This window comes from Tahibacter aquaticus, from assembly GCF_004363655.1.
Lineage (GTDB): Bacteria > Pseudomonadota > Gammaproteobacteria > Xanthomonadales > Rhodanobacteraceae > Tahibacter > Tahibacter aquaticus.
Genome location: NZ_SNZH01000006.1, coordinates 230,687 through 286,968, shown reverse-complemented (window position 1 = coordinate 286,968; position 56,282 = coordinate 230,687). Strand labels below are relative to the sequence as shown.

50 protein-coding genes are annotated in these 56,282 nt (G+C 65.8%); 26 read left to right on the top strand and 24 right to left on the bottom strand.

Annotated features, from left to right (window positions below; genetic code table 11):
• Nucleotides 1–50: 50 nt before the first annotated feature.
• Together dcd and apbC are read right to left on the bottom strand one after the other, a co-directional pair.
• Entirely contained in the window at nt 51–620 is a 570-nt protein-coding gene (gene dcd, locus DFR29_RS11900; protein ID WP_133818818.1) for a dCTP deaminase, read from the bottom strand.
• A gap of 47 nt (nt 621–667) precedes the next feature.
• Entirely contained in the window at nt 668–1,759 is a 1,092-nt protein-coding gene (apbC, locus tag DFR29_RS11895) for an iron-sulfur cluster carrier protein ApbC (RefSeq protein WP_133818817.1), read from the bottom strand.
• Between the two features lie 286 nt (nt 1,760–2,045).
• On the opposite strand from apbC, the gene DFR29_RS11890 reads away from it, so the two are divergent.
• The 4 genes from DFR29_RS11890 (at nt 2,046) to rsxB (ending at nt 5,833) form a co-directional block, all read left to right on the top strand.
• Nucleotides 2,046–2,513, top strand: a complete 468-nt coding sequence (locus tag DFR29_RS11890; protein WP_133818816.1) for a hypothetical protein — start codon at nt 2,046–2,048, stop codon at nt 2,511–2,513.
• Nucleotides 2,514–2,588: 75 nt separating this feature from the next.
• Entirely contained in the window at nt 2,589–4,697 is a 2,109-nt protein-coding gene (metG, locus tag DFR29_RS11885; protein ID WP_133818815.1) for a methionine--tRNA ligase, read from the top strand.
• Nucleotides 4,698–4,715: 18 nt separating this feature from the next.
• The gene (locus DFR29_RS11880) at nt 4,716–5,291 is read left to right on the top strand and encodes an Rnf-Nqr domain containing protein (protein ID WP_133818814.1); all 576 of its coding nucleotides are present in this window, start codon (nt 4,716–4,718) and stop codon (nt 5,289–5,291) included.
• Nucleotides 5,291–5,833: an electron transport complex subunit RsxB gene (gene rsxB, locus DFR29_RS11875; RefSeq protein WP_133818813.1), complete on the top strand. Its 543-nt coding sequence runs from the start codon at nt 5,291–5,293 to the stop codon at nt 5,831–5,833. Before DFR29_RS11880 ends, rsxB begins: the two co-directional genes overlap by 1 nt.
• On the opposite strand, the gene tgt is transcribed toward rsxB, so the two are convergent.
• The 7 genes from tgt to DFR29_RS11840 form a co-directional block, all read right to left on the bottom strand.
• Entirely contained in the window at nt 5,809–6,912 is a 1,104-nt protein-coding gene (tgt, locus tag DFR29_RS11870) for a tRNA guanosine(34) transglycosylase Tgt (RefSeq protein WP_133818812.1), read from the bottom strand. The genes rsxB and tgt overlap by 25 nt on opposite strands.
• 682 nt (nt 6,913–7,594) lie before the next feature.
• Nucleotides 7,595–8,620 (bottom strand): tRNA preQ1(34) S-adenosylmethionine ribosyltransferase-isomerase QueA, encoded by a 1,026-nt coding sequence (gene queA, locus DFR29_RS11865; RefSeq protein WP_133818811.1) that lies wholly within the window; start codon nt 8,618–8,620, stop codon nt 7,595–7,597.
• Between the two features lie 51 nt (nt 8,621–8,671).
• Nucleotides 8,672–10,846 carry a hypothetical protein gene (locus DFR29_RS11860; RefSeq protein WP_133818810.1) on the bottom strand — a complete coding sequence of 725 codons (2,175 nt, stop codon included), beginning with the start codon at nt 10,844–10,846 and terminating at the stop codon, nt 8,672–8,674.
• A 69-nt stretch (nt 10,847–10,915) separates the two neighbouring features.
• The gene (locus DFR29_RS11855; protein ID WP_133818809.1) at nt 10,916–11,518 is read right to left on the bottom strand and encodes a response regulator transcription factor; all 603 of its coding nucleotides are present in this window, start codon (nt 11,516–11,518) and stop codon (nt 10,916–10,918) included.
• A gap of 64 nt (nt 11,519–11,582) precedes the next feature.
• Nucleotides 11,583–12,737, bottom strand: coding sequence for a sensor histidine kinase (locus DFR29_RS11850; protein WP_133818808.1), 1,155 nt, complete (start codon nt 12,735–12,737; stop codon nt 11,583–11,585).
• 26 nt (nt 12,738–12,763) lie between these two features.
• Nucleotides 12,764–13,531, bottom strand: a complete 768-nt coding sequence (locus tag DFR29_RS11845; RefSeq protein ID WP_133818807.1) for an ABC transporter permease — start codon at nt 13,529–13,531, stop codon at nt 12,764–12,766.
• Nucleotides 13,531–14,421: an ABC transporter ATP-binding protein gene (locus DFR29_RS11840; RefSeq protein ID WP_133818806.1), complete on the bottom strand. Its 891-nt coding sequence runs from the start codon at nt 14,419–14,421 to the stop codon at nt 13,531–13,533. The genes DFR29_RS11845 and DFR29_RS11840 overlap by 1 nt, the downstream gene beginning before the upstream one ends.
• A gap of 266 nt (nt 14,422–14,687) precedes the next feature.
• On the opposite strand from DFR29_RS11840, the gene DFR29_RS11835 reads away from it, so the two are divergent.
• From DFR29_RS11835 to DFR29_RS11825, 3 genes are all read left to right on the top strand, one after another.
• Nucleotides 14,688–16,187: an aminotransferase class III-fold pyridoxal phosphate-dependent enzyme gene (locus tag DFR29_RS11835; protein WP_133818805.1), complete on the top strand. Its 1,500-nt coding sequence runs from the start codon at nt 14,688–14,690 to the stop codon at nt 16,185–16,187.
• A 327-nt stretch (nt 16,188–16,514) separates the two neighbouring features.
• On the top strand, nt 16,515–17,351 hold the full coding sequence (locus DFR29_RS11830; protein ID WP_133818804.1) for a hypothetical protein: 837 nt from the start codon (nt 16,515–16,517) through the stop codon (nt 17,349–17,351).
• A gap of 94 nt (nt 17,352–17,445) precedes the next feature.
• Nucleotides 17,446–18,450, top strand: coding sequence for a DUF5672 family protein (locus tag DFR29_RS11825; protein ID WP_133818803.1), 1,005 nt, complete (start codon nt 17,446–17,448; stop codon nt 18,448–18,450).
• A gap of 77 nt (nt 18,451–18,527) precedes the next feature.
• Here DFR29_RS11825 and DFR29_RS11820 read toward each other — a convergent pair whose 3' ends face one another.
• The 3 genes from DFR29_RS11820 to DFR29_RS11810 are packed head-to-tail and all read right to left on the bottom strand — an operon-like array spanning nt 18,528 to nt 20,172.
• Nucleotides 18,528–19,355 (bottom strand): M48 family metallopeptidase, encoded by an 828-nt coding sequence (locus tag DFR29_RS11820; protein WP_133818802.1) that lies wholly within the window; start codon nt 19,353–19,355, stop codon nt 18,528–18,530.
• Nucleotides 19,352–19,855 carry a YbjQ family protein gene (locus DFR29_RS11815; RefSeq protein ID WP_133818801.1) on the bottom strand — a complete coding sequence of 168 codons (504 nt, stop codon included), beginning with the start codon at nt 19,853–19,855 and terminating at the stop codon, nt 19,352–19,354. The genes DFR29_RS11820 and DFR29_RS11815 overlap by 4 nt, the downstream gene beginning before the upstream one ends.
• 2 nt (nt 19,856–19,857) lie before the next feature.
• The gene (locus tag DFR29_RS11810) at nt 19,858–20,172 is read right to left on the bottom strand and encodes a YbjQ family protein (protein ID WP_133818800.1); all 315 of its coding nucleotides are present in this window, start codon (nt 20,170–20,172) and stop codon (nt 19,858–19,860) included.
• Between the two features lie 331 nt (nt 20,173–20,503).
• On the opposite strand from DFR29_RS11810, the gene DFR29_RS11805 reads away from it, so the two are divergent.
• A complete protein-coding gene (locus tag DFR29_RS11805; RefSeq protein WP_133818799.1) occupies nt 20,504–21,676 on the top strand; it encodes a hypothetical protein in 1,173 nt (390 codons plus the stop codon).
• A gap of 129 nt (nt 21,677–21,805) precedes the next feature.
• On the opposite strand, the gene DFR29_RS11800 is transcribed toward DFR29_RS11805, so the two are convergent.
• From DFR29_RS11800 to bamJ, 5 genes are all read right to left on the bottom strand, one after another.
• Nucleotides 21,806–22,432, bottom strand: coding sequence for a DUF2058 family protein (locus tag DFR29_RS11800; RefSeq protein ID WP_133818798.1), 627 nt, complete (start codon nt 22,430–22,432; stop codon nt 21,806–21,808).
• Between the two features lie 40 nt (nt 22,433–22,472).
• On the bottom strand, nt 22,473–22,694 hold the full coding sequence (locus tag DFR29_RS11795; protein WP_133818797.1) for a SlyX family protein: 222 nt from the start codon (nt 22,692–22,694) through the stop codon (nt 22,473–22,475).
• Between the two features lies 1 nt (nt 22,695).
• Nucleotides 22,696–23,820, bottom strand: a complete 1,125-nt coding sequence (gene gmd / locus DFR29_RS11790) for a GDP-mannose 4,6-dehydratase (RefSeq protein ID WP_133818796.1) — start codon at nt 23,818–23,820, stop codon at nt 22,696–22,698.
• A 16-nt stretch (nt 23,821–23,836) separates the two neighbouring features.
• A complete protein-coding gene (locus DFR29_RS11785) occupies nt 23,837–25,186 on the bottom strand; it encodes a UDP-glucose dehydrogenase family protein (protein ID WP_133818795.1) in 1,350 nt (449 codons plus the stop codon).
• A gap of 118 nt (nt 25,187–25,304) precedes the next feature.
• Nucleotides 25,305–26,060, bottom strand: a complete 756-nt coding sequence (gene bamJ, locus DFR29_RS11780; protein ID WP_166654043.1) for a BamJ family beta-barrel-assembly machinery protein — start codon at nt 26,058–26,060, stop codon at nt 25,305–25,307.
• 378 nt (nt 26,061–26,438) lie between these two features.
• Here bamJ and DFR29_RS11775 point away from each other — a divergent pair, with 378 nt between their 5' ends.
• Nucleotides 26,439–28,331 (top strand): ATP-binding cassette domain-containing protein, encoded by a 1,893-nt coding sequence (locus DFR29_RS11775; protein ID WP_133818794.1) that lies wholly within the window; start codon nt 26,439–26,441, stop codon nt 28,329–28,331.
• A 52-nt stretch (nt 28,332–28,383) separates the two neighbouring features.
• A complete protein-coding gene (locus tag DFR29_RS11770; RefSeq protein WP_133818793.1) occupies nt 28,384–30,105 on the top strand; it encodes a bifunctional sulfate adenylyltransferase/adenylylsulfate kinase in 1,722 nt (573 codons plus the stop codon).
• A gap of 52 nt (nt 30,106–30,157) precedes the next feature.
• On the opposite strand, the gene DFR29_RS11765 is transcribed toward DFR29_RS11770, so the two are convergent.
• Nucleotides 30,158–30,706, bottom strand: a complete 549-nt coding sequence (locus DFR29_RS11765) for a glutathione peroxidase (protein ID WP_133818792.1) — start codon at nt 30,704–30,706, stop codon at nt 30,158–30,160.
• Nucleotides 30,707–30,898: 192 nt separating this feature from the next.
• Between DFR29_RS11765 and DFR29_RS11760 the strand changes: the two genes are divergently transcribed.
• The 4 genes from DFR29_RS11760 to DFR29_RS11745 are packed head-to-tail and all read left to right on the top strand — an operon-like array spanning nt 30,899 to nt 33,447.
• Entirely contained in the window at nt 30,899–31,255 is a 357-nt protein-coding gene (locus DFR29_RS11760; RefSeq protein ID WP_133818791.1) for a hypothetical protein, read from the top strand.
• Nucleotides 31,256–31,259: 4 nt separating this feature from the next.
• Nucleotides 31,260–31,634, top strand: a complete 375-nt coding sequence (locus tag DFR29_RS11755; RefSeq protein WP_133818790.1) for a GntR family transcriptional regulator — start codon at nt 31,260–31,262, stop codon at nt 31,632–31,634.
• A complete protein-coding gene (locus tag DFR29_RS11750) occupies nt 31,631–32,488 on the top strand; it encodes an ABC transporter ATP-binding protein (protein WP_133818789.1) in 858 nt (285 codons plus the stop codon). Before DFR29_RS11755 ends, DFR29_RS11750 begins: the two co-directional genes overlap by 4 nt.
• Complete coding sequence (locus tag DFR29_RS11745; RefSeq protein ID WP_133818788.1) at nt 32,485–33,447, top strand: hypothetical protein; 963 nt, start codon at nt 32,485–32,487, stop codon at nt 33,445–33,447. The genes DFR29_RS11750 and DFR29_RS11745 overlap by 4 nt, the downstream gene beginning before the upstream one ends.
• A 67-nt stretch (nt 33,448–33,514) precedes the next feature.
• Here DFR29_RS11745 and DFR29_RS29650 read toward each other — a convergent pair whose 3' ends face one another.
• The gene (locus DFR29_RS29650; RefSeq protein WP_208113580.1) at nt 33,515–34,621 is read right to left on the bottom strand and encodes a hypothetical protein; all 1,107 of its coding nucleotides are present in this window, start codon (nt 34,619–34,621) and stop codon (nt 33,515–33,517) included.
• 130 nt (nt 34,622–34,751) lie between these two features.
• Nucleotides 34,752–36,152 (bottom strand): class II fumarate hydratase, encoded by a 1,401-nt coding sequence (locus DFR29_RS11735; protein WP_133818787.1) that lies wholly within the window; start codon nt 36,150–36,152, stop codon nt 34,752–34,754.
• 88 nt (nt 36,153–36,240) lie between these two features.
• On the opposite strand from DFR29_RS11735, the gene purB reads away from it, so the two are divergent.
• The 10 genes from purB (at nt 36,241) to DFR29_RS11685 (ending at nt 48,754) form a co-directional block, all read left to right on the top strand.
• On the top strand, nt 36,241–37,608 hold the full coding sequence (gene purB / locus DFR29_RS11730; RefSeq protein ID WP_133818786.1) for an adenylosuccinate lyase: 1,368 nt from the start codon (nt 36,241–36,243) through the stop codon (nt 37,606–37,608).
• A gap of 128 nt (nt 37,609–37,736) precedes the next feature.
• A complete protein-coding gene (locus tag DFR29_RS11725; protein WP_133818785.1) occupies nt 37,737–38,921 on the top strand; it encodes a cupin domain-containing protein in 1,185 nt (394 codons plus the stop codon).
• Nucleotides 38,918–39,880 (top strand): GNAT family N-acetyltransferase, encoded by a 963-nt coding sequence (locus tag DFR29_RS11720; RefSeq protein WP_133818784.1) that lies wholly within the window; start codon nt 38,918–38,920, stop codon nt 39,878–39,880. The genes DFR29_RS11725 and DFR29_RS11720 overlap by 4 nt, the downstream gene beginning before the upstream one ends.
• Before the next feature lie 161 nt (nt 39,881–40,041).
• Entirely contained in the window at nt 40,042–42,885 is a 2,844-nt protein-coding gene (locus DFR29_RS11715) for a 2-oxoglutarate dehydrogenase E1 component (protein ID WP_133818783.1), read from the top strand.
• A 5-nt stretch (nt 42,886–42,890) separates the two neighbouring features.
• A complete protein-coding gene (gene odhB, locus DFR29_RS11710) occupies nt 42,891–44,135 on the top strand; it encodes a 2-oxoglutarate dehydrogenase complex dihydrolipoyllysine-residue succinyltransferase (RefSeq protein WP_133818782.1) in 1,245 nt (414 codons plus the stop codon).
• Nucleotides 44,135–44,527, top strand: coding sequence for a hypothetical protein (locus tag DFR29_RS11705; RefSeq protein ID WP_133818781.1), 393 nt, complete (start codon nt 44,135–44,137; stop codon nt 44,525–44,527). The genes odhB and DFR29_RS11705 overlap by 1 nt, the downstream gene beginning before the upstream one ends.
• A 19-nt stretch (nt 44,528–44,546) precedes the next feature.
• Nucleotides 44,547–45,974 (top strand): dihydrolipoyl dehydrogenase, encoded by a 1,428-nt coding sequence (lpdA, locus tag DFR29_RS11700; RefSeq protein ID WP_133818780.1) that lies wholly within the window; start codon nt 44,547–44,549, stop codon nt 45,972–45,974.
• A 389-nt stretch (nt 45,975–46,363) separates the two neighbouring features.
• Nucleotides 46,364–47,233 (top strand): class I SAM-dependent methyltransferase, encoded by an 870-nt coding sequence (locus tag DFR29_RS11695; protein ID WP_133818779.1) that lies wholly within the window; start codon nt 46,364–46,366, stop codon nt 47,231–47,233.
• Nucleotides 47,234–47,251: 18 nt separating this feature from the next.
• Entirely contained in the window at nt 47,252–48,250 is a 999-nt protein-coding gene (locus tag DFR29_RS11690; protein WP_243746023.1) for a YhdH/YhfP family quinone oxidoreductase, read from the top strand.
• Between the two features lie 138 nt (nt 48,251–48,388).
• Nucleotides 48,389–48,754, top strand: coding sequence for a response regulator (locus DFR29_RS11685; protein ID WP_133818778.1), 366 nt, complete (start codon nt 48,389–48,391; stop codon nt 48,752–48,754).
• 125 nt (nt 48,755–48,879) lie between these two features.
• Here the strand turns inward: DFR29_RS11685 and DFR29_RS11680 are convergent, their stop codons facing one another.
• Nucleotides 48,880–49,749, bottom strand: a complete 870-nt coding sequence (locus DFR29_RS11680) for a DnaJ C-terminal domain-containing protein (protein ID WP_133818777.1) — start codon at nt 49,747–49,749, stop codon at nt 48,880–48,882.
• Nucleotides 49,750–49,895: 146 nt separating this feature from the next.
• A complete protein-coding gene (locus DFR29_RS11675; protein WP_133818776.1) occupies nt 49,896–50,339 on the bottom strand; it encodes an Hsp20/alpha crystallin family protein in 444 nt (147 codons plus the stop codon).
• Nucleotides 50,340–50,482: 143 nt separating this feature from the next.
• Between DFR29_RS11675 and DFR29_RS11670 the strand changes: the two genes are divergently transcribed.
• Nucleotides 50,483–50,962, top strand: coding sequence for a peroxiredoxin (locus DFR29_RS11670; protein ID WP_133818775.1), 480 nt, complete (start codon nt 50,483–50,485; stop codon nt 50,960–50,962).
• 157 nt (nt 50,963–51,119) lie between these two features.
• Nucleotides 51,120–54,110, top strand: coding sequence for an ExeM/NucH family extracellular endonuclease (locus DFR29_RS11665; protein WP_133818774.1), 2,991 nt, complete (start codon nt 51,120–51,122; stop codon nt 54,108–54,110).
• Nucleotides 54,111–54,390: 280 nt separating this feature from the next.
• Here the strand turns inward: DFR29_RS11665 and DFR29_RS11660 are convergent, their stop codons facing one another.
• Both DFR29_RS11660 and DFR29_RS11655 read right to left on the bottom strand, forming a co-directional pair.
• Nucleotides 54,391–55,899, bottom strand: a complete 1,509-nt coding sequence (locus DFR29_RS11660; RefSeq protein WP_133818773.1) for a hypothetical protein — start codon at nt 55,897–55,899, stop codon at nt 54,391–54,393.
• Between the two features lie 85 nt (nt 55,900–55,984).
• Complete coding sequence (locus DFR29_RS11655) at nt 55,985–56,239, bottom strand: hypothetical protein (RefSeq protein WP_133818772.1); 255 nt, start codon at nt 56,237–56,239, stop codon at nt 55,985–55,987.
• Nucleotides 56,240–56,282 lie beyond the last annotated feature (43 nt).

Sequence of the window (56,282 nt, the reverse complement as noted above, 5' to 3'; positions counted from 1 at the left end):
ACACCGCCGCGCCGCAACGGGCTTGGCGCAACAGTGCAGAAGCAGCGCACTCAGGTCCGCGGCAGGGTTACGCCGAGCTGGCCCTGGTACTTGCCGCCGCGGTCGGCATAGCTGGTTTCGCATTCCTCGTCGGATTCGAAGAACAGCATCTGCGCCACGCCTTCGTTGGCATAGATCTTGGCCGGCAGCGGCGTGGTATTGGAGAACTCCAGCGTGACATGGCCTTCCCATTCCGGCTCCAGCGGCGTCACGTTGACGATGATGCCGCAGCGGGCATACGTCGATTTGCCCAGGCAGACGGTCAGCACGCTGCGCGGAATGCGGAAGTATTCCACCGTGCGCGCCAGCGCGAAGCTGTTCGGCGGAATGATGCAGACCTCGCTCTTGATGTCGACAAAGCTCTTCGGATCGAAGGCCTTGGGGTCGACGATGGTGGAGTTGATGTTGGTGAATACCTTGAATTCGTCGGCGCAGCGCACGTCGTAGCCGTAGGACGAGGTGCCGTAGGAAATCAGGCGGCCGCCGGATACGTTCTGGCGTACCTGGCCGGGCTCGAACGGTTCGATCATGCCCTGGCTGGCGGCCATGCGGCGTATCCACTTGTCGGACTTGATGCTCATCGGTTGCGGTAATCCGGTAGGCGAAGGACGATGGCGGCGCAGGCCGCTCAGGTGTTCTGGATCACGATCTTGGGGAACTGGATGGCCTTGTTGCGCGCCTGCAGCGACAGGCGGGCGGCCACGTTGCGCGCCATCAGGCGGTAGCGCGCGGTCAGCTCCGACTGCGGCTGCGCCATCACGATCGGCGTGCCGGCGTCGGATTCGCTGCGGATGCGGATATCCAGCGGCAACGAGCCCAGCAGCGGACGCCCGTATTGCTGCGCCATGCGTTCGCCGCCGCCGGCGCCGAAGATGGCTTCCTCGTGACCGCAGTGGGAACAGATGTGGGTGGACATGTTCTCGACGATGCCCAGTACCGGCACCTCGACCTTCTCGAACATCTTCAGCGCTTTCTTCGCGTCGATCAGGGCCACGTCCTGGGGCGTGGTGACGATGATCGCGGCGCTCATGGGGATGCGCTGGGCCAGGGTCAAGGCGATATCGCCAGTGCCGGGCGGGAAATCGATGATGAGGTAGTCCAGGTCCTGCCACAGGGTATTGGTGGCCAGTTGCATCAGCGCCTGGGTGACCATGGGGCCGCGCCAGATCACCGGCGTGTCCTCGTCGATCATGTAGCCGATGCTCATCAGCTGCAGGCCGTGGTTGCGCTTGGGGTTGAAGTTCTGCCCGTCGGGACTGTCGGGCTTGCCCGAGGTGCCGGTCAGCAGCGGCAGCGAAGGGCCGTAGACGTCGGCGTCCAGCACGCCAACCTGGGCGCCTTCGGCCTGCAGCGCCAGGGCCAGGTTCACCGCGGTGGTCGATTTGCCCACGCCGCCCTTGCCCGAGGCCACGGCGACGATATTGCGCACGCCGGGCAGCGGCGACAGTTCCTTCTGCACCTGGTGGGCGTAGACGCGGTAAGACACCGTGGCCACGGCGGCCTCGATCTCGGGCAGGGTCGTCAGCACCTGCTCGATCTGCGCCGCCAGTGCCGTCTGCCAGCCCGCGGCCGGATAGCTCAGCTGCACATCGACCGACACACGTGCGCCGTCGATGCCGACTGCGCGCAAGGCGCCGCCGCTGACGATGTCGCTCCCGTTGTGCGGGTCCAGAACTCGGGCCAGCGCTTGCCGCACCAAGGCCTCGGTAACCTGGGTCATAGTCACTCCTGGATTGCCGGAAAAAGGCTTCATGCCCTTTCCCGTTCGAATGGCGCGGGCGGGTTCGCCCGCTTCCTCCGTCCGTTCCCGCTGGCGCGGTCTACGCGACGGGCGACCCGTCCGTGAACCGCTCAGGCGAATAGGCATAGTCCGCCTGGGAACTTTCGCGCCGGATTGTAGTGTCAAACCGCCCGCGTCGCCGAACCCGGCCTTGCGCCGGTGCCATTGCGGTCCGTCCCGGCCAGCGGCATTCTCCGCGCCGCGCTCCATTTCCAAGGATTCTCCCATGCCCTTGCGCCATCGAAACTCGTTCGCCCTGTTGCTGTGCCTGGCTGTCGCCGCCTGCTCCAGCGACGAACCGCCGCCGCCCAAGACCACTGCAGCAGCCGCAGCCGCTGCCCCGGCCACCGACAGCAAGGTCGCCACCAGCAGCGTGCACGATCCTCGTACCAGCATGGCCGCAGCGCGGCCGCCGCAGCCTTCGCCGACGCGCGACTTCGACAACGACCGCCCGGGCGACATGCCGAAGCTGCGGCCGATGGGCCGCATCGAATGCGACCAGTTCGCCGAGAAAGTCCGCCAATGCATCAACAGCGGCGTGCTGTCGGCGGAAAACCGTCAGACCCTGCGTTCCGAATACGTCATCGCCATCAACGCGGCGCGCTTCAAGTCGGACAACCTGGCCCAGGCCTGTACCGACATCCAGCAGAAACTGCAGCCCAAGTTCACCCAGGCCGGCTGCCTGAACATGTAAGTCGCTGTCGCCGTTCGGTCCGGCGGGCGCCGCATGGCATAATGCGGCGCCGCAACACCTGCTGGAAGCCAACGGATGACTTCACCGCGTCGCCTACTCGTCACCTGCGCCCTGCCCTACGCCAACGGCCCGCTGCACCTGGGTCATCTGGTCGGTTATACCCAGGGCGATATCTGGGTCCGCGCCCAGCGCATGAGCGGCAATACCGTTCATTTCGTCTGCGCCGACGACGCACACGGCACGCCGATCATGCTTGCAGCCGAGAAAGCTGGCATGACGCCGGAAGCCTTCATCCAGCCGATGCAGCGCTCGCACGAGGCCGACTTCAGCGACTTCGGCATCCGCTTCGATCACTACCATTCCACCCACAGCGAAGAAAATCGCGTACTGGCCGAGTCGATCTACCGCCGCCTGCGCGAGCGCGGTCATATCACGCCGCGCGTGATCGAGCAGTTGTACGACCCGGCCAAGGAGATGTTCCTGCCGGACCGCTACATCAAGGGCACCTGTCCCAACTGCAAGACGCCGGAACAGTACGGCGACAACTGCGAGAACTGCGGCGCCAGCTATGCGCCGACCGACCTGATCGAGCCGCGCTCGGTGGTTTCCGGGGCTACGCCGGTGCTGCGCGAGTCCGAGCACTACTTCTTCGAAGTCGGCCAGTTCACCGATTTCCTGCGCCAGTGGCTGTCGGGCGACAGCGCGCATAGCGGCGTCAAGGCCAAGCTGCGCGAATGGCTGGACGCCGACGGCGGCGTGCGCGCCTGGGATATCTCGCGCGATGCGCCGTATTTCGGCTTCGCCATTCCCGACGTGCCGGGCAAGTATTTCTACGTCTGGCTGGATGCGCCGATCGGCTACCTTGCCAGCTTCCGCGCCCTGTGCGACCGCACTGGCATCGACTTCGACGAATTCCTGGCTGCCGATTCCAGCGCCGAGCTGCACCATTTCATCGGCAAGGACATCATCAATTTCCACGGCCTGTTCTGGCCGGCCATGCTGCACGGCGCCGGCTACCGCGCGCCGACGGCCTTGCACGTCAACGGCTATCTGACGGTCAACGGCGCGAAGATGTCCAAGTCGCGCGGCACCTTCATCGAGGCGCGTACCTACCTTGATGTCGGCCTCGACCCGGAATACCTGCGCTACTACTTCGCCGCCAAGACCGGTGCCGGCGTCGACGATCTCGACCTGAACCTGGAAGACTTCGTCGCCCGCGTGAATGCCGACCTGGTCGGCAAGTTCGTCAATATCGCCAGCCGCTGCGCCGGTTTCGTCAACAAGCGCTTTGCCGGCGTGCTGGCCACGCAGCTGCCCGATGAAGCCATGTATGCGCGCTTCGTCGCCGCCGCGGGCGAGGTACGCCAGTCGTACGATGCAGGCGAATTCAGCCGCGCCATCCGCCAGACCATGGCCCTCGCCGACGAAGCCAACCGCTATATCGACGAACGCAAGCCCTGGCTGATCGCCAAGCAGGAAGGCGCCGACAGCGAGCTGCTGTCGGTCTGCTCGCACGGCCTGAACCTGTTCCGCGTGCTGGCCTGCTGCCTGCGTCCGGTACTGCCGGCCACGATTGCGCGCGCCGAGCATTTCCTCGCCAGCGAACTGGCGCACTGGCACGACATCGCCCAGCCCCTGCTGAACCACTGCCTGCGCGAATTCCAGCCACTGCTGACGCGCGTCGACCCCAAACAGATCGAAGCCATGACCGAAGCCAGCAAAGAAAACCTGCAAGCCACCGATACCGATACCGCCAGCGTCGCCGTACCCGCCGCTGTAGCCGCCAAGGCCAAGCCGGAAACGGTCAAGGCCACGCCTGTCGCAACCGCTGCCGCCGATGCGGCCGCCCTGCCAACTATCGGCATCGACGACTTCGCCAGACTCGACCTGCGCATCGGCAAGGTGCTGGCCTGTGAATTTGTGGAAGGTTCCGACAAGCTGCTGCGCTTCGAGCTGGATGCGGGCGAGCTGGGCAAGCGACAGATCTTCTCCGGCATCCGCGGCGCCTATGCCGAACCGGAAAAGCTGGTCGGCCGCAGCGTGGTGTTCATCGCCAACCTGGCGCCGCGCAAGATGCGCTTCGGTATTTCCGAGGGCATGATCCTCTCCGCCGGCAGCGGCGGCAGCGACCTGCACCTGCTCGCCGCCGACGACGGCGCCAGCGCCGGCATGCCGGTCAAGTAAAAACGAGGCAAACGACGCATGGGTCTGGGCGAGCTGACGGGCCTGTTGCTGGCAACCGCGCTGGGCAACAGCCTGGTGCTGGCCCAGGGCCTGGGCGCAGACCGCCTGCTGCAACCCGTGCCGCTGGCCGACGCGGCACGCCATGGCACGCTGACGGCACTGGTCGGCGTCATCGTCGCCGGCCTGGCCTGGCTGCTGCAGCACTTCTTCCTGGCGCCCTTCGCACTGGATCTGTACGCGCCGTTTGCGCTGGTACTGCTGGTGCCCGCCGTCACCGCCCTGGTGGCGCAGACCCTGCAGCGCTGGCGACCCGGCTACGCCGCCACGCAGTGGCTGCTGATTGCCTGCAACAGCGCCGTGATCGCAGGTGCCATCGCCGTGCAAGGCCAGGACCGGGGATTCGGTGCCAGCCTGATCGTCGGCCTGGCCTACGGCGGTGGTTTCGCTGCGTGTCTCTTGCTGCTCAGTGGCCTGGAACAGCGCCTGCAGCCGCAGGGCGCACCCGCCGCCTTCCGTGGTCTGCCGCTGCGCCTGCTCAATGCCGGCCTGCTGCTGCTGGCCTGCGCCGGTCTCGACGGCATAGGCCGCGGCTGATGATCGCCACGGTCTGCTTGCTGGTCGTGCTGGCGGCGCTGTTCGTGCTGGCCTTGCACCGCCTTGCCCCGCCCGCCCCGGTGCCGCTGGCGCCACTGGCCGAACGCATCGACGCGCTGCTGCCGCAGACTCAATGTGGACAATGCAACTTTGCCGGCTGCCGCCCTTACGCCCAGGCCATCGCCGCTGGCGAAGCCGATATCGACCAATGCCCGCCCGGCGGTACCGCCGGCGTGCGCGAGCTGGCACGCCTGCTCGGGCGCGAGCCAAAACCGCTCAACCCGACGCACGGACGCGAAACACCGCGCGCCGTCGCGCTGATCGACGAAGCTGTCTGCATCGGCTGTACCAAATGCATCCAGTTCTGCCCGGTCGATGCCATTCTCGGCGCGCCCCAGGTCATGCACAGCGTCATCGCCGACGAATGCACCGGCTGCGGACTTTGCGTCGCGCCCTGCCCGGTCGACTGCATCAGCCTGCCGCCGGCACTGAGCCCGGTGGCCAGCCTGGCCGTGGCTCAGGCCGGCCTGCGCAGCGCGTAGAACTCGGCCACGAAGGCGTCGAGCCGGTCCTCGGCAATCGCCGCACGCAGGCCGCGCATCAGCTCCTGGTAGTGATACAGGTTATGGATCGTTGCCAGCTGCGACGCGAGGATCTCGTTGCACTTGTCCAGATGGCGCAGATAGGCGCGGCTGAAACCCGATGCACAGGTATGGCAGCCACAGGCCTCGTCGATCGGCCGCGTATCGCGCTGATACTGCGCATTGCGCAGGCGCAGCACACCGTGGCGCGTGAACAGATGCGCATTGCGGGCATTGCGCGTCGGCATCACACAATCGAACATGTCGATGCCGCGGCGCACCGCCTCGACGATATCCTCCGGCCGGCCCACGCCCATCAGATAGCGCGGCTTGTCCGCCGGCAGCAGCGGCACCGTCGCTTCCAGCGTGTGATTGCGCTCCGCCTCCGGCTCACCGACCGCAAGACCGCCGACCGCATAGCCATCGAAACCGATCTGCTGCAGGCCCGCCGCCGAACGCTCGCGCAGCGCTGGATAGACGCCGCCCTGGACAATGCCGAACAGCGCATTCGCATTGCCCTCGTGCGCGCGGCGCGAACGCTCGGCCCAGCGCAGCGACAACTCCATCGAATCGCTGGCCTGCTTCTCCGTCGCCGGATATGGCGTGCATTCGTCGAAGATCATCACGATGTCCGAATTCAGCACACGCTGGATGCGCATCGATTCTTCCGGACTCAGAAATACTTTCGAGCCGTCAATCGGCGACGCAAACGTCACGCCCTGCTCGGTGATCTTGCGCTTGTGCGCCAGCGAGAACACCTGGAAACCGCCCGAGTCGGTCAGGATAGGCCGGTCCCAGCCGATGAAATCGTGCAGCCCGCCGAACTCGCCGATCACCTCCAGGCCCGGCCGCAGAAACAGATGAAACGTATTGCCCAGAATGATCTCCGCACCGATCTCCTTGATATCCCGCGGCAACATCGCCTTGACCGAGCCATACGTGCCCACCGGCATGAAAGCCGGTGTCTCGATCGTGCCGCGTGCAAAAGTCAGACGGCCGCGCCGCGCCGCGCCGGAGGTTTTTATGAGATCGAATTGCATAGTAGATTCTTTGTTTAGTTGACAAATCCGCAGCACGGAAGAGATTCCTGCGCCAGGGGTTCTTTGACGACGCGCACCGCGATGCGGGAGTGCGTCTGGCGGCTTGTCCTAGCCTACGTCCAATTTGTCGCCGCACTGTCGCTTGCCGTTGCTTTGCTGCTGCTGTTGTTTTGCTGTTGCTGTTGCCGTTGTTTTGCTGTGGCAGTTGTTTCTGCGCGCAGGAAGCGCGCCTCTCCCGGGGCCGCATATGCCGCGGTGAGGCCGCCAAGGGAAAAGCCCGCAGGGTCGCGGCCAGGGATGGCCGCGAGTCCGCACACAGAACAGGGATGTTCTGTGTGCGGACCGCCGTAGCGGCCTCACGCCATTTTGGGCCACGGATGGCCCAAAATGGCGGCAGCTGGGGCGCCCTTTCTCTTTGCCTTCTTTCTCTTTGGGCAGGCAAACAGAAAGAAGGTCGCGCGCCGCAGGCGGGCGAAACCGCCTTTGCCTGGCTCCAAATACAGTACGTACGCACCTCAGAGGCGAATTCGCCTAAGCCCATCGAACTGCGCAAAAACCCCGCTGCAAAGTCGATTTCGACACCGCCCCTCTCCCCTGCCCTCTACCCCACGCAAGCGTGGAGGAGAGAGAGCGCCCCGCCCAGCAGCAACGCAAAAGCACAGCTCAACCGTATCCCAAAAAACTATCCCGGAAAAACCAACATGGCATCGCCATACGAAAAGAAGCGATACCCGCGCTCCACCGCATGCCGATAAGCCGCCAACACCTTCTCCCGCCCGGCAAACGCCGACACCAACATCAACAACGTCGATTCCGGCAGATGAAAATTCGTCACCAACGCGTCGACACTGGTAATGCGATAGCCCGGAAAGATGAAAATCTGCGTCTCGCCCGCCAGCGGAAACACTTCACCGTCGCGCGTCGCGCTTTCCAGTGCCCGCACGACGGTCGTGCCGACCGCGATGACACGGTTGCCCGCGGCACGCGTGCGGCGGATCTTCTCGACCAGCTCGGCGCCGACATTCAACCATTCGCGATGCATGTTGTGCTCGCGCACGTCTTCGCTGCGGATCGGCTGGAAGGTGCCGGCACCGACGTGCAGGGTGACATGGCCGAATTCCACGCCGCGGGCACGCAGCGCATCGAGCAGGGCCTCGTCGAAGTGCAGGCCCGCCGTGGGCGCGGCTACCGCGCCGGGCTCGCGTGCGAACACGGTCTGGTAGCGCTCGTCGTCGGCCGTGTCGGCAGCGCGGTCGATGTATGGCGGCAAGGGCATGCGGCCCAGGCGCAGCAGCAGCTTTTCCAGTGCCTCGTCGGTTTCGAAACGCAGGTCGAAGAACGGCCCGTCGCGGCCCAGTACCCGCACCGGTGTGCCGTCGGCCAGCAGGATAAGGCCGCCGGGCCTGGGCTTCTTGGATACGCCCAGCTGGGCGCGCGCTTCGTGATTGCCGCTGACTCGCTCGATCAGTATCTCTACCGCGCCGCCGGTTTCCTTGCGGCCGAACAGACGCGCCGGCAGCACGCGGGTATCGTTGAAGATCAGCAGGTCGCCGGCACGGAAATAGTCGGCAAGGTCGGTAAAGCGCCGGTCCGCCAGCGTGTCGGCGGCGGCATCGAGCACCAGCAGGCGGCTGGCAGAACGCTGGGGCAAGGGTTGTTGCGCGATCAGCCCGGGCGGCAGATCGAAGTGGAAATCTGACTTTTTCACTTTTTCAGCCTTGACGCCGGATTCACGGTCCGGCGGGCCGACCATTATCCCTTATTCGCGCAGCGAAGTGACCGCAGCGGCCGCACGGCGGCGGCGCCACCAGAACACCAGGCCGATGCCGATGGCGACCAGGCCCGCAGCGACGAACGGCGCGGCCTGGCGCGCGACCTGCTTGGCCCAGCGGATCTGCTCGACGCGCAGGCGCTTGGCCGCGCCGTCGAAATCCGGCGCCGGGCAGGCACTGCTGCCGAAGGCGCCGCCCCAGCTCACGTAGGCACCCTGCTTCAGATAGCGCCGGTAATAGCCCTGCGCCTGGGCCGGATCGCGGTTGATCAGCCAGCCGGTGGCGCTGCACAGCAGCGCGGCAAATGCCTGCGAACGCGGCGGTACCTGGTCGGCAGCCTGGCTGGCCAGATCGGCGGCGATATGGCGATAGTGGAAACGCTGGTCGGGCTGGGCCGCGCTGGCGGCGATGCGCACCCCTTCGTCGGGGCCGATGAGTTTCTTGTCCTGCTCGGCCAGGTCGTAGCCGCTCAGTTCGTAGTTGCCGCCGAACACGTTCGCATCGGGGCCGAGTTCGGTGCCGAGGATTTCCATGCCCGACTCGCGCGCCAGCGCCGCGGCGCGGAACAGGTTCTGCGCGCGTTCGATGCGCCCGCCCCTGGTGCCGGCCTGGCGTGCCTGGGCGTAGCCGGCGGCCTTGTCGCGCAGTTCGGCCGGGAAATAGGCCAGCGCTTCGTCGTAGCGCTGCAGGCGCAGCAGCCGCCGCGCCAGCAGGCTGCGCAGCTGCTGGTCAGGGTTGGGCGCAACCCAGTTGTTTTCGTCGACCTTGGGCGGGGCGGCAGGCGCCGGCACTTCGCGGTCGACGAACTGCTTCAGCTCGTCCACGCTGAGCACGCGTTCGGCCACCTGGGCTTCGTCGAGCCAGTACTGGCCCTTGCTCGCATGCAGCAGGCGCAAGGCTTCGGCATAGTCGCCGCGGCCCAGCGCCAGGATGGCGCGCTCGCCGTCGACACGGCAGGCCGGTCGCAGCGATTCGTAGGCATAGTCCTCGCCCAGCGAAATGCCCCAGGATTCTTCGCGCGGGAACGCGCGCGAGGCCTGTGCATAGGCTTCGGCCGCGGCCTTGTCGTCGCCTTTGCGCAGCGCGAGCTTGGCCCGCACCCAGTGCGCCAGTGCACTGTCGCTGCGCGGGGCCAGCTTGGCGGCGAGTTCGTAGCGGCCGGCGCGATACGCCGCCGCGGCAACGCGATCGACACCGGCCAGCGAGCCGCTGCCAGCCGCTTCGACGGCGGCGTAGTAGCGCTCGCTCAGTGGGCTGGCCACCATCACGCCGCCCTGCTCGATCTGCAATTCGTTGCTGCGCGTGTAGACGTAAGCCGCCAGCAGTTGCTGCAGCAGCGGGTCGCTCAGTGCCGCAGTGAGTTCGGTTTCGTTGGCGAACAGGCGCCGTGCCAGGAACAGCAGCGAGGCGCGGCCCGAGGCCGAACCCTGCGCTGCCTGCTGTGCATACAGTTTTGCCGCGGCGGGCAGGTTGCCGCGATTCAGATGCAGGCGCGCCTCTTCGCCGAAGCTGGCAACGGCCAGACCTTCGCGATCTTCCGCACCGGCCTTGGCTGCTGCACGCACAGCCTGGAACGCCTGTGCTGCTGCATCGGCCTGGGCTGGCTCGGCACCGGCGCCCAGGGCCTCGTCCAGGGCCAGCCGGGCCAGCATGTAGCGCGCCCACAGGCCGCGCCGGGACTGTGCACCCGGCGGCAGTGCAACCACCGCCTCGAAGCGCTGCCGCGCGACAGCGTAGTCGCCGGCATGGAAGGCGCGCGCGCCAGCAGTATACAAACGCACTTCTTGACTAAGTCCGTCGCCGGCCGCCCAGGCCGCAGCATCGTCGGCGGCCAGGCGCATGGCTTCGGTCTGGGCGTAGCCGGCTTCGCCCAGTTGTTTCTTTTCCAGCTCGATGCGCGAAGCGCCGGGAGCATCCCAGTAGTTTTCCAGCGGCTTGAACTGCGCCGTCTCGCCCGGCAGCAGGCGCGAGACCTCGAAATCGAAGGTGCCGTCGACCAGTTCGTAGACGCTGGCGTGGCGATCGCTGAGCAGTTCGTGCGGGAAATCCGGCCCGCAGGCGGAACTGGGCACGGCGACCAGGGCCAAGGCCAGCAACGGCAAGGCACGGCAGAAAGCCGCGAACAGGCGTGTACGTCCGTGTGCGAAGCGACTCGTGTGCATGCGATTCCGTTCCCCGGCCAGATCACCGCAGCGTAGCCTGCGGGCCGGCCGCAATGCCAGCAGCCGCGGCTACAGCCAGCCTTTCTGCCGTGCCAGCCGGTAGGCTTCGATGCGATTGCCGACGTTGAGCTTGCCGATGGCCTCGGACAGATAGTTGCGCACCGTACCCTGGGACAGATGCAGCTGCGCCGCGACCTCGCCCGCCGACATGCCTTCGCCAGCCAGGCGCAGCACCTGGCGTTCGCGGTCGTTGAGCGGATCGGCTTCGCTCCAGGCATCCACGGCAAGCTGCGGATCGATGGCGCGGCCGCCGCGATGCACCTTGCGCAGCGCTTCGGCCAGCTGCTCGGCCGGCGCATCCTTGAGCAGATAGCCGACGACGCCGGCTTCCAGCGCGCGGCGCAGATAGCCCGGCCGCGCAAACGTGGTGACGATGACGACCTTGCAGCCCAGCGCCTTGTCGCGCACACGCTGGGCCAGTTCCAGCCCGGTCAGGCCGGGCATTTCGATGTCGGTCACCAGTACGTCAGGCAACTGCTGCTCGACCAGCTGCCAGGCCTCCAGCCCGTCGGCCGCCGTGGCGACAACATCCATGTCGCATTCCAGGCGCAGCAGGGCCGACAGCGCGCCGCGCACCATCGCCTGGTCTTCGGCCAGCAGGACTCGGATCATGGCAACGGCTTTCCCTGAAGTGGCGACGGTTCGCGCCCGAGGTTACCCAGGCCGGCGGCGCTACTCAATGCGTGCGCAGCGCGTCGGCAGCCAGGCCGCCGCTCCGCGGCAACGGTACGCGCACGGTCAGCCGCGTGCCCTCGCCGCGCACCGCGTCGACGCGCAACTCGGCGCCACAGGCACGCACGCGTTCGCGCATGCCGGTCAGGCCGTTGCCGGGCACGATGTCGCCGCCGCGGCCGTTGTCCTGTACTTCGACCAGCACCTGGTCGCCGTCCTGCTGCAGGCGCACCGAGGCGCGCGTGGCGCGGGCATGGCGCTGGATGTTGGTGACGGCTTCGCGCACCACCAGGGCCAGGCAGGTTTCCAGTTCGGGCGGCAGCGCAACGCGCTCCAGCTCGTAGTGGAAGGCGGTGCCGTCGGTTTCCAGCATCAGCCTGGCCGAGGCCATTTCCGCCGCCAGCCCGGCCGAGCGGATGCCGGTGACGGCGCGGCGCACCTGCGCCAGCGCGTCGCGCGCGACTCTTTCCACTTCGCGCACTTCTTGCCTGGCCGCCAGTGGGTCGCGTTCCCACAGCCGGTTGGCCAGTTCGGATTTGAGTGCGATCAGCGACAAGGTATGCCCCAGCAGGTCGTGCAAGTCGCGGCCGATGCGCTCGCGCTCGGCCAGCGCGGCGAGACGGCGCACCTCTTCGTGCGACAGGCGCAGCGCCACCTGCTTGCGCTGGTTCTCGCGCATGAAATACGAGCCGACGAAACAGGCCGCGCCAACCAGGTAGGTGATGCCTATGGTCAGCGGTGCGCCGCGGTCGAAGCCGATGAGGTAGAAGGAAAAGCTCGCCGTCATCGCCAGTGCGAACAGCAGCGAGGTACGCAGCGAACCCAGGTGCGGCGCAAACGCACAGGCGTAGATGACCAGGGTGTTGGCAAACGGATTGACCTGTACCAGGGCGCAGCCCAGCGCCCACATCGCCAGCAGCAGCAATACCAGTTCGCGTCCCTTTGCCCAGTAGGCGCGGAAATACAGCGGCAGGAACAGCGCCGCCGCCGCCAGCGTCGGCATCAGCCATTGCGCCGAGGCAATGCGTGGCATCAACAGGGGCAGGAACAGAAAAGCCATGTAGCCCAGGGAAATGAACGAACCCCAGCCCATGTCCAGTTCGGCCGGCACCAGGCGGTCGCGCCAGGCCAGCAATCGCGGGTGATTGAGGGAAATCATGGGTGCATCCTGCCAGTTTCGCTGGCTCAGGGCGTGCGCTGCAGACGCCGCGTAGCAAGGCCCGCTGCAAGCAGGGAAAACAGCAGCAGGTACAGCACATGGCCGAGCGCGCCGCCGCGGCTGGGCTGGTCGACGGCAGCCAGCGCGAGCTGGCCCAGGTGCCAGGCCGGCCACAGCGGCGCCATCGACTGCACAAAACCCGGCAGTACCGACAGCGGCATCCACAGGCCGGACAGGAAGGCCATCGGCAGATAGATCAGATTGGCGATGGCCGGCGCCGCCTGCGCGCCCACGCTGCTGCCGATCAGCAGGCCCAGCGCACAGAACGGCAGCGCGCCGAGCAGCGCGACCAGGCCGAGCAACACGGCCTGCCCCAGGCCCAGGCGCACACCGCCGGCCAGGGTCGCCGTCGACAGCATCAGCGCGAAAATGATCGCCGCGAACAGCAAGGCCATGGCCAGCTTGGCCAGCACGTAGTTCTGGGGCGGCGCCGGCAGCGCGCGCTTGAGCTGCAGCAGGCCGCGTTCGCGGTCGCTGGCCACGCCGACGCCGAAACCGAACAGCCCCGGCGCTATCACGCCGAACACGCAATACGTCGCCAGCATGTACTGCGCATACTGCCCGGCCGAGGCCTTGCCGCTGGGCATCAGCACGCCGAACAGCAGGTAGAACATGACCGGGAAGATCAGCGCCGGCAAAGCGAAGCTCGGCGTGCGCAGCAGGCGCAGGAATTCCAGGCGCGCATCCAGCAACAGGCTGCGGCGGGCAATCGAGTCGAAGGCGATGGCGTTCATCAGGCGGCAACTCCGGTGATGCTGTTGAGGGCTTCGGCCAGGCCGGCGCGGCGCACTTCCAGTTCGCGCAGGCCGCTATCGGCGGCCAGCAGCTGGCGCAGCACCGGCTCGGGCTGCGGCGTGAGCACGCTGAGCCATTCGCCGTCGCGGCTGACACTGTTCACCTGTGGAAAATTCTGTACCTGCTGCGCGGTAAGACTGCTGATGCAGCGGATCTGGCGCTGGCTGACGCGGGCGCGGATCGCCTCGATACTGCCTTCGAAAGCGAGCCGGCCGTTCGCCAGCACCCCGACGCGGTCGGCCAGTGCCTCGGCCTCTTCCAGGTAGTGCGTGGTCAGCACCACGGCGCAGCCTTCGCCGACCAGTTCGCGGATGGTTTTCCAGAATTGCTCGCGCGAGGCCGTATCCATGCCGACGGTAGGCTCGTCCAGGAACAGCAACTCCGGCCGGCCGCACAGGGCCAGGGCGAATTGCACGCGGCGCTGCTGCCCGCCGGAGAGCCGTGCATAGCGCGACGGCAGCAGCGATTCGATGCCCGCCAGCATGGACACATCGGCCAGGCTGCGCGGCTGCGGATAATAGCTGCGCACCTGGGCAATCAGCTCGGCCACGCTGAGCGCATCGGGCAGGCCGGCGCTCTGCAGCATCACGCCGATGCGGCGGCGCGCCGCCAGGCTCTGCGGCGGCTGGCCGAACAGGAACGCCTCGCCCGCGTCGGGCTGCAGCAAACCCAGCAGCAGCGAAATCGCCGTAGTCTTGCCGGCGCCGTTGGGCCCTAGCAGCGCATACACCTCACCGCGCTGCAGCGCCATGTCGACGCCGTCCAGTGCCTGCACCTTGCCGCGCCGCTTGCTCACTGCCACCAGTTGCGCCACGCTTGCCGCATTCATGCCCGTTCTCCGTCTGCGTAAACACAGACTACGCAGGCACGGATCGCCGCCACAGTTGGCAGCATCAGCAATTCGGGTTGACAATCGTCACGCGCACAGCGCTGGGCAGCGGCGCCGGAATTGGCCCCCCCAGGTGCCCAGGAATCGGCCCCGAGGGCCAACCAATATGCTCTGCTAGACTGCGCCCACTTTCGGCACTGTGTGCCCCCCATCTTGCCGGCACATGCCCCTGCGGCGTGTGCCGACCTGTTTCGTGGAGAAAGCCAATGCAGCTGATGACCCAACTCAATGATCTGCGCAGCGCCGCCGGCGCCGTGCGTACGCGTGGCCTGGACGATGCAACCCTGCAGCGTTTCGCCGCGACCTCGCCCGAGCTGGTCAATGCCGTGGCCCAGGCGCATGCGCGTTTCCTCGAACTGAAGACCGCGCTGCCCGAGCTGATCGACCTGGACGAAGCCGAGCAGATGCGCCGCGTGCAGGCCGACTTCATCAATTTCTACGCCGAAGACGCGGTCAACCCGTATGTCGCGCTGGCCGCCGACGGCCCCTGGGTAGTCACCCTGAAAGGCGCCGTACTGCACGACTCCGGCGGCTACGGCATGCTCGGCTTCGGCCACGCGCCCAAGGCCGTGCTCGACGCCATGAGCCAGCCGCAGGTGATGGCCAACGTGATGACGCCGAGCGTGGCACAGCTCAAGCTGTCCAGCGCGCTCAAGGCGGTTATCGGCCGCGATCGCGCCACCTGTCCGTATACGCGTTTCCTGTGCCTCAACTCCGGCTCCGAGTCGGTCTCGCTGGCCTGCCGCATCGCCGACGTCAACGCCAAGCTGATGACCGATGCCGGCGGCCGCTACGCCGGCCGCGCCATCAAGCGTCTGGCCGTCAAGGGCGCGTTCCACGGCCGTACCGAACGTCCGGCGGTGTACTCCGATTCCAGCCGCAAGACCTATGCCCAGCACCTGGCAAGCTTCCGCGACGAATCCAGCCTGCTCACGGTAGAACCGTACAATGTGGACCAGTTGCGCCAGGTCTTTGCCGACGCCGACAAGAACGGCTGGTTCATCGAGGCGATGTTCCTGGAACCGGTCATGGGCGAAGGCGATCCGGGCCGTTCGGTCACGCCGGAGTTCTACGCCGCCGCGCGCGAGCTGACGGAAAAGCACGGTTCGCTGTTCCTGGTCGATTCGATCCAGGCCGGCCTGCGCGCCCACGGCGTGCTGTCGATCGTCGACTACCCCGGCTTCGAAAAGCTGGCGCCGCCGGACATGGAAACCTTCTCCAAGGCGCTCAACGCCGGCCAGTACCCGCTGTCGGTGCTGGGCGTGAACGAACGCGCCGCCGGCCTGTACAAGAAAGGCATCTACGGCAACACCATGACGACCAATCCGCGCGCCATGGACGTGGCCATCGCGGTACTCGGCCTGCTCACGCCGGCAGTGCAGGCGAATATTCGCGACCGCGGCCAGCAATTCCTGCGCAAGCTGGAAGCACTCAAGGCCGAGCTGCCGGGCTTCATCACCAAGGTACAGGGCACCGGCCTGCTGTTCTCCTGCGAGCTCAGCGCCGAGTTCAAGTGCTACGGCAGCAACAGCACCGAGGAATACATGCGCGAACAGGGTTTCGGCGTGATCCACGGCGGCACCAACTCGCTGCGCTTCACTCCGCATTTCACGATTACCGACGCCGAGGTCGACCTGGTCGTCGACGGCGTACGCCAGGCTCTGCTGAACGGTCCGCGCAAGAGCGCCGACGCCAAGGCAGCCTGATACCGCACAACGCTCCGCCGCCGCGGCTGCTCGCCGCACGGCCACAGGAAGTGGCCACCGCGGCGGCGGAGCGTCTTTTTTGACGACTTGGGCAAGCGTGCAGCGCGCGGCTTTCGTGGCCATCAGCTTGCCGTCCCAAGCCTCGCCAGGCGAAACCCGGGCCGCCGCTCGATGCAAGGTGGCTCGTCGACCAAAAGCAAAATCCGAACACGGGAAGTTTCTTCGATTCGAGCAAAAAGCCGCGCTTGCGCGGCTTTTTGCTTTTCGCCACGCCGCCGCACCGCGACTCGGTTAACCTCGGCACTCCGCCGCTGCCCAGCCCTGACCATGAGCCTGCGCAAGAAACTCGCCGATTTCGGTTTCGAGTCGAACGACGACTACGACTACCCGCTGCGCTGCCTGTTCGAAGCCGAGATCGCCCACCTGCGCTGCCTCAACATCAGTGGCAATTCCGGCCGGCGCAAGACGGCGCTGGCCAATGCCCTGGGCCATGCGCTGGACTATCCGCACCTGCTCTATCACGACTTCAGCAGCAGCGAAGCACCGCCGCCGACCATCGTGCTGAGCGAAGACGGCGACGGCGCGCTGGAGGCACCGCTGCGGGCGTTCGAGCGCAGCATGAGCGAGGCCTGTGCCTATTCCGAAGGCGCGCGCACGCTGCTGATCCTGGACCAGCTGCAGGCCGCCGACTTCCACGACCATATCCGCCTCTACCATTTCGTGCAGTCGCGCGAATGGGTTTCGCCCCAGGGCACGGCCGTAGCCAATCCGAACAACCTGCTGCTGGTGCTGATTGCGGAAGAGCCGCTCTACCATTCGCTGGCCAAGGTGAGCTTCCGCATCCACGCCGACGACAGCCACGGCCATCTCGACTATCGCCCGGAAGACTTCGGTCTCGACGCCAGCGCCGGCGAATTCATGGCAGCGCTGGGCCGCCTGTTCGGCACGATGGGGCAAAGTCCGACACCGCGCGAATATGCGCATATTCTCGCCGACGTGCATCAGCGCATACGCACGGCCGAGCATCTGCGCCAGAGCCTGTTCGGCTGGATGGAAGGGCTGGACCGGGCACTGTTGCAGAGCAGTGCGCTGCAGCAACCACTGGAAAGCGCGGTACAGGCCATCAACCGTTATCTCGGCATCGAGGAAATCGAGCTGGGCTAGCACGACCGCACCGTACTGCGCGACCAGCACCCCTTCAGCACGGCAACAGTAACCAGCGGCGAAGCGCAAGCTCCCGCTGACTCAGTTCACGCCAATGATGCTGCTCTGCGGCGCGCTCGGCGAACAGGCGCAGGCCCGGCAGTACCAGACGGTACCGTCGCTACGCAATCGAGACAGCCTGTGCATCGCGCTGTACGCGCACAAAAAAACGTATCAATCGACGTGTCGCCGCATTCGCAAGACTAGACCGGCGGGCGCCTGGGCGCCGGCATTCCTTGTCCTCGCGTACGCATTGATGAAATCCGCCATCGTCGTCATACCTCTGTACAAAACTTTACTTTGCCACAATGAACGCCTGGCCTTCGAACGCGCGCTTCACACGCTGTCACACCGACGGTTCTCGATCGCCTGCCCGACCGGCCTCGATCTGGCGCCGCTCGCCGAGTCGCTCGCGCGTGTCGACCACGACGTGCGCCGCTTCGACACACACTGGTTCGACGGCATCGAAGGCTACAACCGCCTGATGTTGTCGCCGACGTTCTACGACACCTTCGCCGACGCCGAGTACCTGCTCATCTGCCAGACCGACGCGTTCGTATTCGAAGACCGGCTCGACGCGTGGCTCGACAAGGGCTACGACTACGTCGGGGCGCCGTGGATCGCCTCGCCGCAAACCGCAGCGACGCGCTTCCTGCGGCGCATCAACGACGCGTTCCGCAAACGCCGCAAGAACACCGCTCACTGGTTCAAGGTCGGCAACGGCGGCTTCTCGCTACGCAACGTATCGACAATGCGCCGGATCGTCACGACACAGCGCGAGAATATCGTTCGCCTGCAGGACGTGGCAGACCACAGCGGCCATCACATCGAAGACCTCTACTTTTCTATCGTCGCGCCGAAGCTGACGCGCATGCGCATTCCCGACTATCGCGAAGCGGTCGACTTCTGCATTGATCGCAAACCCGACGTCGCGCTACGCCTGAACGGCGGCAAGCTGCCGATCGCCTGCCACCGCTTCTTCGACCGCGGGACAAGGCGCTTCTGGGCACCGATCATCGCACGCAGCATCGCTACGCCCACGAAGCCCAACGCTGCCTAGAGCCTCTGCCGGCGCCGTGTCGGGCGCATGCGACAGACTCGGTGTTTTGCCGAATGTCCGACGCATCCAGGACGCTGCTATTTCTTGTCGGCCACCGCCAGCGGCAGAAGCGGCTGCCGCGTTGCATCCCAGCTCGCCGACGCCTCGCGCAGTGCAGCGATGCGCGCTGCGTCGGCGGGATGCGTCGACAGCAGCGTCGGCACCGCGATGCCGAATTGCGCCTGGTAGTCGGCCAGTACTTCGAACACCGCAGCCGTACCGCCGGCATGGCCGTAGACCGCGCGCACGGCCTGCACTGCCGCCGTGTCGGCCAGGCTTTCAGCGCGGCGTGAATAGCCCATCTGCACCAGGCCGGCCATGGCCGGCGCAATCTTCTCCGCATCGGCGCCGAGCAACAGCAGGCCCAGGCTCAGTCCGGCGCTGCTGCCGGCCGCCGCGATGGGGTCGCGTTCGCGCAGATGCGCGATCTCGTGCGCCAGCACCAGCGCCAGTGCATTCTCGCTGGGCATGCGCCGGTACAGGCCGCGTGTCACCACGATATGCCCGCCGAGCGTCGCAAACGCATTCGGCACATCGCTGGCGGACAGATGCACCCGCAGCGTCATGTCCGCCGGCAATTGCATGGTTGCCGCCAAGGACTGGACCAGGCGATCCAGATAGGCCGCCAGCTGCGCATCGTCGTCGCGTTCGACCAGCGCGCCGAGGCCGACAATGCGCTCGCCGACCCAGCGCTGTTCCAGCGAAAACGGCAGCTGCCGCGCCAGCCAGCCGCCGCACAGATACAGCAGCACGCTCAACGCCAGCACACACACACCGAGCCCGGCGAGCAGGCGCAGGAACTCGCCGACCGGGTGATCGCGCGCTACGTTGACCTCGTGCGGAACCTCGGGGTTTTCGTAGCTCATGCCGCTACAGTCAATGCATCCGGCAGCTTTACCGCAGCGCGCGGCGGAATCAGCGCCGTGCCGTAGGCGATGAATTCCGCCGAAAAGATTCCGCTCTTGCCACTGCCGTCGCTGCCCAGACTGGCAGTCTCCAGCTTGACGTTGAACACCATGCTCGCACCGAGCTGCCGCGCCTGTTGCTTCATGCGCACGATAGCCTCGCGCCGACCGCGGTCGAGCAGCGATTCGTACGTGGTGAGGTTGCCGCCGAACAGGCTTTTCAGTCCGGCCACGGTGCCTTTGAAATAGTCCTCGGCGATGACGACCGAGCCCATGACCAGGGCCGAGCGCTCGAACGGCCGGTCCTGCGGCGGACGTTTCTCGCTGAATACAAGGATGCCGCGCAGCAGCAGCTCGCGCTGCTTCAGTTCACGGAAATGACGCTGCTCTGCGGCGCGCCCGGCGAACAGGCCCACGCCCAGCAGCACCAGGAAAATGCTGAGGTTGATGATCAGTTCCATGCTTACTCCACCACGACGGCGGTGCCGTAGGCCATCACCTCGGCCGCGCCTGCGGCGATGTTAGAAGTGGAAAATCGAACATTGAGTACAGCGTTGGCGCCGGTCGCGCGGGCCTGCTGCACCATGCGCCTGATCGCCTCGTCGCGGGCTTCGTTGAGCAGCTCGGTATACGACTTCAGTTCGCCGCCGACGATGTTCTTCAGCCCGGCCAGAAGATCCTTGCCCGCGTGCTTGGCGCGCACGGTCGACCCCTGTACCAGGCCCAGGTGCTTGACGATGGTCTTGTTCGGCAGGGTGTCCAGATTGCTCAGTTCCATGATGCGCGGTGACCTCGATGCATTGGCTGTGACGGCGGCAATCGCCGTGGCCGAAGTATCGCATCGAGTGGCGACGACACAAGTTCGATGCAAATCATTTTCAAATTTGCACACGCCGGAGCATGGCTGTTTTCGTTGACAACAACCCATATATGTCCCATCTTTTTATCAAGGGACATGCGAGAGTCTTCGCCTCGGATCCCTTTTTTCCCAGGAAACCGGAGGTAGTCGCGACATCAGCAAACGCACCATCGCAGCATCGGACGATCAGGGACGGCCATCGCGGCGAAGCAAAAAAATCTGCTTACCACGCCTACGCAAGGAGTTTTCCATGCAACCCACGCATTCGACGCTGAGCCGCCGGCTCAGCCATCTGGTTCTGGTCGCCGCCCTGTTGCCGGGCGCGCTGGCCCTGGGCGCCGCCACCGTCAGGGCCGCGGCCGAAGCGCCACTGCCCGATCTGATCGACGACTCGGTCACGGCCACCGGACAGGACTACGCCATCATGTGCAACACCTGCACGTCGATGAACGATTTCATCAACAAGGCGCTGACGACGTATCCCCGCGTCCGCGAGAGCCACGCCTTCGTCTACAACCTCAGCCGCGGCGAAGTGCGCGGCATCGCGCTGGAGTGGGATCCGGAAACGCAAAGACAGATCGGCGGCTATGAAATCGCCACCCACGCGCATCTGCGCACCTACGTGCAGCAGGCCGGCGAACTTTATCGGCGCAACAACAACAGCCTCGGTTTCAAGCTGATTGCGCGCGGCGACGGCTCGGTGTACTGGAAAACCAACGCGGGCGCTACGGTGGAACTGCGCCTGGCCGGCGTAGGTCGCACACCGACGGGACGCCCGCCCGGTTCCGAAGCCCACGGCGGATCTTCCGTCAATGCCGACACCATGCCCGGCGTGAACAGCCCGATCGATACACGCGGCTACGTCTTCTCGAACAACTTCAACGACATTCACCCCAACTTCCCGGCCACCAGCTATGACCTCGGCTTCGGCCTGCCCGGCTCGATCAACAACTTCGTGCGCGATCAGGTGGGCACTTTGCCCAACGGCGGCGTCGCCGGCATCTTCAACGGCACGGTGCAGTCCTCGATCGGCGGTACCGCGCCGATGAACCTCGTGCAGGGCGGCCAGCAGATCACCAAGCAGATCCAGTCGCAGGTGACCGTGATAGTGCCGATGAAGGACGGCGGTTTTGCCATCGTGCGCTACGACCCGGTCACCGCCGAAGTCGTGCTGAAAGAGGTGCAGGACTCGCAGGGCTTGCAGCTGCCGTTGGGCAATGGCAACCCCATTGCCTACTTCACCAACCGCCAGTTCAACTTCAGCAATACACCGCGCGGCCAGCAGGGACTGAACGCCTTGCAGGACTGGGCCGATCGCAACGGCATTCCAATCACCGACATGAGCGGCCCGGGTAGCGGTGGCAGCGTGCGCTGCAGCAGCCGCGGGCCTAACGAGATCGAATGCACCATCATGCCGCGTTGAACAAACGGCGGCGCGAACCTGCAACGGCCCGGCACTCTTGCCGGGCCGTTGTGCATTGGGCTTGCGCAATGTGCGGCAAAGCCTTGCGCCTGCCCGTAACGCGCAGGCGCAAGGCAGTATCCGCGCCGCTTACCAGATCAGATCGGCCGGCACGTCGTCTTCGAGCGGCGCATTCGGATCGACCAGCAGCACCAGCGCCTCGGCCGCGATCGCCTTGGCCTTCTGCGCGACATCGAGCGTGACCAGCAGGTAGCGGCCGTTCTGCTGCACCACGCCAAGCTCGCCACGGTTCACCGCAGCCAGCTGTTCCTGAGTGCAATAGATGCGGCGGATCTTGCCGCCATGTTCGAAATGCCGCGCATGTTCGGCATCGGCCACGTTCAGCGCGCTGCCGTTGAGCAGCTTGCTCATCTGCTCCTTGCGCTCGCGCTTTTCCTTCGCCTTCTGCTCGGCTTCGCGCTGGACGCGTTCGCGCTCTTCGCGCTCGCTGCGGGCGCGCAGCGCATAGGCCTGGGCCAGATCGGGTTCGCCGCCTTCGGTACGGGCGGGACGCGGTGCCTGTGGCTTGCCCTGGCCGGCAGATGGCTGCGCCGGCCTGGCCGGCCCTGGCCGGCGCGGATCGGGCCTGGCACCGTTGCGCGGGCCGGAAGACTTGCCCGGCTCGCTGCTGTCGGGACGCGCGGCCGGCTTGGCCTCGGATTTCAATTTCTGGACCAGTCCACTTTTCAACAACTGGTCACGCAGGGAGTCGGCCATATCGGTTCTTCTTGCAGACGGCGGTTGCGGTGTCGGTGATTCAGTAGTGCGGTGGCGGTGGTTCGCTGGCCGAGTCGTGACTCAGCGACGAACGCACGACACCGAGCTCGGCATGCAGGCGGCGGAATTCCTCGCGCATGTCGCCAAGCAGACGATCGTGTGCTGCAAGGGTGGAATTGAGTACGGCGACCGTATCTTCAAGGAAGGCAAAGCGCACTTCCAGCTCGGTCAGGCGTTCTTCCAGGGTAGTGGCAATCGGCATTTCAGCCCAACTTCTCGATCAGGTGGCGGCCATGGCGCGATCCTACCAGCCCACGCGCTTCGCGTTCGGCAAGACGGCGATCGGCTTCGGCCATTTCGCTGACCAGGGCGGAAAATCCGGTGCGCGGATACCAGCCAAGGTCGCGTCGTGCGCGGCTCGCGTCGCCGACCAGCGTATCGACTTCCGCCGGACGGAAGTAGCGTGCGTGGATGCGTACCAGCACATCGCCGGGCTGCAGCGTGGAACCCTCCAGGCCGCAGCGCAGCACATGTGCGTATTCGTCCGCGCCATCGCCGCAGAATTCCAGTTCCAGCTGCAGCGCAGCAGCGGCCTCGCGCACGAAATCGCGCACCGTATACTGCGTACCTGTAGCAATGACGTAGTCGCGCGGCTGCTCCTGCTGCAGCATCAGCCATTGTGCTTCGACATAGTCGCGCGCATGGCCCCAGTCGCGCCGCGCATCCAGATTGCCCAGATAGACACACTGCTGCAGGCCGTAGGCGCAACGCGCCAGGCCGCGCGTGATCTTTCGTGTGACGAAGGTTTCGCCGCGCAGCGGCGATTCATGATTGAACAGAATACCGCTGCAGGCGAACAGCCCGTGTGCCTCGCGGTAATTCTGCGTGATCCAGTGCGCATACAGCTTGGCCACGCCGTAAGGCGAACGCGGATGAAACGGCGTGTCCTCGTTCTGCGGCGTTTCGCGCACCTGGCCGAACAGCTCTGAGGACGACGCCTGATAGAAGCGGCAGCGCTCGCCCAGGCCGAGTACACGCATGGCTTCAAGCATGCGCAAGGTGCCCAGGGCATCCGCGTTAGCAGTGAATTCCGGCTCCTCGAACGACACGGCCACATGGCTTTGCGCACCGAGGTTGTAGATCTCGTCCGGCTGCACCAGCTGCATCACCCGCAACAGGCTGAGCGAATCGGTGAGGTCGCCATAGTGCAGGTGCACCTTGGGCACGGCCTCGTCGAACTCGTGATACAGATGATCGATGCGCTCGGAATTGAATGACGAAGTACGCCGCTTGATGCCGTGTACTTCATAGCCCTTGCCTAGCAGCAATTCGGCCAGATAGGCACCGTCCTGGCCGGTGATGCCGGTAATCAACGCGCGTTTCGTCACGACTGCCCTGTCCTGTTCAGCCGGCCTGGACACGGGCGACGCTGCGCCCGCGGCCAATGCCGTAATACGCGATGCCAGCCGCTTCGACGGCGAGCGGATCGTAGATATTGCGGCCGTCGAAAATGACGGCGGATTTCAGCCGCGTCGCCAACACTTTGAAATCCGGACTGCGGAACGCTTTCCATTCCGTCACTACGACCAATGCATCGGCGTCTTGCAAGGCCTGTTGTGCCTGTTCGCACAACACCAGATCGGCACGCTCGCCGAATATCTGCCGGGCTTCCTCGCGCGCCTCGGGATCGAAGGCCTGCACGCGCGCACCGGCCTGCCAGAGCTGTTCCAGCAGGCGCCGGCTCGGCGCTTCGCGCATGTCGTCGGTATTCGGCTTGAAGGCCAGCCCCCAGACGGCGATCGTGCGGCCGCCGAGGTCATTGCCGAAATGCTGGCAGATCAGCTCGAACAGGCGGCTTTTCTGTGCCTCGTTGACCTGCTCTACCGCCTGCAGCAGCGACGCTTCGTAGCCGCCAGCACGGGCAATGCGATGCAGCGCCTGCACGTCCTTGGGAAAGCAGGAGCCGCCGTAGCCGGCACCGGGATAGATGAAGTGATAGCCAATGCGTGGATCCGAACCGATGCCGTGGCGCACCTGCTCGATATCGGCGCCGACGCGCTCGGCAATATTCGCCATCTCGTTCATGAAGCTGATCTTGGTTGCCAGCATGGCGTTGGCGGCGTACTTGGTCAGCTCGGCCGATCGCACGTCCATCAGCACGATGCGATCGTGATTGCGGTTGAACGGCGCATAGAGCCGGCGCAGCACGGTGATCGCCTTGGCACTGTCGCTGCCGATGACGATGCGGTCGGGGCGCATGCAGTCGTTGACGGCATCGCCTTCCTTGAGGAATTCGGGATTGGAAACGACGTCGAAGTCGATCGCGATGCCACGCCCGGCCAGCACATCCGCGATCGTCGCGCGAACGCGGTCGGCGGTACCGACGGGAACCGTGGATTTGTTTACTATGATACTTCCGGCGCCGAGATGCTGGCCGATGGTGCGCGCGACAGCCAGTACGTGAGTCAGGTCAGCACTGCCGTCCTCGCCCGGCGGCGTGCCGACGGCGATGAAAATCACGTCGCCATGGGCAATAGCCGGGGCGGCTTCGGTGGTGAAGGCGAGGCGGCCGGCGGCGTGGTTGGCCAGTACCAACTCTTCCAGGCCGGGCTCGTAGATCGGAATTTCGCCACGGCCCAGGCGCTCGATCTTGCCCGCATCGACGTCGACGCAGACGACAGCATTGCCCATCTCCGCCAGGCAGGTGCCGGTAACCAGGCCGACATAACCGGTGCCGAAAACGGTGACGTTCATGCGGGGCGGGATCCTGACGTCAAAGAGCGGGAATTCTAGCAGGGGGCAAGTATGGACGGCGCCAACGAAAAAGGCGCGGCGATGAACGCCGCGCCTTCGTTGTCGCCAGGTATTGCGCTTACTTCGTTGCGGGCTTGGCCGCAGCGGCCGGATCTGCCGGCTTGGCAGCGGCTTCCGGCGGCACGATCTTGATCAGTTCGACGTCGAAGGTCAGCGTTGCGTTCGGGCCGATCGGGCCCGGACCGTTTTCGCCGTAGGCCAGGTTGGCCGGGATGAAGAACTTGTACTTGGAACCGACCGGCATCAGCTGCAGGCCTTCGGTCCAGCCCGGGATCACGCCCTTGAGCGGGAAGGTAGCCGGTTCGCCGCGATCGACCGAGCTGTCGAACTTGGTGCCGTCGAGCAGGGTGCCGGTGTAGTGGACCTGTACGGTGTCGGTGTCCTTCGGCTTCGGACCGGTGCCGGCCTTGACGACTTCGTACTGCAGGCCCGAAGCGGTCGTGGTCACGCCCTTCTTGGCCTTGTTCTTGGCCAGGAATTCATCGCCGGCCTTCTTGTTGGTCTCGGCCTTGGTCTTTTCTTCCGCAGCGCGCTTGGCCTGCAGCTTGGTCATGAAATCCTGGCGAACCTTCAGGGCTTCTTCCTGGGTCAGCGCGGTCTTGTCGCCCTTGACCGAAGCCTGCAGGGCCTGGATCACCACGGCCATGTCGATTTCGTCCTTGATCGAGGCCAGGCCTTTGCCCACGTCCATACCGACCATGTAGCTGACCTTGTCCTTTTCGGTCTTCAGCTCCTGGGCAAACGCACCGCCCGCGGTGCCGAGCGCCGCGACGACGGCGGCAGCGGTCAGGCTCTTCTGCAGAAACTTGCTCATCTATTGCTCCTGAATGGATATGTGTAGGCGGCCCGACGGCCGCTAGGCACTACGGGGGCGCCGTATTGTGGAGACGCGGCGGGTTGAAGGCAAACGTCCGGCGGGGTGCGACCCCGTATCCGGCGGAGAGTTCCCGGTCCAGGCGAATACGCAGACATTCCCACTACGGTTGCCGCCTTTGCCGGCGAGGGCGACATTCTTATAGGTATGTCTCAGAGCAGGAGACGAACCGCCCCGAACCGCCGCCAAGCATGGCGGCTGCCGCAAGCGCGCCCTGTGCCGTCGATCACAAATACGCCGGTCACGACCGCATGGGTCCACTGCTGGCCGCTGCGGCGGCTGGAACGCCGGCCTGCAACGGCCTGCTAGACTAGGCGGATGCTCAGATTCGAATCGCTTGCGCTGCGGCGCGGCAGCAAACTGCTGTTTTCCGATGCCAGCGTGCAACTGCATGCGGGCTGGCGGGTAGGGGTAACCGGACGCAACGGCGCGGGCAAATCCAGCCTGTTCGCCCTGGTAGCGGGCGAGTTGCAGGCGGACGCCGGCGAATTCTCCCGGCCACGCGACTGGGTCATGGCGCATGTACGCCAGGAAACGCCGGCGCTGGCCCGCAGCGGCGTCGACTATGTACTGGACGGCGATCCGGAATACCGCCAGGTCGAAGCGGCCCTGAGCAAGGCCGAGGCCGACCACGACGCACTCGCCCAGGCCGCCTTGCACGAACGGCTGCATGTCATTGATGGCTATGCCGCGCCGGCCCGCGCCGCCGCGCTGATGCACGGCCTGGGCTTCAAGCCCGGCGAGGAGCACCGCTCGGTGGCCGAGTTCTCCGGTGGCTGGCGCATGCGCCTCAACCTGGCCCAGGCGCTGATGTGCCGCTCCGACCTGCTGCTGCTGGACGAACCGACCAACCACCTCGACCTCGACGCCGTGTTCTGGCTGGAAGACTGGCTGCGACGCTACGCCGGCACCCTGCTGCTGATTTCCCACGACCGTGAATTCATCGACAACGTGGTCAGCCACGTGCTCGAGATTGCCGACGAAAAAGTGGAACTGTTCGCCGGCAACCTGTCCGGCTTCGAACGCAAGCGCGCCGAACGACTGGTACAGCAGCAGCTGCAGTACGACCGCCAGCAGCGCGAACGCGCCCACCTGCAGAGTTTCGTCGATCGCTTCAAGGCCAAGGCCAGCAAGGCGCGCCAGGCGCAGAGTCGCGTCAAGGCGCTGGAACGCATGGTCGAGATCGCACCGATCCGCGCCGCCTCCAGCATCCGCTTCGAATTCCGCGAACCCGACGCCCTGCCCTATCCGCTGGCGCGGCTGGACCAGGCCTCGGCCGGCTACGGCGAACGCACGATTCTGGAAAATGTGAAGTTCGGTCTGGTGCCCGGTGATCGCATCGCCCTGCTCGGTGCCAACGGCGCGGGCAAGTCCACGCTGATCAAACTGCTCTCCGGAGCGCTGGAAAACCGCAGCGGCGAGCGCTTCGAGGCCAAAGGCCTGCGCATCGGCTATTTCGCCCAGCATCAGCTGGAAACGCTGGACCCGGCGGCCAGCGCGGTCGAACACCTCAAGCGCCTGGACGACAAGCTCGGCGAACAGGCCGCACGCGATTTCCTCGGTGGCTTCGGCTTTCTCGGCGAGCGCGCGCTGGAGCCGGTAGCGCCATTCTCCGGCGGCGAAAAGGCGCGCCTTTGCCTGGCCCTGGTGGTCTGGCAGAAACCCAACCTGCTGCTGCTGGACGAACCGACCAACCACCTCGACCTGGACATGCGCGAAGCGCTGACTGAAGCGCTGAACGGCTTCGACGGCGCGGTAGTGCTGGTCGCGCACGACCGCTCGCTGATCCGCACCTGCTGCGAAACCCTGCTGCTGGTCGGCGCCGGCCGCGTGCAACCGTACGAGGGCGACCTGGAAGACTACGCCCGCATCGTGCTGCGCCAGGCCGAAGCGGCCAACGCCGCCGATGCCGCCGCAACGCCGGCCTCGGCCGCTTCGCGCAAGGACGAGCGGCGCGAGCGCGCCGACCTGCGCGCGCGCATGGCACCGCTGCGCAAGGAAGTGCAGAAACTGGAAAAGCGCATGGGCGAGCTGTCCGGCCGCAAGCAGGCGCTGGAAACCGCGCTGCAGGATCCGGCGCTGTACGAGGGTCCGCCGACCAAGGCACAACAACTCACCCGCGAAATCGGCCAGCTGGTGGCCGAACTGGGCCAGGTCGAAGATGCCTGGCTGCTGGCGCAGGAAACCCTGGAACAGGCCGGCGCCGACTGAACGCGGCGCCGCACCTTTCTCCTCTCTCTTCAACCCCGGAACCACCGCATCCATGAGCCAACTTATCGCGCCGCACGGCGGCCACCTCGTCGACCTGCTTGTGCCTGAAGCCGAGCGCGACGCGCTCAAGCACGAAGCCGCCGGCCTGCCCGGCTGGGATCTGAGCCCACGCCAGCTGTGCGATCTGGAATTGCTGATGACCGGCGCGTTCTCGCCGCTGCAGGGCTTTCTGGGACGTGCCGACTACGAGTCGGTCTGCCGCGACCTGCGCCTGGCCGACGGCCAGCTGTGGCCGATGCCGATCACGCTGGATGTATCGAGTGAGTTCGCCGACAAGGTCGCCGGCGCACCCCGCATCGCGCTGCGCGATCCGGAAGGGGTGACCCTGGCCGTGCTGGAAATCGCCGATCGCTGGCAGCCCGATCGCGAGGCCGAAGCCCAGGCCGTATTCGGTACCACCGACCGCCTGCACGCCGGTGTTTCCTGGCTACTGGACAAGGCCGGCCCGGTCTACCTCGGTGGCCGCATCCGCGGCCTGACCTTGCCGCCGCACTACGATTTCCGCCACCTGCGCCTGACGCCGCGGGAAGTGCGTGCCCAGTTCGACAAGCGCGGCTGGCGCCGCGTGGTGGCATTCCAGACCCGCAATCCCATGCACCGCGCCCATCTGGAGCTGACCTTCCGCGCCGCCCAGATCGCCGAAGCCAACCTGCTCATCCATCCCAGCGTGGGCATGACCAAGCCCGGCGACATCGACCACTACACCCGCGTGCGCTGCTACGAAAAGCTGATCGCGCACTACCCCGAACAGACCAGCATGCTGTCGCTGCTGCACCTGGCCATGCGCATGGGCGGGCCGCGCGAGGCGCTTTGGCACGCGATCATCCGCAAGAATCACGGCTGCTCGCATTTCATCGTCGGCCGCGATCACGCCGGCCCGGGCAACGGCGCCGACGGCCAGCCGTTCTACGGACCTTACGAGGCACAGGAACTGGTCGCGCTTCACCAGCAGGAACTGGGCATACAGATGGTGCCGTTCCAGGAAATGCTGTACGTGCAGGAACGCGCGCAGTACGCGCCGGCTGACGAGATCCGGCCCGGCGAAACGGTACTGAACATTTCCGGCACCGAGCTGCGCCGGCGCCTGCACGAAGGGCTGGACATTCCGGAATGGTTTACTTATCCAGAAGTGGTCAGCGAGCTGCGCCGCACGCATCCGGCGCGGCACAAGCAGGGTTTTACCGTGTTCTTCACCGGCCTGTCCGGCGCGGGCAAGTCGACCCTGGCCAACGCGCTGATGGTGCGCCTGCTGGAACTGGGCACGCGGCCGGTGACCCTGCTCGACGGCGACGTCGTGCGCAAACACCTTTCGTCGGAACTGGGCTTCTCGCGCGAACACCGTAATCTGAATGTGCAGCGCATCGGCTTCGTCGCCAGCGAAATCACCAAGAACGGCGGCATCGCGATCTGTGCACCGATCGCTCCGTATGCCGAGGCGCGCCGCCAGGTGCGCGAAATGATCGCGCAGTACGGCCTCTTCGTCGAAACCCATATCGCCACGCCACTGGAGGTCTGCGAAGAGCGCGACCGCAAGGGGCTGTATGCACTGGCGCGGGCGGGCAAGCTGAAGGAATTCACCGGCATCAGCGATCCCTACGAAACGCCGGAATCGCCAGAGCTGCGCATCGACACCAGCGAAATGAACCCGGACGAAGCCGTGCAGCGCATCGTGCTCAAGCTGGAAAGCCTGGGCCTTATCCGTCCGCGCGATTGAATAGCGCTCGAAGCCCGGATGAAATCGACTTCATCCGGGCCGCCTGCGGGTTTTACTTTGTGGCCAGTGCCTTCTCGATCGCCGCTACCAGTTCGGCATCGTCCGGCTTGACCTTGCTGGAATAGTCGCCGATCACCTTGCCGTCGCGGCCAACCAGATACTTGTAGAAATTCCAGCTCGGATAGCGCCCTTCGCTGGCCGCCGCGAGGCGCGCATACAGCGGCGTCGCCTCTTCCTTGGTCACGTGAACTTTCTCGAACATGGGAAATTTCACGCCATAGGTCAAGGTGCAGAATTCCTGGATTTCCTTCTCGCTGCCCGGTTCCTGCTGCTTGAAATCGTTGGATGGGAAGCCGAGCACCGCAAAGCCCTTGTCGGCGTAGCGCTTGTGCAGCGCTTCCAGGCCTTCGTACTGGGGCGTGAATCCGCATTTGCTCGCGGTGTTGACGATCAACACCACCTTGCCGTCGTACTGCTTGCAGAGGGAAACCTTTTCCTTGCCGGCCAGTGGGCGATATTCACTGTTGAGCAGGTCGCTGCAGGCCCAGGCCGGTGCCGAAACGGCGAACGAAAGCAGCAAAGCAGTAAGCAGAGCACGCATGGAAGTCTCCAATCAGGATTGAAAGCCCGCCGAGCATACTCCGACATTAGCTGCAAGTATCGGTTTCCAGTCGTGTTTTCCGGATGGCAAGAGTTTTCTTGAGCCGATCGGTGCAAATCGCTTGACGGTTTTCGACATGGTGTTATAGTTCACTACAACACCACCCAAGCCGCTCACCCCGAGGAGCCCGTCATGAAAGCCCGCGCTACCGCAACCGTACTGATCGCTTCCTTCGCTTTTGTCGCCGGCGCCGCCATCGAGCGCGCTACGCATAGCCCGGTCGCAAGCGCTCCAGCCGCCATCGTGGCCGCCGCTCCCAAGCAGGCGCCGCAGCGCAGCGACAACCTGGTCACCCTGCCGGAAGTCACGATCCGCCCCAGCGCCGAAGACATCGCGCTCGCCTTTGCCGAACCGGTTGCCGCCCTGAACGAGAGCGCGCAGACCGTACCCGATTCGCCGGTGGCGCGCCGTTCCGGCGCTGGCCGTGGCGGTTTCGACATGCCCTACTATTCGTTTGGCAAAGTACTGCCGCAGGTGAGCCAGGACTGACCCCATGACCATCACGTGGAACGACAACACCCCGATCTACCGCCAACTGCGCGACCGCGTCGTGGCGATGATTCTGGACGGTGTGCTGAACGAAGGAGACGCACTGCCTTCGGTTCGCCAGGTCGCCGCGGATTTCCAACTGAATCCGATCACGGTGTCCAAGGCCTACCAGGAGCTGGTGGATGAACAACTGGTCGAAAAACGACGGGGACTGGGTATGTACGTCAATGAAGGAGCACGCGACGCCTTGCTCAAGAACGAACGCGAACGCTTCCTGCGCGAAGAATGGCCGAGCCTGTATGCGCGCCTGAAGCGCCTGGGCCTGGATGTGGAGCGACTGGTCAAGGACAGCCGCGCAACCGAAGGAGAAACATCATGAGTGCCGTGGTACAGGCGCGTGGCCTGAGCAAGCGCTTCGGCGGTACAGCGGCGCTGGACAATGTGGATTTCAGCATCGACGCCGGACGCATCGTCGGCCTTATCGGCCCCAACGGCGCCGGCAAGACCACCGCGCTGAAGGCCATCCTGGGCCTGACCGATTTCCAGGGCGAGCTGTCGGTACTGGGGCTGGACCCGCGCAAGCAGCGGCACGAGTTGATGCAGCAAGTGTGTTTCATCGCCGACGTGGCAGTACTGCCGCGCTGGATGCGGGTCAGCGAGGCGGTCGATTTCGTCGCCGGCGTGCATCCGCGCTTCTCGCGCGAGAAATGCCAGCACTTCCTTTCGCGCACCAAGCTGAAACCGCGCATGCGCGTGCGGGAAATGTCCAAGGGCATGATCGTGCAGTTGCACCTGGCCCTGGTCATGGCCATCGACGCACGCCTGCTGGTGCTGGACGAGCCGACCCTGGGCCTGGACATCCTGTATCGCAAGGATTTCTACCAGAGCCTGCTCAACGACTACTTCGACGAACAGAAGACCATCGTCATCACCACTCACCAGGTGGAAGAAGTCGAACACATCCTCACCGATCTGATGTTCATCCGCGACGGCAAGATCGTGCTCGACTCGACCATGGACGCCGTAGCCGAGCGCTTCACCGAAGTGATGGTGAACCCGGACAAGGCCGCCGCGGCACGTGCGCTGCAGCCGCTGGGCGAGCGGCAGATCTTCGGCAAATCGATATTCCTGTTCGACGGCACGGACAAGCCGCAGCTGGCGCAGCTGGGCGAGATACGCCAGCCCAACATCGCCGACCTGTTCGTCGCGACCATGAAGGGGACTTACGCATGAATACGTTCACCTGGCTGCTCAAGCGCGAGTACTGGGAACACCGCGGCGGCTTCCAGTGGGCGCCGCTGATCGCCGCCGGCGCTCTGCTGGCCGTGTTCGCCTTCGCCGCCGTCAGCGGCCTGTCGGCCGCACACGACAATGTGCTCAACGGCGTACGCCTCAGCGACCTGACGTCGACACTGACGCCGGAGCAGCACCGGCAGCTCGGTGCCGGCATCGACGTCGGACTGTTCTTCTCCGCCACGCCGGTAGCGCTGGTGCTGGCCATCGTCACGTTCTTCTACCTGCTTGGCTCGCTCTACGACGACCGCCGCGACCGCAGCATCCTGTTCTGGAAATCGCTGCCGATCTCCGACCTGCAGACCGTGCTGTCCAAGGTCGTCACGGCGACCGTAGTGGCGCCCATCCTGTCCCTGGTGGCGGCGCTGGCGATGATGCTCGGCCTGCTGCTGATCATGAGCCTCATCGTAGCGGTATACGGCGGCAACCCGTTCACGATGATCTGGGCCAATGCCTCGCCGCTGACGGTTGCGGGCAAGGTCGCCCTGCTGGTTCCGCTCAACGCGGTCTGGGCGCTGCCGACGATAGGCTGGCTGATGCTCTGCTCGGCCTTTGCCAAGCGCGTGCCCTTCCTCTGGGCCACGCTGGTACCGGTCGCCGTCGGTACGGCAGTGTCGATCTTCGATGCGGTGACCAAGCTGCGCCTGCCCAACGACTGGTTCTGGCAGCACATCGTGTTCCGCCTGCTGTTCAGCATCGTGCCGGGCGGCTGGATGGATTTCGAACACCTGGAACAGCGCATGGAAGGTGCCAAGGGTCCGGATGCCGTACTCGCCGCGATCAACCTCGACAGCATGCTGGCCCCGCTGCAAGGCCCCAACATCTGGCTGGGCGCCGCCGCCGGCATCGGCATGATCGCCCTGGCCTGGTGGCTGCGGCGCTGGCGCGACGACAGCTGAAACTCGCACAAATGTGCAAAAAAAAGCCGCCCCTTCGGGCGGCTTTTCATTTCCAGCATTTTTTACCTTACTGGATATTGTCGCTGAGCACCTTGTACTTGCCGCTGGCGCCCTTTTCCTTCTGCAGGCCGACCTGGTTGGTATTGAGCGCGCCGTCCAGCCAGTAGCGCGCAAGCTGGCCGCCGTCGCGGCGCACGACCAGGGCCGAGGTCTTGCCCAGGTAGACGAAGTCGCCCTGGCTGAGCTGGTCGATACGCACGCTGCGGCCGACCGGACGGCCTTCGGCGTACAGCTTTTCCATTTCCGCGCGTTCCGCATCGCCGTCGCCCGGCACGGTAGCATTGAATATCTGCGCTTCGCCGCTGGCGGTATTGCGCAGCGAGATATTGTCCGTTGCGCTGATCGTGTTGACCACCTCGTAGCGGTTCTGCGTCAGCGGCTTTAGCTCGGCGCGCTGCAGGTTCAATTCGCCGGTCAGCCAGTACAGGCCGACGCCGAGGCTGTCGCGGCGCGCCACGGCGCGCACGTCGCCGTCCAGATAGATGATGTCGCCCTTGGCCAGCTGGGTCTGTTCGATCTCGCCGCGCGCCGGCTTGCCGCCGTGCAGGTTCTGTTCGAAGCGCTGGCGAATCGCAACGTTGGGATCGACCGCCGGAGCGGCGGGCTTGGGCGCTTCCACCGGCTTGGGCGGCGGCGGTGCCTCGACGACGGGGGCCGGCGGCGGTGTTTCCACCGGAGCAGGCGGCGGTGGCGGCGGCGGTGTTTCGACCTTGGGCGCTTCCACCGGCTTGGGCGCCGGAGCCGGAGCCGGTGCCGGCTTGGGCGGCGCGGCGGGCTTGGGGGCTTCCGCCGGCTTGGGCGCTTCGGCGGGCTTTGGCGGCTCTGCCGCCTTGGGCTTGTCGGCGACGCGGACCACGACGTTCTCGAAGAAGCTGTCGTTCAATTTCACCGGGGCAGCGCCGCCGGCCTTGACCTTGGCTGCGACTTTGCCATGCCACTCCTTGGGCGCGTTGACCACGACTTCCTTGCCCGTCGCTGCTGCCTGGCGGCCCAGCTCGGCCAGCTTGGCATCGGCGGCACCGGACTCGATGTCCTTGGCCGTGATCGAAATTTCCTGTTGCGCCCAGGCACTGCTGGTGAGCAGCGCCGTGACAAGGGCCAGACGTTTCAGCATTTCATTCTCCAAAACAAGACTAGGTACTTCGATATCGCTTTAGCGGCGCCATTCTGCCGCCTGAATCTTTGCTGGCATGTGCTGTTCGCCATGACGGGCAGATCTGCAACATCAAATCCACCGCCATGGGTCAGCCTCCGCCGCCGCTGCCGGCGCCGATGCCGCCCTTGGTCAGGGCGACCGGATCGAGCAGCCGCACCAATTCCGCCTCGCTCAGCCCGCTCTTTTCCCGCGCCACCTCGAGGATGGGGCGGCCTTCCTTGTAGGCCTGCTTGGCCAGCGCTGCCGCGGCCTCGTAGCCGATCACCGGGTTCAATGCCGTCACCAGGATGGGGTTGCGTGCCAGCGCTTCGCGCACATGGTCTTCGCGCACCTTGAGCCCGGCGATGGACGCATCCGCCAGCTGGCGCGACACGCTGGCCAGCAGCGCAATCGACTGCAGCAGGTTGTGCGCAATCAGCGGCAGCATCACGTTGAGCTGGAAGCTGCCGCTCTGGCCAGCCACGGTAATCGCTACGTGGTTGCCCATGACCTGGGCGCAGACCATGGCAACCGCTTCCGGAATCACCGGGTTGACCTTTCCCGGCATGATCGACGAACCCGGCTGCAACGCCGGCAGTTCGATCTCGCCCAGGCCAGCCAGTGGCCCCGAATTCATCCAGCGCAGGTCGTTGGCGATTTTCATCAGTGCACAGGCCAACGCATTGAGCTGGCCCGACAGCTCGACCGCCGCGTCCTGCGAAGCAATGCCTTCGAACAAGTTCGGCGCCGATTCAAGTTTCGCGCCAACCAGCTCGGACAGGCGCTTGGCCGCGCGCTTGGCCTGACGCGCATCGGCATTGATACCGGTGCCGATCGCCGTGCCGCCCAGCGGCAGGCGGCGCAGGCGCTTGAGGCTGTCCTCGATGCGCTGCATGGCCGAATCCAGCTGGGCGGCCCAGGTGGAGAACTCCTGGCCAAAAGTCAGCGGCATCGCATCCATCAGGTGGGTGCGGCCGGTCTTGGTCACTTTCGACAAGGTTTTTGCCTTGGCGGCGATGGTCTGGCGCAGATGCGCCAGCGCCGGCAGCAGCACCTCGCGTGCCTGCATCACGGCGGCCAATTGGATCGTGCTGGGGATGACATCGTTGGAACTTTGTCCCATGTTGACGTGATCGTTCGCATGTACGGACAACTTGCCGCCGCGGCTGGCCAGTGTCGCGATCACCTCGTTCGCATTCATGTTGCTGGACGTGCCCGAGCCGGTCTGGAACACGTCGATGGGAAACTCGGCATCGAATTCGCCGGCGGCGACGCGCTCGGCAGCTTTGCGTATGGCCTTGGCCAGGGCCGGCTTGAGATGGCCAAGATCGGCGTTGACGTCGGCCATGGCAGCCTTGATCAGGCCCAGTGCCCGAATGAACGGCCGCGGCATGCGCAGGCCGGAAATGGGGAAATTCTGCACCGCGCGCTGGGTCTGCGCGCCGTAGAGGGCATCTGCCGGGACACGCAGTTCGCCCATGCTGTCTTTTTCGATGCGATAGCCGCTCATTGACTTTTCCGGAATATCGGTTACGGACCGGTCAGTATAGCGGCCGGTGTATCATTCCGCGTCTTGCTCCCGCCCAACCCGCCTTCCGATGACTCTGAATACGCTTACCGCCCTGTCGCCGCTGGACGGCCGCTATGCCGCCAAGGTCGATGCCCTGCGCCCCATCTTCAGCGAGTTCGGCCTGATGCAGCGGCGCGTACTGGTCGAAGTGCGCTGGCTGCTGGCACTGGGCGACCATCCCGCCATCGCCGAGGTGCCGGCCTTCACGGCCGCCGCACGTCAGTTCCTGACCACGCTGGCCGACGGTTTTTCCCTGCACGATGCGGAACGCGTCAAAACCATCGAGCGCGAGACCAACCACGACGTCAAGGCGATCGAATACCTGCTCAAGCAGCGCAGCGCCGGTTTCGCCGACGTGGAAGCGGTCAAGGAATTCATCCATTTCGCCTGCACCAGCGAAGACATCAACAACCTTTCCTATGCGCTGATGCTGCGCGATGCGCGCGACCAGGTGATGCTGCCGGCGATCGACAAACTGCTCGGCGTGCTGCGCGGGATGGCGCATGCCTTCGCCGCCCAGCCGATGCTGTCGCGCACCCACGGCCAGACCGCTTCGCCGACCACGCTGGGCAAGGAGATCGCCAACGTCGTCGCGCGCATCGAGCGCCAGCGCCGGCAGATCGCAGCGGTTGAGCTGCTGGGCAAGATCAACGGCGCCGTCGGCAACTACAACGCCCACGTTGTCGCCTATCCGGAAGTGGACTGGCCGCTGTTCGCCCGCGGCTTCGTTGAAAATCTTGGCCTGGTTTTCAATCCCTACACGACCCAGATCGAACCGCACGACTGCGTCGCCGAAATCGGCGATGCGCTGCGCCGCCTGAATACCATCCTGATCGATTTCAGCCGCGACGTCTGGGGCTATATCTCGCTGGGCTATTTCCGCCAGGCGCTCAAGCCCGGCGAAGTGGGCTCCTCGACCATGCCGCACAAGGTCAACCCGATCGACTTCGAAAATGCCGAGGGCAACTTCGGCATCGCCAACGGCTTGTTCGAGCATTTCAGCGCCAAGCTGCCGATCAGCCGCTGGCAGCGCGATCTCACCGACTCCACCGTGCTGCGCGCGCTGGGCACGGCCTTCGGCCATACCTTGATCGCGCTGGATTCGCTGGGCCGCGGACTGGGCAAGCTCAAGGCTGACCCGGAACGCCTGGCAGCCGACCTGGACGCCAGCCAGGAAGTGCTGGCCGAAGCCGTGCAGACCGTCATGCGCCGCTACGGCCTGCCCAATCCCTACGAACAGCTCAAGGCATTGACCCGAGGCCACGGCATCACGCGCGAGGCGATGCGCGAGTTCGTCGAAACGCTGGATCTGCCGGCCGAAGCCAAGCAGCGCCTGCGCGAACTGACCCCGGCGACGTATACCGGGCTGGCCGAAGCGCTGGCCAAGGCGGTCTGAAGCCGCTCCGCCAAGGAAGGCCGGGCGGAAACTGCGCCCCGCCTGCTACTTGATTCCGCGCCGTCCTCGTCCCACTTCAGCGACCAGCCCGCGGGCTATCCCCTCTCCCGTCACTGCCCATTGCCGCCATGATCGAAGTCCAGGCCACTGCATCACAGCCGCTGGGCATGAGCCAGCAAGCCTTCCTGCAGCACTACTGGCAGAAGCGGCCGCTGCTGATCCGCGGCGCGCTGGCCGATTTTCCGCTGCCGATCACGCCCGAAGACCTGGCCGGCCTGGCCTGCGAAGAGGCCGCGCTGTCGCGCCTGATCGTGCGCGATCCCAAGCGCGAACGCTGGGACGTGCGATCGGGCCCGCTGGACGAATCCGTTTTTGCAAAATTGCCAAAATCCCACTGGACCCTGCTGGTGCAGGACGTCGACAAGTGGGACATGGACGTCGCCGCACTGCTGGAACACTTCCGTTTCCTGCCGCGCTGGCGCGTCGACGACGTGATGGTCTCCTACGCCGTCGACGGCGGCGGTGTCGGCGCCCATGTGGACCAGTACGACGTCTTCCTGGTACAGGGCCTGGGCCAGCGGCGCTGGCGCATCAGCGACGATCCGGCCGCGCCCAAGGCGTTCCGCGCCGACGTGGAACTGAAAATCCTGGCCGAATTTCACCCCACCCACGACTGGGTACTGCAACCCGGCGACATGCTCTACCTGCCGCCTGGCGTGCCCCACGACGGCGTCGCCATCGGCAACTGCATGACCTTGTCGGTCGGCATGCGTGCGCCGGCCATCGCCGAAATGCTCAACGGCCTGGTCGATCACCTGGGCGAAAACCTGAGCGAAGACGATCGCTATACCGATGCCGACCTGGCGCCGGCCAAGGACACGTTCGAGATCGACGGCGCAGCGCTGCAGCGCGTCGAATCTGCCGTCGCGGCGCTGCGCCAGCTCGACGACGCCGGCCTGGCCGACTGGTTCGGCCGCTTCATCACCGGCTACCGCAGCGCACAGACCGCGCTGGCGCCGGACAAGCTGCTCAGCGCCGCCGACCTGCACACCGCCCTGGCCAAAGGCGCCGGTATTACCCGCTTTCCCTGGGCGCGTACCGCCTGGGCACGCCAGGGCAAGGGCGCCGTGGTCTATGTGGCCGGCCAGGCGCAGCGCTGTTCGCTGGCCTTTGCCAAACTGATCTGTGCCCAGCGCGAACTGGCCGCGGCCGAACTGGCGGAGCTGAATCCCCAGGACAGCGCTGCCCTGCTCGCCCTGCTCAACCAGGGCCAGCTCGTGCTGACCCGCCCCCGCCGCCGGAGCCGTGCATGATCGAGGATTCGTTCCGCGTAGAACCGGCCGACTGGATCGTCGACCAGGCCGACCTCAAATTCGTGCGCACCGAGGTATTCATCCTTGGCCAGAACATTCCCGAAGCCGAGGAATGGGACGATCTCGACCCGCGCTCGGCGCATGTGCTGGCACGGGACAACGACGGCAACCCCATCGGCACCGGCCGGCTGACGCCCGACGACAAGATCGGCCGCATGGCCGTGCTGGCCAGCTGGCGTGGCCGGCATGTCGGCGACGCGATCATGCGCGCGCTGATCGAACGCGCCCGCCAGCAGCACCGTCCGGCGCTGGAGATGCATGCGCAGAGCTATGCCATTCCGTTCTACCAGCGCTTCGGCTTCGAGCCCTACGGCGAAGAGTTCGTCGAATGCGACATTCCGCACCGCATGATGCGGCTGGAACTCGCCCCGCTGGACACGGGCTATCGCCCAGGCATGAACCTGGCCGACACGCCGGCACCGCGCCTGATTGCGGTGGAATCGCGCGAACAGGCCCAGGCCGCCGTGCTCGAACTGCTGGGCCTGGCCAAGCGCGAGATCGCCATTTACACCCGCGACCTCGATCCGTCCCTGTTCGACCAGGAAGCCGTACTGGACGCGATCAAACGCATCGCCACCGCCGGGCGCGGCGCACTGATCCGCGTCATCGTGCAGGCGCCGGCCATTCCGCTGGCGGACAACCACCGGCTCATCGGCCTGGCCCACCGCCTGCCCAGCGTGTTCCAGTTCCGCACGCCCGACACCGAGCAAGACCTGCAATACCCGTCCGCCTTCCTGATCACCGACAGCCGCGGCTATTTCTTCCGCGCGCTGGGCAGCCGTTTCGACGGCGAGGCGCACACCTACGCGCCGGGCCGGCAGGCGCAGCTGCGCGAATTTTTCAACCAGGTCTGGGAGCGTTCGCTGCCGCCGCCGCAGTTGCGTGAACTGCACCTGTAGCAAACCCCGCTTGCGGGCGAAAATCGGCCGAAATCTCCGCACTTATGACCAACGTCGCCTTGTCGCACCGCAACAGCATCAGCGTATAATCCCCGGGTTTCGATCAGCCCGATCGAGCCTTTCCGACGTGCAGCCAGCACCACACCCCGGTGATCCCCGACGTGAGCGCGAACCTGATCCAGTTGTTCCGTGATACCTCCCAGCTTTCCGGCGGCAACGCCGCGTTTATCGAAGATCTCTACGAATCCTGGCTGCGCGATCCCGCCGCGGTTTCGGCCGAATGGCAGACCTACTTCGACAGCTTCAAGGGCCGCGGCGACCTGCCGCACTCCGATGCGATCGCGCGCATCAGCGCCGCACAGAAACTCGACCGCCGCAGCGCCGCCGCCGCACCGGTCACCGCCGCGGTCGACGATGCCCAGGCACAGAAACAGGCCGGCGTGCTCAAGCTCGTCACCGCCTACCGCTCGCGCGGCCACCTCGCCGCCAGCCTCGACCCGCTGGGCCTCACCGAAAAACTGCCCGCACCCGACCTGGAACTGAGCTTCCACGGCCTGGACGGCAGCGATCTCGACAAAGAATTCAACACCGGCTCGCTGGCCGGTCCGCCGAAGCTCAAGCTCAAGGACCTGGTCAGCCTGCTCAAGGCCACCTACGCCACGACCATCGGCGCGGAATTCATGCACATCAGCGACGCGGTACAGCGCCGCTGGCTGCACGAACAGCTGGAAAAGGCCGGTGGCAACTTCGGCCTGACCGCGACCGACAAGCAGCGCCTGCTGGAACGCCTCACCGCCGCCGAAGGCCTGGAACGCTACCTGCACACCAAGTACGTCGGCCAGAAGCGCTTCTCGCTGGAAGGCGGCGACAGCCTCATTCCGCTGGTCGACGAACTGGTGCAGATGAGCGGCGCCGACGGCGTCAAGGACATGGTCATCGGCATGGCCCACCGCGGCCGCCTCAACGTGCTGGTCAACACCCTGGGCAAGGCGCCGCAGAAACTGTTCGCCGAGTTCGAAGGCAAGTTCGACCATCCGGACGACCCGGCCCATTCCGGCGACGTGAAGTACCACATGGGCTTCTCCGCCGACATCAAGACCAGCGGCCACACCGTGCACCTGGCGCTGGCGTTCAACCCGTCGCACCTGGAAATCGTCGACCCGGTCGTTGCCGGCTCGGTGCGTGCACGCCAGACCCGCCGCGGCGACAGCGAGCGCAGCCAGGTGATGCCGGTGCTGATCCACGGCGACGCCGCGTTCGCCGGCCAGGGCGTGGTGATGGAATTGTTCAACATGTCGCAGGCGCGCGGCTTCGCCGTCGGCGGCACCGTCCACATCGTGATCAACAACCAGGTCGGCTTCACCACCTCGAACCCGCACGATGCGCGCAGCACCTACTACTGCACCGACGTGGCCAAGATGGTCAACGCGCCGGTGTTCCATGTGAACGGCGACGACCCGGAAGCCGTGCTGTTCGTCGCCCGCCTGGCCTTCGACTACCGCCAGAAATTCAAGCGCGACGTCGTCATCGACCTGGTCTGCTACCGCCGCCACGGCCATAACGAGGCCGACGAGCCGGCAGCCACCCAGCCGGTCATGTACCAGGTCATCCGCGCGCGCCAGACCACGCGCGACCTGTACGCGCAGAAGCTCGCCGCCGCCGGCGTGATCAAGGACGGCGACGCGCAGACCCTGGTCGACAACTACCGCAAGAAGCTCGAATCGGGCATGTCGGTGGCCGAGCTGGATCCGAACTTCAAGGATCCTTACGCGCTGGACTGGTCCAAGTTCATCGACGGCCGCCTCGACGCGCCGCACAAGACCGGCGTGGCCAAGGACAAGCTGCTCGCGCTGAGCCAGAGCATCCTCACCCTGCCACCGGAACTGGTACTGCACCCGCGCGTGGCCAAGATCTACGACGACCGCGCCAAGATGGCCGCCGGGCAGCAGGCGCTGGACTGGGGCTTTGCGGAAAACCTCGCCTACGCCACCGTCGTCGCCGAAGGGCATGACCTGCGCGTGGTCGGCCAGGACGTCGGCCGCGGCACCTTCTTCCACCGCCATGCGGTGCTGCACGACCAGAAGACCGACGGCACCTACCTGCCGCTCGATCACGTACGCGCCGGCGCCAATGTCGAAGTGATCGACTCGGTGCTCAGCGAAGAAGCCGTGATGGCGTTCGAATACGGCTTCACCACCTCCGAGCCGAACACCCTGGTGGTGTGGGAAGCGCAGTTCGGCGACTTCGCCAACGGCGCCCAGGTGGTGATCGACCAGTTCATCAGCTCGGGCGAAGCCAAGTGGGGCCGGCTGTCCAGCCTGGCGCTGTTCCTGCCGCACGGCTACGAAGGCCAGGGCCCGGAACATTCCTCCGCCCGCCTCGAACGCTTCCTGCAATTGTGCGCATTGAACAATATGCAGGTTTGTGTTCCGACCACGCCGGCGCAGGCCTTCCACATGATCCGCCGCCAGATGGTGCGCGACTGCCGCAAGCCGCTGGTGGTCATGACACCCAAGTCGCTGTTGCGCCACAAGCTGGCCGTATCGTCGCTGGACGACCTGGCCAACGGCAGCTTCCAGCTGGTCATCGGCGATTCCACCGCCAGGTCGGGACAGAAGGTGCGCCGCGTCGTGCTGTGCTCGGGCAAGGTCTATTTCGACCTGGTCGACGAATGCGAGAAGCGCGGCGCGACCGACGTGGCCATCGTCCGCGTCGAACAGCTCTACCCGTTCCCGCGCAGCGAAGTGAAGGCAGAGCTGGCCAAGTACCCGGCCGCCAAGGAAGTCGTCTGGTGCCAGGAAGAGCCGATGAACCAGGGCGCCTGGTACCAGGTCCAGCATCACCTGCGCTCCTGCCTGGGCGCGGAACACAGCCTCAGCTACGCTGGCCGCGCGCGCTCGCCGGCGCCGGCCTGCGGCCACCACAATACCCACGTCGCCGAACAGGCGGCCCTGGTCGAGCAGGCGCTGGTCGCGCCGATCGGCACTGATCACGCCTCGGAGTAAGAAGTATGACCATCGAAGTCAAAGTCCCGGTTCTGCCCGAATCCGTTTCCGACGCGATCATCGCGACCTGGCACAAGAAGGCCGGCGAGGCAGTCAAGCGCGACGAGAACCTGGTCGATCTGGAAACCGACAAGGTCGTGCTGGAAGTGCCGGCCCCGGCCGACGGCGTGCTGAAGGAAATCCGCCGCCAGACCGGCGAAACCGTCAATAGCCAGGAAATCATCGCCGTCATCGAGGAAGGCGCCACCGCCGCCGCGGCCGCTCCTGCCGCCGCAGCACCGAAGGCCGAAGCGCCCAAGGCCGCCGCACCGGCCGCCGCGGCACCCGCCGCCGGCAAGGTCGAAGACCTGTCGCCGGCCGGCCGCCGCGTCGCGACCGAGAATGCGATCGATCCGGCCGCCGTCGCCGGCTCCGGCCGCGACAGCCGCGTGACCAAGGAAGACCTGGTCAACTTCATGCGCTCCGGCGGCCAGGCCGCGGCTCCCGCCGCCGCTCCCGCCGCAGCGGCGAGCGCGCCCGCTCCCGCCGCGGCCAAGCCGACGCCGGGTTCGCGTCCGGAAGAGCGCGTGCCGATGACGCGCATGCGCGCCAAGATCGCCGAACGCCTGATGCAGTCGAAGAACTCCATCGCCATGCTGACCTCGTTCAACGAGATCAACCTGGGCAAGGTCATGGCCATGCGCAAGGAACTGGTGGAACAGTTCGAGAAGACGCACGGCATCAAGCTCGGCTTCATGAGCTTCTTCGTCAAGGCCGCCTGCGAAGCGCTCAAGCGCCACCCGATCGTGAATGCCTCGGTCGACGGCAACGAGGTGATCTACCACGGCTACCAGGACATCTCCGTCGCCGTGTCCACCGAGAAGGGCCTGGTCACGCCGGTGCTGCGCGATGCGCAGAACATGAGCTTCGCCGACGTGGAAAAGCAGATCGCGACCTACGCCAAGAAGGCGCGCGAAGGCGGCCTGACCCTGGACGACCTGGCCGGCGGCACCTTCACCATCACCAACGGCGGCACCTTCGGTTCGCTGTTCTCCACGCCCATCGTCAATCCGCCGCAGAGCGCCATCCTCGGCATGCATGCGATCAAGGACCGCGCCATCGTCGAGAACGGCCAGGTCGTGGCCGCGCCGATGATGTACGTGGCGCTGTCCTACGATCACCGCATCATCGACGGCAAGGACGCGGTGCTGTTCCTGGTCGATATCAAGAACCAGCTGGAAAACCCGGCCAAGATGCTGCTGGGCCTGTGATGAAACCGGCCAGCCTGCTGCTTGCCGCTGTGCTGGCCGTTGCCGCGGGCGCCGTCACGGCGGCGCCCGATCCGGCCGTGCGTGCGCGCCTGGTGCAGATCCTCGCCGAGTTCACCGCGATCTCCGATATCGACATCGGCAACTGCGATCACGAGCACGCGCCCTTCAGCACCGCCTACGAGGCACTGAAGGACTCGCCCAGCGCCGTCGCCATGCACCGCGTGATGGCCTACTACGAGCTCAAGCCCGAGTCGCCCGCCACGGTCGACCACAACCCCGGCAGCGAACGCTGCCTGGCCGCGCTGGAAAAGGCCAAGGCCTTGTTTGAGACGCACGGCGACTACATCCAGAAGATCGCCGCGACGCTGCCGCCGCCGGCAGCGGCCGACTGAACCTATCTAGGAACAACAGATGAGCGAACAACACTATGACGTCGTTGTCATCGGCGCCGGCCCGGCCGGCTACGTGGCTGCGATCCGCGCCGCACAGCTGGGCCTGAAGACCGCCTGCGTCGACGCCTTCATCGGCAAGGACGGCAAGCCGGCCCTCGGCGGCACCTGCCTCAACGTCGGCTGCATTCCGTCCAAGGCACTGCTCGATTCGTCCAAGCAGTTCCACAACCTGACCCACAACTTCGCCATCCACGGCATCACCGCGGCGAATCCGAGCATCGACGTCGGCGCCATGGTCGGGCGCAAGGACAAGATCGTCAAACAGTTCACCGGCGGCATCACCATGCTGTTCAAGGCCAACAAGGTCACGCCGATCGCCGGCTTCGCCACCTTGAAGCCAGGCCGCGTCGTGTCCATCAAGGCACTCGACGGCAGCGTGTCGGAAATCAGCGGCACCAACGTCATCATCGCCGCCGGCTCGGTGCCGATCGAACTGCCGTTTGCGAAATTCGATAACAAGAACATTGTGGACAATGCCGGCGCACTCGACTTCGATGCCACGCCCAAGCGCCTCGGCGTGATCGGCGCCGGCGTGATCGGGCTGGAACTGGGCAGCGTGTGGAAGCGCCTGGGCGCCGAGGTGACCATCCTCGAAGCCATGCCCGACTTCCTCGGTGCCGCCGATGCCGACATCTCCAAGGCCGCCGCGCGCGAATTCAAGAAACAGGGCCTGGACATCCGCCTCGGTGCCAAGCTGGCCAAGGCCGAGATCAAGGGCAATGAAGTGCACCTGGTCTATACCGACGCCAAGGGCGAGCAAGCCCTGGTGGTGGACAAGCTGCTGGTCGCCGTCGGCCGCCGCGCCGCCACCAACGGCCTGCTGGCCGAAGGCACCGGCGTGCAGCTCGACGAGCGTGGCCGCGTGGTCGTGGACGAGCATTGCCACACCGGCGTCGACGGCGTCTGGGCGGTCGGCGACTGCGTGCGCGGGCCGATGCTGGCGCACAAGGGTTCCGAGGAAGGCATCGCCGTGGCCGAGCTGATCGCCGGCCGCGCCGGTCACGTCAATCTCGACACCGTGCCCTGGGTCATCTACACCGAGCCGGAAATCGCCTGGGTCGGCAAGACCGAAGAACAGCTCAAGGCCGAAGGCGTGCCCTATCGCACCGGTTCGTTCCCGTTCGCGGCCATCGGCCGCGCCGTGGCGATGAACGAGACCGCCGGCATGGTCAAGGTGATCGCGCATGCGGACACCGACCGCCTGCTCGGCGTGCACATGGTCGGCGCCTGCGTCTCCGAAATGATCCACGAAGCCGTGGTCGCGATGGAGTTCAAGGGCTCGGCGGAAGACCTGGCACGCATCTGCCACGCCCATCCGACCCTGTCCGAGGCCGTGCACGAAGCTGCGCTGGCGGTGGACAAGCGGGCGATCCACAAGGCCAACTGAGTGCGATGTGGGGCCGTGCGCGGACTTCGGCATTTGCCCTGCCTCTACTCAGCCCGGATGCTTCCCCGGCTTTTTGCTTTGTTTTGTACGTGAATCAATCAACGACAGAGAGAGTAGCTGGCAGCTGCGGTCAACGATTGACGCTATGCCGGCCCAGGTCTGCGACAGACACCATCCCCACCCTGCCCTCCCCGTGAAGGGGAGGGTTTCAGCACCTCGTGCGAATCGTGCATAGAACAGGGCGATTGGCGGAATTTGGCGATAACAAGCCCTCCCCTTCAAGGGGGTGAAGGACGACGGCTGGAACCGAAGGTTCCCATCGTCCTGAACGCCCGAGGGGCCGGAGGGTTGGGTGGGGATGGAGTCCGCGTCCCCCGTGGAGACGTGCCATGAGCGAAGCCAACCCGATCCGCAACGTCTCCGATACCGCGCTATGGGTGGCGGTCTACCGCGCCATGGAAAGCGAACGGCCGGACGCGCTGTTCCACGATCCCTATGCGCGCCGCCTCGGCGGCGAACGCGGCGAGGCCATCGTCAAGGCCATGCCCAAGGGCCGCTCCATGGCCTGGCCGCTGGTGGTGCGCGTGGCCGTGATGGACGAGATCGTGCTGCGCTGCGTGCAGCAGGGCGTCAAGACCGTGCTCAATCTCGCCGCTGGCCTGGATGCGCGGCCTTATCGCCTGGACCTGCCGCGCGAGCTGAACTGGCTGCACGTCGACATGCCGGAAATGGTGGCGTATTTCCGCAGCCACATGAGCGCGGAAACGCCGCGCTGCGAGCTGGAATTCATCGCCGCCGACCTGCGCGACGCCGCACAGCGCCGCGCGGTATTCGAACGCGCCGCGCCGCTCGGCCCTACCCTGGTCATCACCGAAGGCCTGCTGATCTACCTCGAAGCCGGGCAAGTGGCCGACCTCGCCCGCGACCTGCATGACGTAGCGCAGGCACGCTGGTGGCTCAGCGACCTGGCCTCGCCCGCGCTGCTGCGCTTTGTCGCCAGGGACTGGGGCCGCACACTGCAGCAAGGCAATGCACCGTTCCAGTTCGGGCCGCGCGAGGGCACGGCATTCTTTGCGCCGTTCGGCTGGAGCGAGGCGGAATTCCGCTCCACCTGGGACGAAGCCTGGCGCCTGGACCGCAAGCCCGCCCAAGCCTGGCTGTGGCGCCTGCTGAGCTGGTTGCAGCCGGCGCGCAAGCGCGAGGCAGGCCGGCGCATGTCGGGCATCGTATTGCTGCAATCCGATCACACCGAATCCTGAAAACCCGGAGGCTTGCGCATGAGCAGCATCGAATCCTTCCGCGCCCTGCGCATCCACAACGACGCCAAGGGCTATCGCGCCGGCCTGGAAACCGTGTCGCTCGACGATCTGTCGCCCGGCGAAGTGGTGATCAAGTCCGCCTATTCCAGCGTCAACTACAAGGACGCGCTGGCCGGCACCGGCAAGGGCAAGATCCTGCGCCAGTACCCGATGAACGGCGGCATCGACGTGGCCGGCTATGTGGTCGCATCGAGCGACCCCGGCTTCAAGGAAGGCGATGCGGTGCTGTGCACCGGCTCGGGGTTGAGCGAGACGCGCGACGGCGGCTATAGCGAATACGTGCGGCTGCCGGCGCAATGGACCGTACCGCTGCCCGCAGGGCTCACCTTGCGCGAAAGCATGATCCTCGGCACCGCCGGCTTCACCGCGGCACTGTCGCTGTATCGCATGGAGCAGAACGAACAGCACCCCGACCAGGGCCCCATCGTCGTCACCGGCGCCTCCGGCGGCGTCGGTTCGCTCGCCCTGGCCATCCTCACCCAGGCCGGCTACGAGGCGCATGCAATCACCGGCAAAATCGAGCAGTTCGACTGGCTGATGTCGCTGGGCGCCAAGCAATGCATCTCGCGCCACGAGCTGTACTGGGGCCAGCGCCCGCTGGAAACCAGCCGCTGGGCCGGTGCCATCGACAATGTCGGCAGCGAGATGCTGGCCGGGCTGACCCGCGTCATCCATCCCTACGGCAACATCGCCAGCTGCGGCCTGGCCGGCGGCCACGATCTCGCCACCACGGTCATGCCCTTCATCATCCGCGGCGTAAGCCTGCTGGGCATTGCCTCCTCGGGCACCGCGCGCGCGACGCGCGAACGCGTCTGGGAACGCCTCGCGGGCGAATGGAAGCCGTCGCAGCTCGATGCCATCTGTACGCGCGAAGTGGGCCTGGATCAGCTGAGCGGCGTGTTCGACACCATGCTCGCTGGTGGCTCGCTCGGCCGAACTCTGGTAAACATGGCCTGAATTGCGTGGCCCGCCGACCAGCCCGGCGGATGCACAATCCTTGCGGACAAAGCGAGCCCGGCGCGGCAGTTGCCAAGCCTGGGCTCACCGGTAGAATGTGCCGGCCGTCGTACGGCCTACAGGGGTGATAGAGCAATCATGGCGCGAATTCTGATCGTCGACGATTCCCAGTCCCAGCTACTGGGTCTCAAGCGCATCGTCGAGAAAATGGGTCACGAAATCATTACGGCCGAAGACGGCGCCGCCGGCGTCGAAGTCGCCAAGCGCGAAATCCCCGACCTGATCCTGATGGACGTGGTGATGCCGAACTTGAACGGTTTCCAGGCCACCCGCACGATCTCGCGCGAAGCCAAGACCAGCCATATTCCGATCATCCTGGTCACCACCAAGGACCAGGAAACCGACAAGGTCTGGGGCATGCGCCAGGGTGCCAAGGCCTATGTCACCAAGCCGATCAACGAAGCCGAACTGACGAAGGTCATCAACGACCTGCTGCCGAAGTAACAGCGCGGCACACGGGAAAAAAAAAGGGAGCCGAGAGGCTCCCTTTTTCGTTCTGCGAAAGGCAACTTTTTCGTAGGGTGGAATTCGCCGTTGGCTCATCCCACCCTACGCAATGCGATCACGCCTCAGCCCCCGAACGCCTCGCGCAACTGTTCGTAGGCCGCGCGCTGCTCGTCGGACTGCGCTGCCGGCACGCGCACGTCGAGCACGACGTACTGGTCGCCGGTTTCGCTGCCCGGCATGCCACGGCCCTTCAGGCGCATCTTGCGGCCCGTATCCGAGCCCGCCGGAATCTTCAGATCCACTTCGCCCGCCAGCGTCGGCACTTTCAGCGTGGCGCCCAGCGCCGCATCCCAGGGCGTGATCGGCAGCTTCACCGTCACGTCGCGGCCGTCGAGCTGGAAACGCGGGTGCGGACGCAGCTGTATCTCCAGCAGCACGTCGCCGGCCGCCGCGCCGGCGCGGCCCGGATGGCCCTTGCCGCGCAGACGAATCGTCTGGCCCGGCAGGATGCCGGCCGGAATCGTCACGTCCAGGCGTTCGCCATTCAGTTCCAGCCGCTGCGTGCCGCCGGTGAACGCAGTTTCCAGATCGATCGCCGCATGCGCGCGCAGATCCTGGCCACGGCGCGGACCGGTATTGGCGCGGGCGCCGCTGCGGCCGAACAGCGATTCGAAGAAATCGCTGAACCCTTCGCTGTTGCCGCCACCGCCTCCGCTGTTGAAACCGCCGAAGCCGCCGAAATCCGGCGTGGGCTGGAATTCGTCGCCCGGTTTGTAGCCGCGTGCGCGCAGCGCGTCGTATTCGCGCCGTTTTTCCGGATCGCGCAGGGCTTCATAGGCCTCGTTGACCGCCTTGAATTTATCTTCGGCGCCGGCTTCCTTGCTCACATCCGGATGATATTTGCGCGCGAGCTTGCGAAAAGCGCTCTTCAGCTCGGCTTCGCTGGCCTCGGGCTTTACGCCCAAGGTGTCGTAGTAGTCCTTGAACTGCATGCATTTCCACCTTGCGGATTCTCGAAAGCCGCAGCAGTTGGCCTGCGGCGAGCCCGGCAACAGTAATCGTCCGGCCGCGAAACGAACAGACCCGCGGCGGATTGCTCCGCCACGGGCTGTGGGTTACTTCCGATGCAGCGTAGCGGTCAGTTTGCGTTGATGGCGATGCGGCGCGGCGAGGTTTCCGGGCGCTTGGGAATGGAAACTTCCAGCACGCCGTTCTTGCCGCTGGCGGTAATACCTTCCGCATCGGCGCTGTCCGGCAGCGCGAAGCGGCGATAGAAGCCGCCGTGCTGGCGCTCGACGCGGCTCAGCTTGCCTTCGCCGACGTCCTTCTTGCGTTCGCCCTTGATCGACAAAATCCCTTTGTCCATATGGATCTCGATCTCGTTCGGATCGACCCCGGGAACATCGGCAAGAATGACAAAACGCTTGTCTTCTTCCTTGATGTCCACGCGCGGCGCCCACTGGCTGGTGACGACGTTGGACTGGTCCGACTCGTCGGTGCGGAACAGACGCTCGAACGCGTGCTTGATCTCGTCCTGGAAACCCGACGGGACAGTCCAGGGGTACTGACGCGAAATGCTCATGCTCACTCCTCGAAATGGTGGCGGCGCGGCGATCGCGCCATGGGTCGGAACATAGGCGCGCCGAATCGGGTTTCAAGGGCCGCTGCGCACGGGCGGCACAGGCTATGATCGCGTTTCCTCCCTTCCCAGAACCGAGACAGCACATGCCCATCGACGTCGGCGCATCCATCCCTTCCGTCACCCTCAACGTCCTCAAGGACGGCGTACAGGCCATCACCACCGACGAAATCTTCGCCGGCCGCAAAGTGGTGCTGTTCTCCGTACCCGGCGCATTCACGCCAACCTGCTCGGCCAAGCACCTTCCGGGATATGTGGAAAAATTCGCCGAATTCCAGCAGCGCGGCATCGACGTCGCCTGCATGGCGGTCAACGACGCCTACGTGATGAAAGCCTGGTCCAAAGACCAGAACGTCCCCGACGAACTGATCATGCTGGCCGACGGCAACGCCAACCTCGCCCGCGCACTCGGCCTGGAAATGGACGCCAGCGCGTTCGGCATGGGCCTGCGTTCCAAGCGCTTCGCGCTGTATGCGGAAGACGGCGTGGTCAAGGCGCTGAACGTGGAAGCGCCGGGCGAATTCAAGGTATCCAGCGCGCAGGCGATTCTCGACACCATCGGCTGACCAGGCACCCACGTCACGCGATGCGCAAGCGGATGTAACCGCGCTGTCGCAGCGCTGCGGCATTGTCGCCGCGGCGCTCGTCGACTGCGCGAATAAGCCCTCCTGGTTGTTCGACGGACGCCATTGTCCGTCGTCAATCTTGCAGGGGATTTCTTCCATGAACACTCGACCGCATTCGCTGCGGCGCCAGGCCACCTGGCTTGCCGTCGCGCTCGCGCTGCTCGCACCCGCCGTCCAGGCACAGGTGTCGCTGAGCACGCTCGATACGCCGTATACGCAAAATTTCGACAGCCTGCCGGCCAGCGGCACGGCCGTCTGGAGCAACAACACCAGCCTGCCCGGCTGGTACCACGCGCGCACCGGCAGCGGCAGCAACCTGGTCGCCGACACCGGCGCCAGCAACGCCGGCAACCTCTACAGCTACGGCAGCAGCGGCGCGAGCGAACGCGCGCTGGGCTCGGTCGGCTCCGGCAATGCCGCCGTCGGCAACCTGTTCTGGGGCGTGCGCCTGAAGAACACCACCGGCAGCACCATCACCTCGCTGGATATCGCCTACGTCGGCGAGCAGTGGCGCAACAGCGCCGCAGCCGCGCAGACGGTGGCGTTCTCGTACCTGATCGGCACTGCCGTCACCGGCACGCTGAGCGAATTCCAGAGCGCCGGCACCGCCGTCGCCGGCCTGGATTTCAGCAGCCCGGTCACAGCCGGCACCGCCGGTGCCTTGAACGGCAACCTCGCCGCCAACCGCAGCGCACGCAGCTTCACCCTGAGTGGCATCAGCCTGCCCAACGGCAGCGAAATCATGCTGCGCTGGTCCGATCCGGACAACGCCGGCGCCGACCACGGCCTGGCCATCGACGACGTCTCGGTCACGCCGCACGGCAGCGGCCCGCAGCAGACCACGCTGAGCATCAACGACGCCAGCATCGACGAAGGCAACAGCGGCAGCAGCACCCTGAACTTCACCGTCAGCCTGTCGCAACCCGCACCGGCCGGCGGCGTCAGCTTCGCCATCGCCACCGCCGACGGCACCGCCACGGCCCCGTCGGACTACACCGCGCAGTCGCTGAGCGGCCAGCTCATTCCCGCCGGCAGCAGCAGCTATACCTTTACCGTCAGCATCAACGGCGATACCACGGCAGAGCCCAACGAAACGCTGCGCGTACTGCTGAGCAATGCGGTCAACGCGGTGATCGCCGATGGCGAAGGCGTGGGCACCCTCGTCAACGACGATGCCCTGCCGCTGGCGAAGATCCATGACGTGCAAGGCAACGGCAGCAGCACGCCGATCGGTGCCGGCGTCACGGTCACGCTCGAAGGCATCGTCACCGCCAGCTTCCAGCGCGCCGACCAGCTGTCCGGTTTCTTCCTGCAGGAAGAAGACGCCGATGCCGATGCCGACCCGGCCACCTCGGAAGGTATCTTTGTGTACTGCCTGCCCTGCGCCACCAGCGTGAGCGAAGGCCAGCGTGTGCGCGCCACCGGCAACGTGACCGAGTTCTTCGGCCTGACCGAGATCACCGCCAGCAGCGCCGGCAGCGTCGTTGTCACCAACGCGGGCAACAACCTCGCCCAGGTGACGCCGGCCAGTGTGAGCCTGCCGATCGCCGGCAGCGTCGATGCCTACTACGAAGCCCGCGAAGGCATGCTCGTGCGCTTCGCCGATGCACTCAGCGTGGCCGAGTATTTCGAACTGGCGCGCTACGGCCAGATCGAGCTGTACCAGGGTGGCCGTCCGCGCCAGTTCACCGAAGACAACGCACCGGGCAATGCCGGCTATGCCGCGCACCTGGAAGCACTGTCGCGCCGGCGCGTGATTCTCGACGACGAGAACAACACGGAAAACTGGCCGCTGACCGTGGCCGAAGGCCAGCAATACCTGTACTACCCGCAGACCAACGGCGGTTTCTCCGTCGGCAGCCACGGCAGCGATTTCTTCCGCGGCGGCGACCGCGTCGACAACCTGACCGGCGTGCTGCACTGGTCGTTCGCCGGCAGCACCGGCACCGACGCCTGGCGCATCCGTCCCACCCAGGCCAACCCCATCGTGTTCACGCCGGTCAACGAGCGGCCGGTGCAGGCGCCCGCCGTGGCCGGTGCGATCAAGGCCGCCGGCGTCAACCTGCTCAACTACTTCACCAGCATCGACACCACGTCCAGCAGCTCGTCCGGCCCCTGCGGCCCCAGCAGCAGCCAAGACTGCCGCGGTGCCGACAGCAACGCCGAACTCGCGCGCCAGCGCGAGCGCACCGCCCTCGTGCTGTGCGGCCTGAATGCCGACCTGGTCGGCCTGGTAGAACTGGAAAATGCCGCAACCTCCACACCGCTAACCGACCTGCTCGGCGCGGTCAACGACCGCTGCGGCGGCGCGCACCCGTACCAGGCCGCCGGCCCTGCCGCCGCACTGGGCAGCGATGCGATCCGCGTCGCGCTGATCTACCGCAGCGGCGTACTGGCCACCGTCGGCGCGGCGCTGAGCGACAGCAACAGCATCCACAACCGCCCGCCGCTGGCACAGACCTTCGACGTCGTCGATGCCACCAACCCGGCCTTCGGCCAGCGCTTCAGCGCCGTGGTCAACCACTTCAAGTCGAAGAGCTGTTCCGGCGCCAGCGGTGCCGATGCCGACAGTGGCGACGGCCAGGCCTGCTATGCCAGCCGGCGCCAGCAACAGGCCGCGCGCCTGCTGAGCTGGATCGGCAGCACGGTACTGCCCGCAGCGAACGACGCCGACGTGCTGCTGCTGGGCGACTACAACGCCTATGCCAAGGAAAGCGCCATCAGCACGCTCGCCGCCGGCGGCTACACCGACCTGCTCGCCACCCTGGGCGGCAGCGGCGCCTATTCCTACCTGTTCGACGGCCAGCTCGGCCACCTCGACTACGCCCTGGCCAGCGCCAGCCTGTCGCCCCAGGTGATAGCCGTCGCGCCCTGGCACATCAATGCCGACGAACTGCCGCAGCTGGACTACAGCGACGACATCAAGGACACCGGCGAAGCCGCCTACGAAGAAGAGCCCAACGGCGCCAGCCTGACACCGCCGCGCAGCCTGTTCGAAGCGGCCAGCCCCTACCGCGCCTCGGACCACGACCCGGTACTGGTCGGCCTGTTCGACGACGGCGTCATCTTCCAGGACGGTTTCGAGTAAGCGCCCACCGCCGCTAGCGCGTAGGCGGCCCGCGTACCGCGCTGCGGAATGGCCCCCCCCCCCCCGCCGGACCCTTGCATCGCGAGGGTCCGGCTACGTTGTTGCGTCGAGTGAGCGGCAGCTAAAAAACCAATTCCGATGGGCTCGGCATTTGCCGAACGCGACACCGCGCGGGCCGTCACCGGCCCGCGCGATTTCTCCGCCACACCCGCCCATCCGGCCGTGCCGTTTCGCTACGACGGCGGCAGCGGCGTTTCGTGCAACGTGGATGCCGCAGCCGTCAAAGACAGTTGCCGCCCGACACCGCATTCCGGCAGGCCCGCACCGCGCGATGCCGGAACGCCCCGCCGTGGTTCGACAACAGGCCCGGCACGATATTCTCAGAGACGTAATTCACCGCCTGGAACCCGGTTGCCGGCAAGCCGTTGTAGACATCGCCGTCGCTCGACGCGCGCAGCGCATGCGGCTGCGCGGCCGTGTCCAGCGTGAGGCGCAGCCAGCCACCTGCGCTGTACGGTCGCAGGTTGGTATGCAGCCGGGATCCCAGCACCGCCGATTCGACCAGCGGCGTGGCACTGTTGCGCATGCTGATCACGTTGACCGACGTGCAGAGCACGGGAGTCAGTGTCGGCAGAGGAAAACCGGGAAGACTACCGGTCGGACGGCCTGATTCGCGATCGAACGGCAGCAACGCAACCTGGCTGCAGGACCGCCCGTCGCCGTTAGCCGCGGACGACTGGCCGAACGTGAAAGTGAACGGCGGCAGGGCACCGGCACTGCCCAGCGGCACGCCCAGAATTTCCGGATCGACATAGAAACGCTTGGTCGGAAACGTCACAACCCAGTCGGTATTCGATCCGACCAACGGATCGACGTTGTATTCGTTGAGCAAGGTGGACGCCATGAACACCGCGGATACCGCATCGATCGCCTGGCTGGGCCGGCGCGAGGCCGGGTAATCCGAGCGGAACTGCGCGCCGTCCGCATTGAACACATAAGCCGTTGCCACGCCGGGCGCCGTGTTCGCCTGCGCCAGCGAGGGCGTGGAAGTGGGCGCCGCGGGGTCCGCATACAGCACGACCTTGCTGAAGTCGCTGATCGCATCGGCGTTGTAGGTATAGAAAGTACCTAATGCGACATTGACGATACCACCCGCGCCGAACAGCCCGCCGGTCGGCGGCAGAAGCTCGGGGTTGGCCGGATCGATGGTCTGCACGACGCTGCAATTCGCCGGCACCCCAGCGGTGTGCGTCACTGCCGTGCGCAGCGCGCCACCGAGATCGGCCATTTGCACAATCTCGACATAGCCTTCGCGCGTGCGTGCGATGTCCGTCGGCCCGGTGTCCTGATGCGGGCCGGTATACGCGAACGACAGGAAGTCCTGGTAGTAACGGCCGGTACCGAGCGAGCCGCTCCACGCGGCCTTGTCCGGAGCGGTACAGCTACGGTCGGTCGTGGTGACGGCGGCGCCATCGCCCGCCAGCCCGGCGTCGGTCAGCGCGAATACGGTGGCCGTCCAGACGTCGTACTCCGACAGGAACAGGTTGAAGTCCAGCACCTCGCGCGCGTTGTAACCCTCGAGGAAACGCACCCGCACCGCCTTCGCGACATTGGTCCCGTTGACCACCGTGACGATGGTCTGCTGCTCCCGGTTGACCGTGTAATAGGGGTAGATCAGCACCTGGCCGGCACCGTCGGGGCTCAGCTCGACCGCCTTCGCGCTGCCGCCCATGCCGGCGACCGCAAACAGACCCGCCGCAATCGCGGCGTTGAGTACATTTCTTTTCATCGCAAACTCCAACAGGCAAGGAATGAACCGGCATTCGCAGGCGTGGCTGCGACGTGCTGCCGGTCGGTGTGACGCGTGACCACGCTCAGTGCGAGGCGAATATCCGAGTCGCTGCGGCCATCCGCGTCGTCTCGATGTGCTGCCGGATCCCCCCATTCGCCGCGTCGATCGCGGCTTCGCGCGTGGCACCGATGCCCGGCGCGAATACGGTGCGCAGCCCGGGGCGGAATACCGTCCAGCGCAACGGCGTGGCCGGCGTTGCTTCGACGGCGACGCGATAGCCCGCGCGGCGACAAGCGGCCACGCACCGCAGGCGTGGCCCGCGGCCGGCGGCCGGCATTCAACACTCGGGGCCTATCGGGGATGCGATACATGACGCCAGT

What these genes read in the sequence shown, in the direction of transcription:
- dcd (WP_133818818.1), bottom strand. Translation starts at nt 620, where the DNA reads ATGAGCATCAAGTCCGACAAGTGGATACGCCGCATGGCCGCCAGCCAG.
- apbC (WP_133818817.1), bottom strand. Translation starts at nt 1,759, where the DNA reads ATGACCCAGGTTACCGAGGCCTTGGTGCGGCAAGCGCTGGCCCGAGTT.
- DFR29_RS11890 (WP_133818816.1), top strand. Translation starts at nt 2,046, where the DNA reads ATGCCCTTGCGCCATCGAAACTCGTTCGCCCTGTTGCTGTGCCTGGCT.
- metG (WP_133818815.1), top strand. Translation starts at nt 2,589, where the DNA reads ATGACTTCACCGCGTCGCCTACTCGTCACCTGCGCCCTGCCCTACGCC.
- DFR29_RS11880 (WP_133818814.1), top strand. Translation starts at nt 4,716, where the DNA reads ATGGGTCTGGGCGAGCTGACGGGCCTGTTGCTGGCAACCGCGCTGGGC.
- rsxB (WP_133818813.1), top strand. Translation starts at nt 5,291, where the DNA reads ATGATCGCCACGGTCTGCTTGCTGGTCGTGCTGGCGGCGCTGTTCGTG.
- tgt (WP_133818812.1), bottom strand. Translation starts at nt 6,912, where the DNA reads ATGCAATTCGATCTCATAAAAACCTCCGGCGCGGCGCGGCGCGGCCGT.
- DFR29_RS11860 (WP_133818810.1), bottom strand. Translation starts at nt 10,846, where the DNA reads ATGCACACGAGTCGCTTCGCACACGGACGTACACGCCTGTTCGCGGCT.
- DFR29_RS11855 (WP_133818809.1), bottom strand. Translation starts at nt 11,518, where the DNA reads ATGATCCGAGTCCTGCTGGCCGAAGACCAGGCGATGGTGCGCGGCGCG.
- DFR29_RS11850 (WP_133818808.1), bottom strand. Translation starts at nt 12,737, where the DNA reads ATGATTTCCCTCAATCACCCGCGATTGCTGGCCTGGCGCGACCGCCTG.
- DFR29_RS11845 (WP_133818807.1), bottom strand. Translation starts at nt 13,531, where the DNA reads ATGAACGCCATCGCCTTCGACTCGATTGCCCGCCGCAGCCTGTTGCTG.
- DFR29_RS11840 (WP_133818806.1), bottom strand. Translation starts at nt 14,421, where the DNA reads ATGAATGCGGCAAGCGTGGCGCAACTGGTGGCAGTGAGCAAGCGGCGC.
- DFR29_RS11835 (WP_133818805.1), top strand. Translation starts at nt 14,688, where the DNA reads ATGCAGCTGATGACCCAACTCAATGATCTGCGCAGCGCCGCCGGCGCC.
- DFR29_RS11830 (WP_133818804.1), top strand. Translation starts at nt 16,515, where the DNA reads ATGAGCCTGCGCAAGAAACTCGCCGATTTCGGTTTCGAGTCGAACGAC.
- DFR29_RS11825 (WP_133818803.1), top strand. Translation starts at nt 17,446, where the DNA reads ATGATGCTGCTCTGCGGCGCGCTCGGCGAACAGGCGCAGGCCCGGCAG.
- DFR29_RS11820 (WP_133818802.1), bottom strand. Translation starts at nt 19,355, where the DNA reads ATGAGCTACGAAAACCCCGAGGTTCCGCACGAGGTCAACGTAGCGCGC.
- DFR29_RS11815 (WP_133818801.1), bottom strand. Translation starts at nt 19,855, where the DNA reads ATGGAACTGATCATCAACCTCAGCATTTTCCTGGTGCTGCTGGGCGTG.
- DFR29_RS11810 (WP_133818800.1), bottom strand. Translation starts at nt 20,172, where the DNA reads ATGGAACTGAGCAATCTGGACACCCTGCCGAACAAGACCATCGTCAAG.
- DFR29_RS11805 (WP_133818799.1), top strand. Translation starts at nt 20,504, where the DNA reads ATGCAACCCACGCATTCGACGCTGAGCCGCCGGCTCAGCCATCTGGTT.
- DFR29_RS11800 (WP_133818798.1), bottom strand. Translation starts at nt 22,432, where the DNA reads ATGGCCGACTCCCTGCGTGACCAGTTGTTGAAAAGTGGACTGGTCCAG.
- DFR29_RS11795 (WP_133818797.1), bottom strand. Translation starts at nt 22,694, where the DNA reads ATGCCGATTGCCACTACCCTGGAAGAACGCCTGACCGAGCTGGAAGTG.
- DFR29_RS11785 (WP_133818795.1), bottom strand. Translation starts at nt 25,186, where the DNA reads ATGAACGTCACCGTTTTCGGCACCGGTTATGTCGGCCTGGTTACCGGC.
- bamJ (WP_166654043.1), bottom strand. Translation starts at nt 26,060, where the DNA reads ATGAGCAAGTTTCTGCAGAAGAGCCTGACCGCTGCCGCCGTCGTCGCG.
- DFR29_RS11775 (WP_133818794.1), top strand. Translation starts at nt 26,439, where the DNA reads ATGCTCAGATTCGAATCGCTTGCGCTGCGGCGCGGCAGCAAACTGCTG.
- DFR29_RS11770 (WP_133818793.1), top strand. Translation starts at nt 28,384, where the DNA reads ATGAGCCAACTTATCGCGCCGCACGGCGGCCACCTCGTCGACCTGCTT.
- DFR29_RS11765 (WP_133818792.1), bottom strand. Translation starts at nt 30,706, where the DNA reads ATGCGTGCTCTGCTTACTGCTTTGCTGCTTTCGTTCGCCGTTTCGGCA.
- DFR29_RS11760 (WP_133818791.1), top strand. Translation starts at nt 30,899, where the DNA reads ATGAAAGCCCGCGCTACCGCAACCGTACTGATCGCTTCCTTCGCTTTT.
- DFR29_RS11755 (WP_133818790.1), top strand. Translation starts at nt 31,260, where the DNA reads ATGACCATCACGTGGAACGACAACACCCCGATCTACCGCCAACTGCGC.
- DFR29_RS11750 (WP_133818789.1), top strand. Translation starts at nt 31,631, where the DNA reads ATGAGTGCCGTGGTACAGGCGCGTGGCCTGAGCAAGCGCTTCGGCGGT.
- DFR29_RS11745 (WP_133818788.1), top strand. Translation starts at nt 32,485, where the DNA reads ATGAATACGTTCACCTGGCTGCTCAAGCGCGAGTACTGGGAACACCGC.
- DFR29_RS29650 (WP_208113580.1), bottom strand. Translation starts at nt 34,621, where the DNA reads ATGCTGAAACGTCTGGCCCTTGTCACGGCGCTGCTCACCAGCAGTGCC.
- DFR29_RS11735 (WP_133818787.1), bottom strand. Translation starts at nt 36,152, where the DNA reads ATGAGCGGCTATCGCATCGAAAAAGACAGCATGGGCGAACTGCGTGTC.
- purB (WP_133818786.1), top strand. Translation starts at nt 36,241, where the DNA reads ATGACTCTGAATACGCTTACCGCCCTGTCGCCGCTGGACGGCCGCTAT.
- DFR29_RS11725 (WP_133818785.1), top strand. Translation starts at nt 37,737, where the DNA reads ATGATCGAAGTCCAGGCCACTGCATCACAGCCGCTGGGCATGAGCCAG.
- DFR29_RS11720 (WP_133818784.1), top strand. Translation starts at nt 38,918, where the DNA reads ATGATCGAGGATTCGTTCCGCGTAGAACCGGCCGACTGGATCGTCGAC.
- odhB (WP_133818782.1), top strand. Translation starts at nt 42,891, where the DNA reads ATGACCATCGAAGTCAAAGTCCCGGTTCTGCCCGAATCCGTTTCCGAC.
- DFR29_RS11705 (WP_133818781.1), top strand. Translation starts at nt 44,135, where the DNA reads ATGAAACCGGCCAGCCTGCTGCTTGCCGCTGTGCTGGCCGTTGCCGCG.
- lpdA (WP_133818780.1), top strand. Translation starts at nt 44,547, where the DNA reads ATGAGCGAACAACACTATGACGTCGTTGTCATCGGCGCCGGCCCGGCC.
- DFR29_RS11695 (WP_133818779.1), top strand. Translation starts at nt 46,364, where the DNA reads ATGAGCGAAGCCAACCCGATCCGCAACGTCTCCGATACCGCGCTATGG.
- DFR29_RS11690 (WP_243746023.1), top strand. Translation starts at nt 47,252, where the DNA reads ATGAGCAGCATCGAATCCTTCCGCGCCCTGCGCATCCACAACGACGCC.
- DFR29_RS11685 (WP_133818778.1), top strand. Translation starts at nt 48,389, where the DNA reads ATGGCGCGAATTCTGATCGTCGACGATTCCCAGTCCCAGCTACTGGGT.
- DFR29_RS11680 (WP_133818777.1), bottom strand. Translation starts at nt 49,749, where the DNA reads ATGCAGTTCAAGGACTACTACGACACCTTGGGCGTAAAGCCCGAGGCC.
- DFR29_RS11675 (WP_133818776.1), bottom strand. Translation starts at nt 50,339, where the DNA reads ATGAGCATTTCGCGTCAGTACCCCTGGACTGTCCCGTCGGGTTTCCAG.
- DFR29_RS11670 (WP_133818775.1), top strand. Translation starts at nt 50,483, where the DNA reads ATGCCCATCGACGTCGGCGCATCCATCCCTTCCGTCACCCTCAACGTC.
- DFR29_RS11665 (WP_133818774.1), top strand. Translation starts at nt 51,120, where the DNA reads ATGAACACTCGACCGCATTCGCTGCGGCGCCAGGCCACCTGGCTTGCC.
- DFR29_RS11660 (WP_133818773.1), bottom strand. Translation starts at nt 55,899, where the DNA reads ATGAAAAGAAATGTACTCAACGCCGCGATTGCGGCGGGTCTGTTTGCG.
- DFR29_RS11655 (WP_133818772.1), bottom strand. Translation starts at nt 56,239, where the DNA reads ATGCCGGCCGCCGGCCGCGGGCCACGCCTGCGGTGCGTGGCCGCTTGT.